The 52,756-nt window shown below is 69.7% G+C and carries 72 protein-coding genes (2 of these 72 cut by a window edge); 55 read left to right on the forward strand and 17 right to left on the reverse strand.

The window, feature by feature from the left end; all coding sequences use genetic code 11:
- The 3 genes in view from ACTG9Q_RS04170 to ACTG9Q_RS04180 are tightly spaced (at most 2 nt apart) and all read right to left on the reverse strand, a layout consistent with a single transcriptional unit that may run on beyond the window.
- Nucleotides 1-71, reverse strand: partial view of a WXG100 family type VII secretion target gene (locus ACTG9Q_RS04170; RefSeq protein WP_455571218.1) — the 5' portion only. Its footprint begins 631 nt before the window's first position; 71 of the gene's 702 nt are visible here — the first part of the coding sequence; the start codon lies at nt 69-71; its stop codon lies off the left edge, out of view.
- Nucleotides 68-388, reverse strand: coding sequence for a type VII secretion target (locus ACTG9Q_RS04175; RefSeq protein ID WP_455571219.1), 321 nt, complete (start codon nt 386-388; stop codon nt 68-70). Before ACTG9Q_RS04175 ends, ACTG9Q_RS04170 begins: the two co-directional genes overlap by 4 nt.
- A gap of 2 nt (nt 389-390) precedes the next feature.
- Entirely contained in the window at nt 391-828 is a 438-nt protein-coding gene (locus ACTG9Q_RS04180; RefSeq protein WP_455571220.1) for a YbaB/EbfC family nucleoid-associated protein, read from the reverse strand.
- A gap of 221 nt (nt 829-1,049) precedes the next feature.
- Between ACTG9Q_RS04180 and ACTG9Q_RS04185 the strand changes: the two genes are divergently transcribed.
- On the forward strand, nt 1,050-1,787 hold the full coding sequence (locus ACTG9Q_RS04185) for a D-Ala-D-Ala carboxypeptidase family metallohydrolase (RefSeq protein WP_455571221.1): 738 nt from the start codon (nt 1,050-1,052) through the stop codon (nt 1,785-1,787).
- 54 nt (nt 1,788-1,841) lie between these two features.
- Here ACTG9Q_RS04185 and ACTG9Q_RS04190 read toward each other — a convergent pair whose 3' ends face one another.
- Both ACTG9Q_RS04190 and ACTG9Q_RS04195 read right to left on the reverse strand, forming a co-directional pair.
- Complete coding sequence (locus tag ACTG9Q_RS04190; RefSeq protein ID WP_455571222.1) at nt 1,842-2,279, reverse strand: Imm1 family immunity protein; 438 nt, start codon at nt 2,277-2,279, stop codon at nt 1,842-1,844.
- Nucleotides 2,280-2,282: 3 nt separating this feature from the next.
- Nucleotides 2,283-2,624, reverse strand: coding sequence for a DddA-like double-stranded DNA deaminase toxin (locus ACTG9Q_RS04195; RefSeq protein WP_455571320.1), 342 nt, complete (start codon nt 2,622-2,624; stop codon nt 2,283-2,285).
- Between the two features lie 299 nt (nt 2,625-2,923).
- Between ACTG9Q_RS04195 and ACTG9Q_RS04200 the strand changes: the two genes are divergently transcribed.
- Genes ACTG9Q_RS04200 through ACTG9Q_RS04210 form a run of 3 tightly spaced genes read left to right on the forward strand, consistent with a single transcriptional unit; the run spans nt 2,924 to nt 4,541 of the window.
- Nucleotides 2,924-3,223 carry a hypothetical protein gene (locus ACTG9Q_RS04200; RefSeq protein WP_455571321.1) on the forward strand — a complete coding sequence of 100 codons (300 nt, stop codon included), beginning with the start codon at nt 2,924-2,926 and terminating at the stop codon, nt 3,221-3,223.
- On the forward strand, nt 3,220-4,131 hold the full coding sequence (locus ACTG9Q_RS04205; RefSeq protein ID WP_455571223.1) for a WXG100 family type VII secretion target: 912 nt from the start codon (nt 3,220-3,222) through the stop codon (nt 4,129-4,131). Before ACTG9Q_RS04200 ends, ACTG9Q_RS04205 begins: the two co-directional genes overlap by 4 nt.
- The gene (locus ACTG9Q_RS04210) at nt 4,128-4,541 is read left to right on the forward strand and encodes a hypothetical protein (RefSeq protein ID WP_455571224.1); all 414 of its coding nucleotides are present in this window, start codon (nt 4,128-4,130) and stop codon (nt 4,539-4,541) included. Before ACTG9Q_RS04205 ends, ACTG9Q_RS04210 begins: the two co-directional genes overlap by 4 nt.
- A gap of 1 nt (nt 4,542) precedes the next feature.
- On the opposite strand, the gene ACTG9Q_RS04215 is transcribed toward ACTG9Q_RS04210, so the two are convergent.
- Nucleotides 4,543-5,079 carry a hypothetical protein gene (locus ACTG9Q_RS04215; protein ID WP_455571225.1) on the reverse strand — a complete coding sequence of 179 codons (537 nt, stop codon included), beginning with the start codon at nt 5,077-5,079 and terminating at the stop codon, nt 4,543-4,545.
- A 10-nt stretch (nt 5,080-5,089) separates the two neighbouring features.
- Entirely contained in the window at nt 5,090-5,293 is a 204-nt protein-coding gene (locus ACTG9Q_RS04220) for a hypothetical protein (RefSeq protein WP_455571226.1), read from the reverse strand.
- A 103-nt stretch (nt 5,294-5,396) separates the two neighbouring features.
- Here ACTG9Q_RS04220 and ACTG9Q_RS04225 point away from each other — a divergent pair, with 103 nt between their 5' ends.
- From ACTG9Q_RS04225 to map, 30 genes are all read left to right on the forward strand, one after another.
- On the forward strand, nt 5,397-6,263 hold the full coding sequence (locus ACTG9Q_RS04225) for a helix-turn-helix domain-containing protein (protein WP_455571322.1): 867 nt from the start codon (nt 5,397-5,399) through the stop codon (nt 6,261-6,263).
- A 13-nt stretch (nt 6,264-6,276) separates the two neighbouring features.
- Nucleotides 6,277-6,426: a DUF397 domain-containing protein gene (locus ACTG9Q_RS04230; protein ID WP_455571227.1), complete on the forward strand. Its 150-nt coding sequence runs from the start codon at nt 6,277-6,279 to the stop codon at nt 6,424-6,426.
- Between the two features lie 302 nt (nt 6,427-6,728).
- Nucleotides 6,729-7,103: a 30S ribosomal protein S12 gene (gene rpsL / locus ACTG9Q_RS04235; protein ID WP_030473471.1), complete on the forward strand. Its 375-nt coding sequence runs from the start codon at nt 6,729-6,731 to the stop codon at nt 7,101-7,103.
- 1 nt (nt 7,104) lies between these two features.
- Nucleotides 7,105-7,575, forward strand: a complete 471-nt coding sequence (gene rpsG / locus ACTG9Q_RS04240; RefSeq protein ID WP_455571228.1) for a 30S ribosomal protein S7 — start codon at nt 7,105-7,107, stop codon at nt 7,573-7,575.
- Between the two features lie 45 nt (nt 7,576-7,620).
- A complete protein-coding gene (fusA, locus tag ACTG9Q_RS04245; protein ID WP_455571229.1) occupies nt 7,621-9,720 on the forward strand; it encodes an elongation factor G in 2,100 nt (699 codons plus the stop codon).
- Nucleotides 9,721-9,870: 150 nt separating this feature from the next.
- A complete protein-coding gene (tuf, locus tag ACTG9Q_RS04250; protein ID WP_455571230.1) occupies nt 9,871-11,064 on the forward strand; it encodes an elongation factor Tu in 1,194 nt (397 codons plus the stop codon).
- 357 nt (nt 11,065-11,421) lie between these two features.
- Entirely contained in the window at nt 11,422-11,727 is a 306-nt protein-coding gene (gene rpsJ / locus ACTG9Q_RS04255; RefSeq protein ID WP_003938093.1) for a 30S ribosomal protein S10, read from the forward strand.
- 33 nt (nt 11,728-11,760) lie between these two features.
- Complete coding sequence (rplC, locus tag ACTG9Q_RS04260; RefSeq protein WP_455571231.1) at nt 11,761-12,411, forward strand: 50S ribosomal protein L3; 651 nt, start codon at nt 11,761-11,763, stop codon at nt 12,409-12,411.
- Between the two features lie 2 nt (nt 12,412-12,413).
- On the forward strand, nt 12,414-13,094 hold the full coding sequence (gene rplD / locus ACTG9Q_RS04265) for a 50S ribosomal protein L4 (RefSeq protein WP_455571232.1): 681 nt from the start codon (nt 12,414-12,416) through the stop codon (nt 13,092-13,094).
- Nucleotides 13,091-13,390, forward strand: a complete 300-nt coding sequence (gene rplW, locus ACTG9Q_RS04270) for a 50S ribosomal protein L23 (RefSeq protein ID WP_455571233.1) — start codon at nt 13,091-13,093, stop codon at nt 13,388-13,390. Before rplD ends, rplW begins: the two co-directional genes overlap by 4 nt.
- A 15-nt stretch (nt 13,391-13,405) precedes the next feature.
- Nucleotides 13,406-14,242, forward strand: coding sequence for a 50S ribosomal protein L2 (gene rplB, locus ACTG9Q_RS04275; RefSeq protein ID WP_455571234.1), 837 nt, complete (start codon nt 13,406-13,408; stop codon nt 14,240-14,242).
- 17 nt (nt 14,243-14,259) lie between these two features.
- Nucleotides 14,260-14,541 (forward strand): 30S ribosomal protein S19, encoded by a 282-nt coding sequence (gene rpsS, locus ACTG9Q_RS04280; RefSeq protein WP_033384221.1) that lies wholly within the window; start codon nt 14,260-14,262, stop codon nt 14,539-14,541.
- Nucleotides 14,542-14,577: 36 nt separating this feature from the next.
- On the forward strand, nt 14,578-15,006 hold the full coding sequence (rplV, locus tag ACTG9Q_RS04285; protein ID WP_455571235.1) for a 50S ribosomal protein L22: 429 nt from the start codon (nt 14,578-14,580) through the stop codon (nt 15,004-15,006).
- Nucleotides 15,006-15,821, forward strand: coding sequence for a 30S ribosomal protein S3 (rpsC, locus tag ACTG9Q_RS04290; protein ID WP_455571236.1), 816 nt, complete (start codon nt 15,006-15,008; stop codon nt 15,819-15,821). The genes rplV and rpsC overlap by 1 nt, the downstream gene beginning before the upstream one ends.
- Nucleotides 15,822-15,824: 3 nt before the next feature.
- A complete protein-coding gene (gene rplP, locus ACTG9Q_RS04295; protein ID WP_455571237.1) occupies nt 15,825-16,244 on the forward strand; it encodes a 50S ribosomal protein L16 in 420 nt (139 codons plus the stop codon).
- Nucleotides 16,244-16,489 carry a 50S ribosomal protein L29 gene (gene rpmC, locus ACTG9Q_RS04300; protein ID WP_455571238.1) on the forward strand — a complete coding sequence of 82 codons (246 nt, stop codon included), beginning with the start codon at nt 16,244-16,246 and terminating at the stop codon, nt 16,487-16,489. Before rplP ends, rpmC begins: the two co-directional genes overlap by 1 nt.
- Nucleotides 16,486-16,785, forward strand: a complete 300-nt coding sequence (gene rpsQ, locus ACTG9Q_RS04305; RefSeq protein WP_455571239.1) for a 30S ribosomal protein S17 — start codon at nt 16,486-16,488, stop codon at nt 16,783-16,785. The genes rpmC and rpsQ overlap by 4 nt, the downstream gene beginning before the upstream one ends.
- Before the next feature lie 68 nt (nt 16,786-16,853).
- Nucleotides 16,854-17,222: a 50S ribosomal protein L14 gene (rplN, locus tag ACTG9Q_RS04310; RefSeq protein WP_378243579.1), complete on the forward strand. Its 369-nt coding sequence runs from the start codon at nt 16,854-16,856 to the stop codon at nt 17,220-17,222.
- 1 nt (nt 17,223) lies between these two features.
- Entirely contained in the window at nt 17,224-17,541 is a 318-nt protein-coding gene (gene rplX, locus ACTG9Q_RS04315) for a 50S ribosomal protein L24 (RefSeq protein ID WP_455571240.1), read from the forward strand.
- 2 nt (nt 17,542-17,543) lie between these two features.
- Complete coding sequence (rplE, locus tag ACTG9Q_RS04320) at nt 17,544-18,140, forward strand: 50S ribosomal protein L5 (RefSeq protein ID WP_455571241.1); 597 nt, start codon at nt 17,544-17,546, stop codon at nt 18,138-18,140.
- 4 nt (nt 18,141-18,144) lie between these two features.
- Nucleotides 18,145-18,330 carry a type Z 30S ribosomal protein S14 gene (locus ACTG9Q_RS04325; RefSeq protein WP_455571242.1) on the forward strand — a complete coding sequence of 62 codons (186 nt, stop codon included), beginning with the start codon at nt 18,145-18,147 and terminating at the stop codon, nt 18,328-18,330.
- 87 nt (nt 18,331-18,417) lie between these two features.
- On the forward strand, nt 18,418-18,816 hold the full coding sequence (gene rpsH, locus ACTG9Q_RS04330; protein ID WP_455571243.1) for a 30S ribosomal protein S8: 399 nt from the start codon (nt 18,418-18,420) through the stop codon (nt 18,814-18,816).
- An 18-nt stretch (nt 18,817-18,834) separates the two neighbouring features.
- Nucleotides 18,835-19,374 (forward strand): 50S ribosomal protein L6, encoded by a 540-nt coding sequence (gene rplF / locus ACTG9Q_RS04335; RefSeq protein ID WP_455571244.1) that lies wholly within the window; start codon nt 18,835-18,837, stop codon nt 19,372-19,374.
- A complete protein-coding gene (gene rplR / locus ACTG9Q_RS04340) occupies nt 19,371-19,778 on the forward strand; it encodes a 50S ribosomal protein L18 (protein ID WP_455571245.1) in 408 nt (135 codons plus the stop codon). Before rplF ends, rplR begins: the two co-directional genes overlap by 4 nt.
- Nucleotides 19,779-19,812: 34 nt before the next feature.
- The gene (gene rpsE, locus ACTG9Q_RS04345; protein WP_455571246.1) at nt 19,813-20,484 is read left to right on the forward strand and encodes a 30S ribosomal protein S5; all 672 of its coding nucleotides are present in this window, start codon (nt 19,813-19,815) and stop codon (nt 20,482-20,484) included.
- A 1-nt stretch (nt 20,485) separates the two neighbouring features.
- Nucleotides 20,486-20,668 (forward strand): 50S ribosomal protein L30, encoded by a 183-nt coding sequence (rpmD, locus tag ACTG9Q_RS04350; RefSeq protein WP_455571247.1) that lies wholly within the window; start codon nt 20,486-20,488, stop codon nt 20,666-20,668.
- Nucleotides 20,668-21,111, forward strand: coding sequence for a 50S ribosomal protein L15 (rplO, locus tag ACTG9Q_RS04355; RefSeq protein WP_455571248.1), 444 nt, complete (start codon nt 20,668-20,670; stop codon nt 21,109-21,111). The genes rpmD and rplO overlap by 1 nt, the downstream gene beginning before the upstream one ends.
- 326 nt (nt 21,112-21,437) lie before the next feature.
- Entirely contained in the window at nt 21,438-22,748 is a 1,311-nt protein-coding gene (gene secY, locus ACTG9Q_RS04360; RefSeq protein WP_455571323.1) for a preprotein translocase subunit SecY, read from the forward strand.
- Nucleotides 22,745-23,299: an adenylate kinase gene (locus ACTG9Q_RS04365; RefSeq protein WP_455571249.1), complete on the forward strand. Its 555-nt coding sequence runs from the start codon at nt 22,745-22,747 to the stop codon at nt 23,297-23,299. Before secY ends, ACTG9Q_RS04365 begins: the two co-directional genes overlap by 4 nt.
- A gap of 44 nt (nt 23,300-23,343) precedes the next feature.
- Nucleotides 23,344-24,120: a type I methionyl aminopeptidase gene (gene map, locus ACTG9Q_RS04370; protein WP_455571324.1), complete on the forward strand. Its 777-nt coding sequence runs from the start codon at nt 23,344-23,346 to the stop codon at nt 24,118-24,120.
- A gap of 30 nt (nt 24,121-24,150) precedes the next feature.
- Here the strand turns inward: map and ACTG9Q_RS04375 are convergent, their stop codons facing one another.
- Entirely contained in the window at nt 24,151-24,957 is an 807-nt protein-coding gene (locus ACTG9Q_RS04375) for an SDR family NAD(P)-dependent oxidoreductase (RefSeq protein ID WP_455571250.1), read from the reverse strand.
- Nucleotides 24,958-24,966: 9 nt separating this feature from the next.
- Nucleotides 24,967-25,947, reverse strand: a complete 981-nt coding sequence (locus ACTG9Q_RS04380) for an aldo/keto reductase (RefSeq protein ID WP_455571251.1) — start codon at nt 25,945-25,947, stop codon at nt 24,967-24,969.
- 77 nt (nt 25,948-26,024) lie between these two features.
- On the opposite strand from ACTG9Q_RS04380, the gene ACTG9Q_RS04385 reads away from it, so the two are divergent.
- From ACTG9Q_RS04385 to truA, 10 genes are all read left to right on the forward strand, one after another.
- Nucleotides 26,025-26,249 (forward strand): hypothetical protein, encoded by a 225-nt coding sequence (locus ACTG9Q_RS04385; RefSeq protein WP_455571252.1) that lies wholly within the window; start codon nt 26,025-26,027, stop codon nt 26,247-26,249.
- A complete protein-coding gene (locus ACTG9Q_RS04390; RefSeq protein WP_455571253.1) occupies nt 26,246-26,581 on the forward strand; it encodes a type II toxin-antitoxin system PemK/MazF family toxin in 336 nt (111 codons plus the stop codon). Before ACTG9Q_RS04385 ends, ACTG9Q_RS04390 begins: the two co-directional genes overlap by 4 nt.
- Before the next feature lie 453 nt (nt 26,582-27,034).
- The gene (gene infA / locus ACTG9Q_RS04395) at nt 27,035-27,256 is read left to right on the forward strand and encodes a translation initiation factor IF-1 (protein ID WP_005166804.1); all 222 of its coding nucleotides are present in this window, start codon (nt 27,035-27,037) and stop codon (nt 27,254-27,256) included.
- Between the two features lie 79 nt (nt 27,257-27,335).
- Complete coding sequence (gene rpmJ, locus ACTG9Q_RS04400; RefSeq protein ID WP_022925314.1) at nt 27,336-27,449, forward strand: 50S ribosomal protein L36; 114 nt, start codon at nt 27,336-27,338, stop codon at nt 27,447-27,449.
- Nucleotides 27,450-27,600: 151 nt separating this feature from the next.
- Nucleotides 27,601-27,981, forward strand: a complete 381-nt coding sequence (gene rpsM / locus ACTG9Q_RS04405; RefSeq protein WP_455571254.1) for a 30S ribosomal protein S13 — start codon at nt 27,601-27,603, stop codon at nt 27,979-27,981.
- Nucleotides 27,982-28,172: 191 nt separating this feature from the next.
- Nucleotides 28,173-28,580, forward strand: coding sequence for a 30S ribosomal protein S11 (rpsK, locus tag ACTG9Q_RS04410; protein WP_026424141.1), 408 nt, complete (start codon nt 28,173-28,175; stop codon nt 28,578-28,580).
- Between the two features lie 23 nt (nt 28,581-28,603).
- The gene (rpsD, locus tag ACTG9Q_RS04415) at nt 28,604-29,209 is read left to right on the forward strand and encodes a 30S ribosomal protein S4 (protein ID WP_455571255.1); all 606 of its coding nucleotides are present in this window, start codon (nt 28,604-28,606) and stop codon (nt 29,207-29,209) included.
- 95 nt (nt 29,210-29,304) lie between these two features.
- Nucleotides 29,305-30,357 (forward strand): DNA-directed RNA polymerase subunit alpha, encoded by a 1,053-nt coding sequence (locus ACTG9Q_RS04420; protein ID WP_455571256.1) that lies wholly within the window; start codon nt 29,305-29,307, stop codon nt 30,355-30,357.
- Nucleotides 30,358-30,402: 45 nt separating this feature from the next.
- On the forward strand, nt 30,403-30,984 hold the full coding sequence (rplQ, locus tag ACTG9Q_RS04425) for a 50S ribosomal protein L17 (protein WP_455571257.1): 582 nt from the start codon (nt 30,403-30,405) through the stop codon (nt 30,982-30,984).
- Nucleotides 30,985-31,010: 26 nt separating this feature from the next.
- Nucleotides 31,011-31,823 (forward strand): tRNA pseudouridine(38-40) synthase TruA, encoded by an 813-nt coding sequence (gene truA / locus ACTG9Q_RS04430; RefSeq protein WP_455571325.1) that lies wholly within the window; start codon nt 31,011-31,013, stop codon nt 31,821-31,823.
- A gap of 123 nt (nt 31,824-31,946) precedes the next feature.
- Here the strand turns inward: truA and ACTG9Q_RS04435 are convergent, their stop codons facing one another.
- The 3 genes from ACTG9Q_RS04435 to eccE all read right to left on the reverse strand — a co-directional run bounded on the left by ACTG9Q_RS04435 (nt 31,947) and on the right by eccE (nt 35,659).
- On the reverse strand, nt 31,947-33,515 hold the full coding sequence (locus tag ACTG9Q_RS04435) for a S8 family peptidase (protein ID WP_455571258.1): 1,569 nt from the start codon (nt 33,513-33,515) through the stop codon (nt 31,947-31,949).
- Nucleotides 33,516-33,749: 234 nt separating this feature from the next.
- Nucleotides 33,750-34,478: a hypothetical protein gene (locus ACTG9Q_RS04440; RefSeq protein WP_455571259.1), complete on the reverse strand. Its 729-nt coding sequence runs from the start codon at nt 34,476-34,478 to the stop codon at nt 33,750-33,752.
- A complete protein-coding gene (gene eccE, locus ACTG9Q_RS04445; RefSeq protein WP_455571260.1) occupies nt 34,475-35,659 on the reverse strand; it encodes a type VII secretion protein EccE in 1,185 nt (394 codons plus the stop codon). The genes ACTG9Q_RS04440 and eccE overlap by 4 nt, the downstream gene beginning before the upstream one ends.
- Nucleotides 35,660-36,314: 655 nt before the next feature.
- Here eccE and eccB point away from each other — a divergent pair.
- From eccB to ACTG9Q_RS04460, 3 genes are all read left to right on the forward strand, one after another.
- Nucleotides 36,315-37,925, forward strand: coding sequence for a type VII secretion protein EccB (gene eccB, locus ACTG9Q_RS04450; RefSeq protein WP_455571261.1), 1,611 nt, complete (start codon nt 36,315-36,317; stop codon nt 37,923-37,925).
- Between the two features lie 224 nt (nt 37,926-38,149).
- Nucleotides 38,150-38,464: a type VII secretion target gene (locus tag ACTG9Q_RS04455; RefSeq protein ID WP_455571262.1), complete on the forward strand. Its 315-nt coding sequence runs from the start codon at nt 38,150-38,152 to the stop codon at nt 38,462-38,464.
- Nucleotides 38,464-39,543, forward strand: a complete 1,080-nt coding sequence (locus ACTG9Q_RS04460; RefSeq protein WP_455571263.1) for a WXG100 family type VII secretion target — start codon at nt 38,464-38,466, stop codon at nt 39,541-39,543. Before ACTG9Q_RS04455 ends, ACTG9Q_RS04460 begins: the two co-directional genes overlap by 1 nt.
- On the opposite strand, the gene ACTG9Q_RS04465 is transcribed toward ACTG9Q_RS04460, so the two are convergent.
- From ACTG9Q_RS04465 to eccD, 5 genes are read right to left on the reverse strand one after another with little or no spacing between them, the layout of a single operon-like run.
- Nucleotides 39,527-39,787: a DUF397 domain-containing protein gene (locus ACTG9Q_RS04465; RefSeq protein ID WP_455571264.1), complete on the reverse strand. Its 261-nt coding sequence runs from the start codon at nt 39,785-39,787 to the stop codon at nt 39,527-39,529. The two genes, ACTG9Q_RS04460 and ACTG9Q_RS04465, sit on opposite strands and share 17 nt — an antisense overlap.
- Nucleotides 39,784-40,992 (reverse strand): Scr1 family TA system antitoxin-like transcriptional regulator, encoded by a 1,209-nt coding sequence (locus ACTG9Q_RS04470; protein WP_455571265.1) that lies wholly within the window; start codon nt 40,990-40,992, stop codon nt 39,784-39,786. Before ACTG9Q_RS04470 ends, ACTG9Q_RS04465 begins: the two co-directional genes overlap by 4 nt.
- Nucleotides 40,980-41,366 carry a hypothetical protein gene (locus ACTG9Q_RS04475; protein ID WP_455571266.1) on the reverse strand — a complete coding sequence of 129 codons (387 nt, stop codon included), beginning with the start codon at nt 41,364-41,366 and terminating at the stop codon, nt 40,980-40,982. The genes ACTG9Q_RS04470 and ACTG9Q_RS04475 overlap by 13 nt, the downstream gene beginning before the upstream one ends.
- 48 nt (nt 41,367-41,414) lie before the next feature.
- The gene (gene mycP, locus ACTG9Q_RS04480; protein ID WP_455571267.1) at nt 41,415-42,809 is read right to left on the reverse strand and encodes a type VII secretion-associated serine protease mycosin; all 1,395 of its coding nucleotides are present in this window, start codon (nt 42,807-42,809) and stop codon (nt 41,415-41,417) included.
- 44 nt (nt 42,810-42,853) lie between these two features.
- Nucleotides 42,854-44,257 carry a type VII secretion integral membrane protein EccD gene (gene eccD / locus ACTG9Q_RS04485; RefSeq protein WP_455571268.1) on the reverse strand — a complete coding sequence of 468 codons (1,404 nt, stop codon included), beginning with the start codon at nt 44,255-44,257 and terminating at the stop codon, nt 42,854-42,856.
- A gap of 120 nt (nt 44,258-44,377) precedes the next feature.
- Between eccD and ACTG9Q_RS04490 the strand changes: the two genes are divergently transcribed.
- The 8 genes from ACTG9Q_RS04490 to glmM all read left to right on the forward strand — a co-directional run.
- Complete coding sequence (locus ACTG9Q_RS04490; protein ID WP_455571269.1) at nt 44,378-45,073, forward strand: hypothetical protein; 696 nt, start codon at nt 44,378-44,380, stop codon at nt 45,071-45,073.
- Nucleotides 45,074-45,119: 46 nt separating this feature from the next.
- Nucleotides 45,120-49,112 (forward strand): type VII secretion protein EccCa, encoded by a 3,993-nt coding sequence (eccCa, locus tag ACTG9Q_RS04495; RefSeq protein ID WP_455571270.1) that lies wholly within the window; start codon nt 45,120-45,122, stop codon nt 49,110-49,112.
- A 26-nt stretch (nt 49,113-49,138) separates the two neighbouring features.
- Entirely contained in the window at nt 49,139-49,363 is a 225-nt protein-coding gene (locus ACTG9Q_RS04500) for a hypothetical protein (protein WP_455571271.1), read from the forward strand.
- Nucleotides 49,364-49,544: 181 nt separating this feature from the next.
- Entirely contained in the window at nt 49,545-49,856 is a 312-nt protein-coding gene (locus ACTG9Q_RS04505) for a WXG100 family type VII secretion target (RefSeq protein ID WP_455571272.1), read from the forward strand.
- A gap of 63 nt (nt 49,857-49,919) precedes the next feature.
- The gene (locus tag ACTG9Q_RS04510) at nt 49,920-50,207 is read left to right on the forward strand and encodes a WXG100 family type VII secretion target (protein ID WP_455571273.1); all 288 of its coding nucleotides are present in this window, start codon (nt 49,920-49,922) and stop codon (nt 50,205-50,207) included.
- 290 nt (nt 50,208-50,497) lie between these two features.
- On the forward strand, nt 50,498-50,941 hold the full coding sequence (gene rplM / locus ACTG9Q_RS04515; protein ID WP_455571274.1) for a 50S ribosomal protein L13: 444 nt from the start codon (nt 50,498-50,500) through the stop codon (nt 50,939-50,941).
- A 44-nt stretch (nt 50,942-50,985) separates the two neighbouring features.
- Nucleotides 50,986-51,549, forward strand: a complete 564-nt coding sequence (gene rpsI / locus ACTG9Q_RS04520; protein WP_455571326.1) for a 30S ribosomal protein S9 — start codon at nt 50,986-50,988, stop codon at nt 51,547-51,549.
- 99 nt (nt 51,550-51,648) lie between these two features.
- Nucleotides 51,649-52,756, forward strand: partial view of a phosphoglucosamine mutase gene (gene glmM, locus ACTG9Q_RS04525; RefSeq protein WP_455571275.1) — the 5' portion only. Its footprint extends 227 nt past the window's final position; 1,108 of the gene's 1,335 nt are visible here — the first part of the coding sequence; it begins with the start codon at nt 51,649-51,651; the stop codon falls past the right edge of the window.

Here is a 52,756-nt window from a genome sequence, read left to right on the forward strand (position 1 = left end):
TCGGCCAGGCCGGAGCCGGTCCACGCCTCGCGGGAAGACCGGACCGGGGCGACCAGCGAGTCCTCGCTCATCGGGTCCCCTTGCCGTCGGCCGAGTCGATCATGGACGCGTTCGCGGCCTCGATGGCCTCGTACTCCTCGGCGCTGGCCCGCAGCGCTTGCGCGACCAGCGCCAGGTTCTCCTCCACCGACGCGATCAGCTCGTCCTGCCGGGCGTGCCTGCCCTCCAGGACGCCGGAGATCCACCCGCACAGCAGCCCGTAGGCCTGGTCGTCCTGCGCGATGTGCGAGCTGGCCGACTTCACGGCGGCGAACCGGTCCTGGATCGCCGTGATGTTGGCCGCGTGGGCGCGCAGCTGCTCGACGTCGACGTCGTAGCCCTCGGCCATGCTCAGCCCCGCCCGAAGTGGTCGCGGAGGTCGTAGTCCTCGTCGTCGGCGGGCTCCGGCGCCTGGCTGCCGCGCAGGTGCCGCCCGAGGTTGTCGGCGATCGCCCGCCCGGCCGCCGACTCGGCGCCCACCGTCTCGGCGATGATCTCCTGCGACCGGTCGGCCAGCCTGCTCCGCGCCTCGCCGAGGGTGGCCATGATCGTCTGGGCGACGACGGACGGCGCGACCCGCTGGATGCGGTCGGTCAGCCGCAGCTCCGCCAGCGCGCCGGTCGAGTCGACGGTGACCTCGGCCAGCCCGCCCGGGTCGCTCGCGGTGATCCGGACCTCCCGCAGCCGCGCGCTCATCGCCTGGGTGTCGGCGGCCAGCTTGTCGATCCGGCCCTTCCAGGCGGCCAGGCGCTCGCGGGCGCCGTCCGGGTCGAGGATGTTCCCGTCCATGGTCGGAGTCTAGGGAGTGCGGCGTCGGCGTGGAGGGGGAAAAGGATCACCCGCCGGTCAGGCGTTGTTCGCGATGATGTGTCAGCGTCCCGTGTAGACAGCGCCATTCGGGCGCGTCAAGTTCGGCCAACTTGGCGATACAGTTGGTGATTCATTGACGGAGCCGCGTTCGTCCGCCACCCTTCTGCGGTGTCCCACCTGTCCCCATCGGGAGGTACCGCATGATCCGCCGTCTCGCCCGGCTGTTATCCGTACTGCCGCTCATGGCCGCGACGATCCTCGCCACGATGGTTCTCTCCAGCACCCCTGCCGCCGCTGACGGCTGCTACACCTGGGGCCGCACGCTGTCCGAGGGGACGTCCGGGGAGGACGTCCGCCAGCTCCAGATCCGCGTCTCCGGCTACCCCGGCTACGGCGCGGTCCTCGGCATCGACGGCTCCTACGGCCCGGCCACCAAGGCCGCCGTCACCCGCTTCCAGCAGGCCTACGGCCTCGGCGCGGACGGGGTGGCCGGTCCCAACACCTTCAACAGGCTCTACGCCCTGCAGGACGACGACTGCACCCCGATCAACTTCTCCTACGCCGAGCTGAACAACTGCAACTCCACCTGGTCGGGAGGCGCGGTGTCGGCGGCCACGGCGAAGTTCAACGCCCTGGTCTCCATGTGGAAGCTCCAGGCCCTGCGCCACGCCCTCGGTGACCAGTCCATCCGGGTGACCAGCGGCTTCCGCAGCTACTCCTGCAACAGCGCCGTCGGCGGCGCCTCCAACAGCCGCCACCTCTACGGCGACGGCGTCGACCTCGGCTCCGGCCCGCACTCCCTGTGCCGCCTCGCCCAGCAGGCCCGCAACCACGGCTTCAACGGCATCCTCGGCCCCGGCTACCCGGGCCACAACGACCACACCCACGTCGACCACCGCCCCAGCCGCTTCTGGGACGCCCCCAGCTGCGGTATCTGACGGCAAGGTTCCCCCGGGACTCGCGCTCCCGGGGGAACCACCCCTGGCTGTCCGTCACCGCCCCTGCCACACGACACACGTCGGTCGCTTGCCCCCGTTTACCAGCAACTCCGCCATCGCCGCCTTGACGACGTCCAGCGGAACCTCGGAGTTGCCGGGGAAGTCGTGACCGGTGCCGAAGTAGCTGTACTCCACCCCATCGGGGCTGACCCGCTCCCCGACGCTGAACCACTCCGCTGAGTCATCACCGGGAATGGCGGCCCCACCCGAGTACCGAACCACGCCCAGCCCGGTGCCCTTGCGCGCGCCGATGATCACCTCATGGTCGGGCACGGCGTCGGTGTCTTCCGACGGCAGCGCGTAAACCGAGGCGGACTCGTGCTCCCAACCCGCCTCCAGCAATTCGGCGACGAACTCATCGATGTCCTCGACCGTGCGCAGACGCCTGACCGGCGCGTCGTTCTTATAGGCGACTTCGAGCACGAAGCCCATGTCTCAAGCCTTTCCGTGGTAGGTGCGTTTGCCGCCTGGCCAGTAGATCGTGATGGCTTGGCCGGGTTTGAGTATTTGGGGCAGCAGGACGTCACATGACCACCTGCCCGCCGAACACGGCACGTTGTTGAGGGCCAGCGTCACGTGTCGTGTCCAGGCGGCGCGCAGGCGAACGGTGAGCTTGACCTCGACATGGGTAGCCGCCCATAGCTTGCCCCGCGCCGGTGCGATACCCAAGGTGCGTAGCTCCTGGCACGTTCGTGATGTGTTCGAGTTGACCCAAGGCCACGTCGAGTAGCGCCAATGCGTGGCGCTACTCGGGACGGCTGCTGCCTTGTGTGGCAGCGGCCAATAAGCGGCGTGCTTCTGTCAGACAGCCATGCGCGTCCGTTGCCTGTCCACCGGACAGGAGAGCTGTCACCCGGTCCAACTCGGCCGCCACGTCCGAGATCGCCACCTGCCCACCCCGCTCATCGAGTCGCGGTCTCCGATGTTGGGAGCGGCTGATCGGCTAGGGCTTCAGGAAGCAGGGGAACCACCCGAAAGGGGGGTCCGTCTCAGCCGCACGTGTGACGGAGGGAAAGGCGGCAGCGGTGGGTGGGTTCACGGTCGAGCCGGGGGAGTTGGCGGGGTACAGCGAGTTGATGACGCGCAATGCCCAGCACTTCCTGACGATCAAAGACCACGCGGTGAGCAAGGGGGGTGACACGGCGGGGTTCACGGGGCTGTTGACGCTGCTGCACCCCGTGGTCACCGGGGTGGCCAACCTCTACGGCGAGACGCTCGACTTCGCGCATCGGGTGATGGCGAAGGACGCCGACAGCCTGGTGCAGGCCGCCGAAGCGTACGCCAGGACCGACACCGGCAACGGTGAGCGGCTGGGCCTGATCGAGCAGGGGATGAACACCCTGCCCGGCGTGACCGTCGCGGGCGGTGCCCGGTGACCGCGTACGCCGACGTCGAGGACCCCGCCGCCGCGCTGGCCGCCGGGGCCGAGGACCGGCCGGGCAGGCAGTCCACCCAGGAGCTGATCGAGAAGGCGGGCTGGAAGATCCAGGGCGTCAACTGGGTCTACGAGAAGGTCACCGGGGAGAACCTGGTCGAGTCGCTGATCAACCCGCTGCTCGGCGACTTCGAGAAGATCGACGCCAACGCCCACGCCTGGGACCAGGTCGCCAAGGCGATGGACTCCGTGCGCCGCAACCTCGACGCGGGGGCTGACCAGCTCGGGCAGCACTGGGACGGCGACGCCGCCGTCAGCTTCCGGCGCCGGATGGACACGATGTGGGCCGTCGCGGTGGAGGCGGACTCGCAGGTCGCGCGGATCATCGGCGACCGGTTCAAGTCGATGGCCAACACCTGCCGCACCGCGACCGGGCTCGCGCTGACGCTGCTGGACAAGCTCGTCAGCAAGCTGGTGGAGGCGGCGATGACCGCCTGGATTCCCGTGGTCGGCTGGGGCCGAGCGGTGTGGATGGTCTACGACGCCATCGAGATCGCCGACAGCATCCGCAAGATCATCATCTCGATCCAGACGCTGATCGAGGGCGTGCAGGGCATGGTCGACGGCATCACGGCGATGGGCACCGCGCTGATGAAGCTCAAGGACGTCCGCGACGTCAACGACCTGCTCGACGTGGTCGACGGCTACCAGGGCGGCAAGGAGAAGTTCGACGACGGCGCCAAGGCCGCCAAGTCCGGCGCGATCGGCGTCGGCCTGGGCGCCTACGGCCTGCACAAGAGCACGAGCGCGGCGGCGGGCCGGGGCACCCCGCCGTCCGGACCCACACCCGCGCCCGCCCCTGCTCCGGCCCCCGCGCCCGCTCCCGCGACGAGTGGAGCGGGCCGATGACCTTCCCCTACGACCAGGCCCGCCTGGACGCCCTCGTCGCCGACGTCGACGCCCGCATCGCCAACGTCGAGCGCACCGCCGCGGAGGCGAGCCGCGTCGGCAACCGCTCGCCCGGCCTGTCCGAGCAGGACATCGCCGCCATCGAGCGCCACGCCGCGAGCCCGCGGGCCCCGAAGGCGTTGCAGGACCTGGTGAAGCGGGTCAAGGAGGGCGAGCTGTCCTGGTCGGACATCGCCTCCGGCCGGGCGCTGGACGACGAGGGCGTCCAGCGCGCGATGGCCGCAGGCTTCGGTGACCTGCGCCAGGCCAACGACGCCATCCGCGAGGGCCAGGACGTCGAGGACGTCATCGACTCCCGAGGCGGCGACGACCCCGACGGCGGCCCGAGCATCATGCGCCCGTCCTGGTGACCTAGCTGGTGCCGGTGTTGGAGACGACGCCGTGGGCCAGTCCGGCCGCGATGGACAGCAGCCGGACCGGCCCGGTCACCTCGGGGCGGGGCCACAGGGTGTCCCGCCGGACCCGCTGGCCGTCGCGCTGGGTGAGTTCGCCGCGACGGAACATCGCCGTGTCGGCGAAGGTTCCCAGCGGGCGCCCGGCGGGGTCGGCGAAGGTGATCGGACGGGCCAGTCTCCGGATCATGGACCCCACCACCGCCCCGTCCGGGCCGGTCACCACGACTCGGCCCGCGAACAGCGCGAACCCCTTGGCGATGCCCAGCACTTCCCGGCCGTCGGGCAGCGTGACGGCCAGGTCGAACGGGCTGACCGAGGTGAACTCGGTGACCCGCAGCAGCCCCAGTGGACCGGGGCGCTTGCGCTCCCTGACACTGGCGAGCAGCCCGCCACCCTGGTCGTAGACGTCCACCGAGTACGTGGTGTTGAGCAGGGCCTTGCGGAAGCCGCCCGCCCGCTCGATCAGCAGGGCGGGCGCGGTCAACAGGTCCACGCCAGGCAGGCTACTTGGCGATGGGTTCGGCCAGGGCCGCGTTGGCCAGTTCCACGAACACCCCCAGGCTCTGGCGGCTGTAGGTGACCTCGACGTCATCGATGCGCCCGCCGCCGAAGACGAAGGCCACCTCGCCGTCGCCTGCCGGGTAGTAGCGCATCGGGCAGCCGTCCTCGATGCTCAGCCCCGCGAACACCTTCAGGTGATCAGTCATCGCTCCTCCAAGCCTAGTGAGTATTATCAAGCTACCGCTCAAGCTTGAGTGAGCATATGACCTGATTGGCTGAACTGGGCGAGGAGTGTCGGCAGTGGAACGAATGGAACCCTCAGCCCTCCGCTGGCTTGTCGGCGTGGAGCTGGCCGCGTATCGGACCCAGGCGGGTGCGACCAAGGCCGAGGCCGCCCAGGTGCTGGGCGTCTCGGGCGGCATGATCACCCACTTCGAGAACGGGAAGTACCGCCCCTCACCTGAGCAGATCGCTCGCCTGCTCGACTTCTTCGGCGCTCCCGCATACGACGTGGACCGGTTGTCCTGGTTGGTGGGCCGTTCGGAGCGCAAGAGCTGGCTGGCCCGGTGGGACGACGTCATCCCCGACTGGGCGCGGACCTACGTGGGTCTCGAAGGTCTGGCCTCCGACCTCATCGCCTACTGCCCGCTGCTGCTCAACGCACTCGTGCAGACGAGGGAGTACTCGGCGGGCGTGACGATGCCCAGCGCGCGGGTGCGGGAGGACCAGCAGGAACGCATGGTCAACCTCCGCATGGACAGGCAGAAGCGGGTGCTCGACCCGGACCGGCCGCTGCGCGTCACCACGCTCATCGAGGAAGCCGTCCTCGATCGCCGGATCGGCGGACCCAAGGCCAAGGAGGTCATGCGCGCCCAGCTCGGGCATCTGCTGGAGCTGGGGAAGCGGGACAACGTCGAAATCCTCATCGTCCCCACCTCGGTGGGCAGGCACGACGGGCTGGAGGGCAAGTTCACCGTCCTGCACTTCCGCAACGAGGACGGGTCGACCCAGGCGCAGTCCATCGCCTTCGTCGAGATTTCCGACGACGCCGTCTACGTGCAGGATCAGCGACAGGTAGATAATTACCTCCGTAGCGTCGCCCAGATTCGCGACGTCGCGCTGACACAGGCCCAGTCCGCCAGGGTGATCCGAGAGCGGCGGGCCGCGCTTGACTGACCCGGAGGTCCCCATGTGGCGCAAGTCCACCTTCAGCAGCAACGGCACTGACTGCGTCGAGGTCCGCGCCGACCTCGCCGCCCTGCGGGACTCCAAGAACGCGCATGGCCCCGCCCTGCCCGTTGACGTGCGCGGTCTGGTCGAGCTGGCCAAGCGCGCCTAGGAGCCGGTAGCCCGGTTGGCGGTACCCCCCGGTTTGGCCCTGGCCCGAGCCGGACGGTATCGTTGCTACTCGTGCCCGACCTATGTCGGGTCGGTCCGTGTGCCTGTGCCGTTAGGTCTGTCTTCCGTGGCGGACTTCTGCCAGTCGCCGGAGTACCTTCCGAACCCGTGGGGATTCGCTCTCCCACGGGTGCTCCGGGGGAGGGCGGCGACACGCCCGACCTCGGGGTACGGGCGGACATGCAGGAACCCGCTAGATACGCAGGCGCCCACCCGGGCGCGTTCCAGGAAGAAAGCCGGTCTATGCCCACGATCCAGCAGCTGGTCCGAAAGGGCCGCCAGGACAAGGTCGCCAAGCAGAAGACTGCGGCTCTCAAGGGGAGCCCGCAGCGGCGTGGCGTGTGCACCCGCGTGTACACCACCACCCCGAAGAAGCCGAACTCCGCGCTCCGCAAGGTCGCTCGCGTGAAGCTGACCAGCGGTATCGAGGTCACCGCCTACATCCCCGGTGAGGGTCACAACCTCCAGGAGCACTCGATGGTGCTCGTGCGCGGTGGGCGTGTGAAGGACCTCCCGGGCGTTCGCTACAAGATCATCCGCGGCTCGCTGGACACCCAGGGCGTCAAGAACCGCAAGCAGGCTCGCAGCCGTTACGGCGCGAAGAAGGAGAAGAGCTGATATGCCCCGCAAGGGACCGGCCCCGAAGCGGCCGCTGATCTCCGACCCGGTGTACAGCTCGCCGCTGGTCACGCAGCTCATCAACAAGGTCTTGGTGGACGGCAAGCGCTCGGTCGCCGAGCGCATCGTCTACGGCGCGCTGGAAGGCGCCCGGGAGAAGACCAGCACCGACCCGGTGGTGACCCTCAAGCGCGCGCTGGACAACGTCAAGCCGACCATCGAGGTCAAGTCCCGCCGCGTCGGCGGCGCCACCTACCAGGTGCCGATCGAGGTCAAGCCGGGCCGCTCCACCACGCTGGGACTGCGCTGGCTGGTGACGTTCTCCCGCGCCCGCCGCGAGAAGACCATGATCGAGCGCTTGACGAACGAGCTGCTCGACGCTTCCAACGGACTTGGCGCCAGCGTCAAGCGCCGCGAGGACACGCACAAGATGGCGGAGTCCAACAAGGCATTCGCCCACTACCGCTGGTGAAGCCAGCGGCGCCCGTAGCTGCTAGATAGGACAGGGGAAACACCCGTGGCACTCGACGTGCTGACCGACCTGGCCAAGGTCCGCAACATCGGGATCATGGCCCACATCGACGCGGGCAAGACGACCACGACCGAGCGAATCCTGTTCTACACCGGGATCAGCTACAAGATCGGCGAAGTGCACGACGGCGCCGCGGTGATGGACTGGATGGAGCAGGAGCAGGAGCGGGGTATCACCATCACCTCCGCGGCCACGACCTGTTTCTGGAAAGACACCCAGATCAACATCATCGACACCCCCGGCCACGTCGACTTCACCGTCGAGGTGGAGCGCTCGCTGCGCGTGCTCGACGGCGCGGTGGCCGTGTTCGACGGCAAGGAAGGTGTCGAGCCCCAGTCCGAGCAGGTCTGGCGCCAGGCGACCAAGTACGACGTGCCGCGCATCTGCTTCGTCAACAAGATGGACAAGCTCGGCGCGGACTTCTACTTCACCGTGAAGACCATCCGCGAGCGCCTCGGCGCCAAGCCGCTGCCGCTGCAGCTGCCGATCGGCACCGAGAGCGAGTTCATCGGGCTGGTCGACCTGGTCGAGATGCGGGCGCTGACCTGGCGCGGCGAGGTCCAGAAGGGCGAGGACTACACCATCGAGGAGATCCCCGCGGATCTGCTCGAGAAGGCCAAGGAGTACCGCGAGGCCATCGTCGAGGCCGTCGCCGAGACCGACGACGACCTGATGGAGCGCTACCTCGGTGGCGAGGAGCTGACCATCGCGGAGATCAAGCAGGGCATCCGCAAGATCGTCAACGATGGTTCGGCCTACCCGGTGCTGTGCGGCTCGGCGTTCAAGAACAAGGGCGTGCAGCCCATGCTCGACGCCGTGGTCGACTACCTGCCCTCGCCGCTGGACGTCCCGCCGGTCGTCGGCACCCTGCAGGACGGGGAGACCCCCGCCACCCGCAGGCCCGCCGTGGACGAGCCGTTCTCCGCGCTCGCGTTCAAGATCGCCGTGCACCCCTTCTTCGGCAAGCTCACCTACGTCCGGGTGTACTCGGGCAAGGTCGACACCGGCGCCCAGGTCATCAACTCGACCAAGGACCGCAAAGAGCGCATCGGGAAGATGTTCCAGATGCACGCCAACAAGGAGAACCCGGTCACCGAGGCGCGCGCGGGCCACATCTACGCGGTCATCGGCCTGAAGGACACGACCACCGGCGAGACGCTCTGCGACCCGCAGAACCCGATCGTGCTGGAGTCGATGACCTTCCCGGACCCGGTCATCCAGGTCGCCATCGAGCCCAAGACGAAGGCCGACCAGGAGAAGCTCTCCCTGGCCATCCAGAAGCTGGCCGAGGAGGACCCGACGTTCAAGGTCCACCTCGACGACGAGACCGGCCAGACCATCATCGCGGGCATGGGTGAGCTCCACCTGGACATCCTGGTGGACCGCATGCGCCGCGAGTTCAAGGTCGAGGCCAACATCGGCAAGCCGCAGGTGGCCTACCGCGAGACGATCCGCCGCAAGGTCGAGAAGTTCGAGTACATCCACAAGAAGCAGACGGGTGGCTCGGGCCAGTTCGCCAAGGTGATCATCGCGCTGGAGCCGCTGTCCACCGCGGACGGCGCTCTCTACGAGTTCGACAACAAGGTCACCGGCGGCCGTGTGCCGAGGGAGTACATCCCCTCGGTCGACGCCGGTGCGCAGGACGCCATGCAGTACGGCGTGCTCGCGGGCTACCCGCTGGTGGGTCTCAAGCTGACCCTGCTGGACGGCGCCTACCACGAGGTCGACTCGTCCGAAATGGCCTTCAAGGTCGCCGGGTCGATGGCGCTCAAGGAAGCCGCCCGCAAGGCGGACCCCGCGCTGCTCGAGCCGATGATGGCCGTCGAGGTGACCACCCCCGACGAGTACATGGGCACCGTCACCGGTGACCTGAACTCCCGCCGCGGCCAGATCCAGGCCATGGAGGAGCGCGGTGGCGCCCGGATCGTGAAGGCTCTTGTTCCGCTGTCGGAGATGTTCGGCTACGTCGGTGACCTGCGGTCGAAGACCCAGGGCCGGGCGAACTACTCGATGGTGTTCGACTCCTACGCCGAGGTTCCGGTGAACGTGGCGAAGGAGATCATCGCAAAGGCTACGGGGGAGTGACCCCGCACCGGAGCACCGCACGATAAGTGCGGGCTCTCCGGGGGGACTCCCCGGGGTCCGCACATCGACCCTGATGAGCCGCGAGGGGCGCAGACGGATTACCGTCTGCGCCCGTAGCGGAAGAAGAAACCAGTCCAGGAGGACAGTCCAGTGGCGAAGGCCAAGTTCGAGCGGACCAAGCCGCACGTCAACATCGGCACCATTGGTCACATCGACCATGGCAAGACCACGCTGACCGCGGCGATCTCCAAGGTCCTGCACGACAAGTTCCCCAACCTGAACCCCTTCACGCCGTTCGACGAGATCGACAAGGCGCCGGAGGAGAAGCAGCGCGGAATCACCATCTCGATCGCGCACATCGAGTACCAGACGGAGAAGCGTCACTACGCGCACGTCGACTGCCCGGGTCACGCTGACTACGTCAAGAACATGATCACCGGTGCGGCCCAGATGGACGGTGCCATCCTGGTGGTCGCCGCCACCGACGGCCCGATGCCGCAGACCCGCGAGCACGTGCTGCTGGCCCGCCAGGTCGGCGTGCCCTACATCGTGGTGGCCCTGAACAAGGCCGACATGGTCGACGACGAGGAGATCCTGGAGCTCGTCGAGCTCGAGGTGCGCGAGCTGCTGTCCGCGCAGGACTTCCCCGGCGACGACCTGCCGGTCGTGCGGGTCTCCGCGCTCAAGGCCCTTGAGGGCGACGCCGAGTGGGGCGCCCGCCTGCTGGAGCTGATGGACGCGGTCGACGAGAGCATCCCGCAGCCCGAGCGCGAGACCGACAAGCCCTTCCTCATGCCCGTCGAGGACGTCTTCACGATCACCGGCCGCGGCACCGTCGCGACCGGCCGCATCGAGCGTGGCGTCGTCAACGTCAACGAGGAGGTGGAGATCGTCGGCATCAAGGAGAAGGCGCAGAAGACCACCGTCACCGGTGTCGAGATGTTCCGCAAGCTCCTCGACCAGGGCCAGGCCGGTGACAACGTCGGCCTGCTGCTGCGCGGCATCAAGCGCGAGGACATCGAGCGCGGCCAGGTCATCGTGAAGCCGGGCACCACGACCCCGCACACGGACTTCGAGGCCAAGGTCGTCATCCTCAGCAAGGATGAGGGCGGCCGTCACACGCCGTTCTTCAACAACTACCGCCCGCAGTTCTACTTCCGCACCACCGACGTGACCGGCGTCGTGACCCTCCCCGAGGGCACCGAGATGGTCATGCCGGGCGACTCCACCGAGATGACGGTCAAGCTGATCCAGCCGATCGCCATGGACGAGGGTCTGCGCTTCGCCATCCGCGAGGGTGGCCGGACCGTCGGCGCGGGCCGCGTCACCAAGATCAACCAGTAGTTCCCGTCCGGGGTGGCCGAGGAGACTTCGGCCACCCCGGTTTGGATCGCCCCACACGCGTGTGGCATTCTTTACGGGTTGCTCGTAGCGGGGGCGGCCGGTCTGTGCTAGACCACCGGCCGCCCCGGCACGAGAGCCGGGGCCGCAGGGCCCTTCGGAACTGAAAAGCCCGTCCCACGGCGTTCCTGCCAGGGGACAGTTATGTGAAAGCACGGCGACACGCCCGACCGCGTGGACCGGACTGAGCAGGGCAGATCGGGTCCAGACATCCATTGACTTGTGAACAGGGAAGCGGCGCGGCTAACGCCTGACGGGCTCGCCGAGATCGCAACTACCGAAGAGGAACGGCAAGCCATCATGGCGGGACAGAAGATCCGCATCCGGCTCAAGGCCTACGACCACGAGGCGATCGACGCGTCCGCGCGCAAGATCGTGGAGACCGTGACGCGCACCGGCGCGCGGGTCGTCGGGCCTGTGCCGCTGCCCACGGAGAAGAACGTCTACTGCGTCATCCGCTCGCCGCACAAGTACAAGGACTCGCGCGAGCACTTCGAGATGCGTACGCACAAGCGGCTGATCGACATCCTCGACCCGACGCCCAAGACGGTCGACGCGCTCATGCGCATCGACCTTCCGGCGAGCGTCGACGTCAACATCCAGTAAGCGCGCGCGGCGAGGCGGAGAGTAACGAGAGCCATGTCTGACAGGCAGATGAAGGGAATCCTGGGCACCAAGCTCGGGATGACCCAGGTCTTCGACGAGAACAACCGGATCGTCCCGGTGACCGTGGTGAAGGCCGGACCCAACGTGGTCACCCAGGTGCGCAGCCAGGAGGTCGACGGCTACGCGGCCGTGCAGATCGCCTTCGGCGCCATCGCGCCGCGCAAGGTGAACAAGCCCGAGCGCGGCCACTTCGACAAGGCCGGGGTGACCCCGCGCCGCTACGTCGCCGAGCTGCGGACCTCCGACGCCGGTGACTACACCGTCGGCCAGGAGATCACCGCCGAGGTGTTCGAGCCCGGCACGATGATCGACGTGACCGGCACCACCAAGGGCAAGGGCACCGCCGGTGTCATGAAGCGCCACGGCTTCAAGGGCCTCGGCGCCTCCCACGGCACCCAGCGCAAGCACCGCTCCCCGGGGTCCATCGGCGGCTGCGCCACCCCCGGCCGCGTGTTCAAGGGCCTGCGCATGGCGGGCCGGATGGGCAACGCCCGGGTCACCACCCAGAACCTGACCGTGCACCAGGTCGACGCCGAGTCCGGCCTCATCCTGCTCAAGGGCGCCATCCCCGGCCCCAAGGGCGGCCTGGTGTTCCTCAAGAGTGCTGCGAAGGGCGGTGCCTGAGCATGACCAGCGTCGACATCAAGACGCCCGCCGGTGACACCGACGGCAGCGTCGAGCTGCCCGCGGAGATCTTCGACGTGCAGGCCAACGTGGCCCTGCTGCACCAGGTCGTCGTGGCCCAGCAGGCCGCGGCCCGCCAGGGCACGCACTCGACGAAGACCCGCGGCGAGGTTTCCGGCGGCGGCAAGAAGCCGTACCGGCAGAAGGGCACCGGCCGGGCCCGCCAGGGCTCGACCCGCGCGCCGCAGTTCGTCGGCGGCGGCGTCGTGCACGGCCCCCAGCCGCGCGACTACACCCAGCGCACCCCCAAGAAGATGAAGGCCGCCGCCCTGCGTGGCGCCCTCTCCGACCGGGCCCGCGCGGGTCAGCTGCACATCGTCTCGGCCCTGGTCGACGGGGACACCCCCTCCACCAAGACCGCGCGCAAGCTGCTGGAGTCGGTCACCGAGGCCCGCCGCGTGCTGGTCGTGCTGACCCGGGGCGAGGACATCGCCTGGGTGTCGGTGCGCAACCTGCCGCACGTGCACGTGATCGCGCCGGACCAGCTGAACACCCTGGACGTTCTGGTGAACGACGACATCGTCTTCACCAAGACCGCCTACGACGCCTTCCTTGCCGGACCGGTCAAGGCCGCCAAGGCCAAGGCCTCTTCCGCTGAGGTTGAGTCCGAGGAGGACAAGTGATCCCCGACCCTCGCGACATCGTGCTCGCGCCGGTGATCTCGGAGAAGTCGTACGGACTCCTCGAGGAGAACAAGTACACCTTCGTCGTCCGCCCGGACGCCAACAAGACCGAGATCAAGATCGCCATTGAGAAGATCTTCGCGGTCAAGGTGCTGAGCGTGAACACGCTCAACCGCAACGGAAAGCGCAAGCGCACCCGGACCGGTTACGGCAAGCGCAAGGACACCAAGCGCGCGATCGTCACCTTGTCCCCGGAGAGCAAGCCGATCGAGATCTTCGGCGGCCCGGCCGCGTAAGGACTGAGTAGACCAATGGGTATTCGCAAGTACAAGCCGACGACCCCGGGTCGTCGCGGCGCGAGCGTCTCGGACTTCGCCGAGATCACCCGCTCCACCCCGGAGAAGTCGCTGCTCCGCCCGCTGCACGGCCGCGGCGGCCGCAACGCGCACGGCAAGATCACCACCCGGCACAAGGGTGGCGGTCACAAGCGTGCGTACCGGCTGATCGACTTCCGTCGCCACGACAAGGACGGTGTGCCCGCCAAGGTGGCGCACATCGAGTACGACCCCAACCGCACCGCGCGGATCGCGCTTCTGCACTTCGCCGATGGCGAGAAGCGCTACATCATCGCGCCGGGCAAGCTGCGCCAGGGTGACCCGATCGAGTCCGGCCCCAAGGCCGACATCAAGCCGGGCAACAACCTGCCGCTGCGCAACATCCCGGTCGGCACGGTGGTCCACGCCATCGAGCTGCGCCCGGGTGGCGGGGCCAAGATCGCCCGCTCGGCCGGTTCGAGCGTGCAGCTCGTCGCCAAGGACGGCCCCTACGCCCAGCTGCGGATGCCCTCGGGCGAGATCCGCAACGTGGACGTTCGGTGCCGCGCCACGGTCGGTGAGGTCGGCAACTCCGAGCACTCCAACATCAACTGGGGCAAGGCCGGACGTATGCGGTGGAAGGGCAAGCGCCCGACCGTCCGCGGTGTGGCCATGAACCCGGTCGACCACCCGCACGGTGGTGGTGAGGGCAAGACCTCCGGTGGTCGCCACCCGGTCAACCCGGCAGGCAAGCCCGAGGGCCGCACTCGCCGCAACAAGCCGAGCGACAAGCTGATCGTCCGCCGTCGCCGCACTGGCAAGAACAAGCGCTGAGCAGGGAGGTAGAAGCAATGCCACGCAGCCTGAAGAAGGGCCCGTTCGTGGACGACCACCTGCTCAAGAAGGTGGACGCGCTCAACGAGTCGGGCAAGAAGACCGTGATCAAGACCTGGTCCCGCCGGTCGACGATCATCCCGGACATGCTGGGTCACACCATCGCGGTGCACGACGGCCGCAAGCACGTCCCGGTGTTCGTCTCCGAGGCCATGGTCGGCCACAAGCTGGGCGAGTTCGCCCCGACCCGCACGTTCAAGGGTCACATCAAGGATGACCGCAAGTCGCGGCGCCGCTAGGCACGAACGAGCAGAGAAAGAGCAAGGGGAACAGCGATGAACGCCCGAAACGACGCCGCGGCGACGGAAGAGCTTCCGTCCGCCATGGCTCGGGCTCGCTACGTCCGGATGACACCGATGAAGGTGCGCCGCGTCGTCGAGCTCATCAGGGGACGTAGCGCCGAGGACGCCTTGAGCCTGCTCAGGTTCACGCCGCAGGCCGCCAGCGAGCCGGTCGCCAAGGTGCTGGCCAGCGCCGTCGCCAACGCCGAGAACAACTTCGGCCTCGACCCGTCGACCCTGTGGATCTCCACGATCTACGTGGACGAGGGGCCGACGCTCAAGCGGTTCCGGCCGCGTGCGCAGGGCAGGGCCTACCGCATCCGCAAGCGCACGAGCCACATCACCGTCGAGGTCGAGTCGCGCCCGGTGGTTGCCAAGCAGGCCAAGGGCCGCAAGTCGAGCACGAAGGGCGGTGTCCGCTAATGGGACAGAAGATCAACCCGCACGGCTTCCGGCTCGGGATCACCACTGACTGGCGGTCCCGCTGGTACGCCGACAAGCAGTACGCGGAGTACGTGGCGGAGGACGTCAAGATCCGCCGCCTGCTGTCCAAGGGCATGGAGCGCGCAGGCATCTCCCGCGTGGAGATCGAGCGCACCCGTGACCGCGTCCGCGTCGACATCCACACCGCGCGGCCGGGCATCGTCATCGGCCGCCGCGGCGCCGAGGCCGACCGCATCCGCGGTGAGCTGGAGAAGCTGACCAAGAAGCAGGTCCAGCTCAACATCCTCGAGGTCAAGAACCCCGAGTCGGACGCCCAGCTGGTCGCGCAGGTCACCGCCGAGCAGCTGTCCAACCGCGTGTCCTTCCGGCGCGCGATGCGCAAGGCCATCCAGTCGGCCATGCGCTCGCCGCAGGTCAAGGGCATCCGGGTGCAGTGCTCGGGCCGCCTCGGCGGCGCCGAGATGTCCCGCTCGGAGCACTACCGCGAGGGTCGCGTCCCGCTGCACACGCTGCGCGCGGACATCGACTACGGCTTCTTCGAGGCCCGCACCACCTTCGGCCGCATCGGCGTCAAGGTGTGGATCTACAAGGGCGAGGTCGTGGGCGGACGCCGCGAGGCCGACGTGCGCCAGGCCGCTGACACCCGGCGCGAGCCGCGCCGCGAGCGGCCCAGCCGCCCGCGCCGTTCCGGCTCCTCGGGCACCACGCCCACCAGCACCGAGGCGGGTCGCGCCGCCGCGTCCGACACCCCGGCGGCCCCGGCCGCCGAGGGCACTGGCAACGGGGAGGGCTGAGCTGTGCTCATCCCACGCAAGGTCAAGCACCGCAAGCAGCACCGTCCGGACCGCTCCGGCGCGTCCAAGGGTGGCAACCGCGTCACCTTCGGCGAGCTGGGCATCCAGGCGCTGGAGCCCGCTTACGTCACCAACCGGCAGATCGAGTCGGCGCGTATCGCCATCAACCGGCACATCCGCCGTGGTGGCAAGGTCTGGATCAACATCTTCCCGGACCGCCCGCTGACCAAGAAGCCCGCCGAGACCCGCATGGGCTCCGGCAAGGGCTCGCCGGAGCACTGGGTGGCCAACGTGAAGCCGGGTCGCGTGATGTTCGAGATGACCTTCCCCAACGAGACGGTGGCGCGTGAGGCACTGCGCCGCGCGATCCACAAGCTGCCGATGAAGTGCCGCATCGTGACGCGTGAGGGTGGTGACTTCTGATGGCTGCCGGGACCACCACGACGGATCTGCGCGAGCTGACCGACGACGAGCTGGTGCTGCGCCTGCGGGAGGCGAAGGAGGAGCTGTTCAACCTCCGCTTCCAGATGGCGACCGGCCAGCTCGACAACAACCGGCGCCTGCGCCTGGTCAAGCAGGACATCGCCCGGATCTACACCGTGATGCGCGAGCGCGAGCTCGGGCTGTCGGTGTCCCCCGACGAGGCGACCGGTGAGGGTGCCGCATGAGTGACAACGTTGAGAACGCCGAGACCGTGACCGAGGCCGTCCAGCGGACCACCACCCGCAAGGTCCGCGAGGGCCTGGTGGTGTCCGACAAGATGGACAAGACCATCGTCGTGGCGCTGGAAGACCGCAAGAAGCACCCCCGCTACGCCAAGGTCATGCGCTCCACCACCAAGGTGAAGGCGCACGACGAGGAGAACTCCGCGGGCGTCGGCGACCGGGTCCTGCTCATGGAGACCCGGCCGCTGTCCGCCACCAAGCGCTGGCGGCTCGTGCAGGTCATCGAGCGGGCCAAGTAACCCAAGTAATCCAAGGCCGAGCCTGTCAGGTCGGCAATCTGGCAGGCCAGGAATGGTCAGGAGTTGACGTGATCCAGCAGGAGTCGCGACTGCGTGTCGCCGACAACACCGGGGCGAAGGAAATCCTTTGCATCCGCGTGCTCGGCGGCTCCGGTCGGCGCTACGCGGGAATCGGCGACATCATCGTCGCCACCGTGAAGGACGCCATCCCGGGCGCGAACGTGAAGAAGGGCGATGTCGTCAAGGCGGTCATCGTGCGCACCGTCAAGGAGCGCCGCCGCCCGGACGGCTCGTACATCCGGTTCGACGAGAACGCCGCCGTTCTGATCAAGAACGAGGGCGAGCCGCGCGGCACCCGCATCTTCGGCCCGGTGGGCCGCGAGCTGCGCGACAAGAAGTTCATGAAGATCATCTCGTTGGCGCCGGAGGTGCTCTGACATGAAGATCAAGAAGGGCGACACGGTCGTCGTCATCTCGGGCAAGGACAAGGGCGCCAAGGGCAAGGTCATCCAGGCCTACCCGGTGACCAACAAGGTCCTGGTCGAGGGCGTGAACCGCGTCAAGAAGCACACCCGTGTGTCGCAGAACCAGCGCGGCGCCCAGTCCGGCGGCATCGTGACGCAGGAGGCCCCCATCCACGTGAGCAACGTGATGCTGGTGGCCGACGGCCAGGCCGTCCGCGTCGGGTACAAGACCGCTGAAGACGGCCGCAAGGTCCGCATGGCCCGCGGCAAGGGCAACGGGAAGGAGATCTGATCATGACTACGACTGAATCTACCGACTCTGCCAGCAAGTCCGTGGTCGAGAAGATCATCCCGCGGCTCAAGACCCGCTACCGCTCGGAGATCAGCCCGGAGCTGACCAAGGAGTTCGGCTACCCGAACCCCATGCTGGTCCCCGGTGTCGTCAAGGTCGTCGTGAACATGGGCGTCGGCGACGCCGCCCGCGACGGCAAGCTGATCGAGGGCGCGGTCCGCGACCTGGCCACGATCACCGGCCAGAAGCCCGAGGTCCGCAAGGCCCGCAAGTCCATCGCGCAGTTCAAGCTGCGCGAGGGCATGCCGATCGGCGCGCGGGTGACCCTGCGCGGCGACCGCATGTGGGAGTTCCTCGACCGCCTGCTGACGATCGCGCTGCCCCGTATCCGCGACTTCCGCGGCCTCTCGGGCAAGCAGTTCGACGGCAACGGCAACTACACCTTCGGTCTCAACGAGCAGTCGATGTTCCACGAGATCGACCCTGACTCCATCGACCGCCAGCGCGGCATGGATATCACCGTGGTCACCACGGCGACGACCGACGCGGAGGGCCGGGCGCTGCTGAAGCACCTGGGCTTCCCCTTCAAGGAGAACTGAGCCGATGGCCAAGAAGGCGCTGGTTCACAAGGCGGCCAAGAAGCCGAAGTTCAAGGTTCGTGGCTACACCCGCTGCAACCGGTGCGGACGCCCGCACTCGGTGTTCCGCAAGTTCGGCCTGTGCCGGATCTGCCTGCGGGAGATGGCCCACCGCGGCGAGCTGCCTGGCGTGAGCAAGTCCAGCTGGTAAGGGACTAGTCCCCCTTCCCCGCACTACCCCGAAGATCGCCGAAGGCCCGATGCGGGAACCACGGCGAGAAAGGTTGACAAGGTCACCATGACGATGACCGACCCGATCGCAGACTTCTTGACCCGTCTGCGCAATGCCAACTCGGCGTACCACGACGAGGTCGTGCTGCCGCACTCGAAGCTCAAGGCCAGCATCGCCGAGATCCTCAAGCGCGAGGGTTACATCACCGGCTACCGCGACCAGGACGGCGAGAAGGGCAAAGACCTCGTCGTCGAGCTGAAGTACGGCCCGAACCGCGAGCGCAGCATCGCTGGCCTGCGCCGCGTGTCCAAGCCCGGTCTGCGGGTGTACGCGAAGTCGACCGGTCTGCCGAAGGTTCTCGGCGGCCTGGGCGTGGCGATCATCTCCACGTCCGGCGGTCTCATGACCGACCGGCAGGCGAACAAGTCGGGAGTGGGCGGGGAAGTCCTCGCCTACGTCTGGTGAGGGAAGGGGACTGAACACATGTCTCGCATCGGAAGGCTCCCGATCACGGTTCCGGCTGGCGTCGACGTCGCCATCGACGGCCGCGACATCAGCGTCAAGGGCCCCAAGGGCACCCTGGCCATCACCGTCTCCGAGCCCATCACCGTCGAGCGCGCCGAGGACGGCACGCTCGCGGTGACGCGGCCCGACGACGAGCGCACCAACCGCGCGCTGCACGGCCTGACCCGCTCGCTGGTCAACAACATGGTCGTCGGCGTCACCGCGGGCTACGAGAAGAAGCTGGAGATCCACGGCGTCGGCTACCGCGTCCTGGCCAGGGGGTCGGACCTGGAGTTCTCGCTGGGCTTCAGCCACCCGGTGAAGGTCTCGCCCCCCGAGGGCATCACCTTCACGGTGGAGAGCGCCACGAAGTTCTCCGTCTCGGGCATCGACAAGCAGCGGGTCGGCGAGGTCGCCGCGAACATCCGCAAGCTGCGCAAGCCCGACCCGTACAAGGGCAAGGGCGTGCGCTACGCGGGCGAGAAGATCCGCCGCAAGGTCGGAAAGACGGGTAAGTGATCATGAGCGCAACGACTGTGACCAAGCGCAAGCCGGTGGGCAAGGACATCTCCACCCGGCGCCGCATCGCCAAGACCCGCAGGCACTTCCGGCTCCGCAAGAAGCTCAGCGGCACCGCGGAGCGTCCGCGCCTGGTCGTGACCCGCTCATCGCGGCACATGTTCGCCCAGATCATCGACGACCTGAACGGCCACACCGTGGCCTCGGCGTCGACGATGGAGGCCGACGTGCGCGCGGTGGACGGCGACAAGAAGGCGCGTTCGGCCAAGGTCGGCGAGCTCCTCGCCGCCCGGGCCAAGGACGCCGGGATCGCCAAGGTCGTCTTCGACCGCGGCGGCAACAAGTACACCGGTCGTATCGCCGCGCTGGCCGACTCGGCCCGCGGGGCGGGGCTGGAGTTCTGATCATGACGTGCACTGACAAGGGAAGGAACGCCTGATGCCGGGACGTACGCGGCAGTTCGGCGGCGGCCACGGCGGCGGACAGGGCGGTCAAGGCGGTCAGGGCGGCGAGCGCGGTGAGCGCCGCGACCGCCGGGACCGTCGTGACGGCGGCGGACGCGGCGGGGCGGCCCAGGAGAAGACCCCGCACATCGAGCGCGTGGTCGCCATCAACCGGGTAGCCAAGGTCGTCAAGGGCGGTCGGCGCTTCAGCTTCACCGCCCTGGTCGTCGTCGGCGACGGCGACGGCATGGTCGGCGTCGGCTACGGCAAGGCCAAGGAAGTTCCCGCGGCCATCGCCAAGGGCGTCGAGGAGGCGAAGAAGAACTTCTTCCGCGTCCCGCGCATCGGCGGCACCATTCCGCACCCCGTGCAGGGTGAGAAGGCCGCGGGCGTCGTCCTGCTGCGTCCCGCCTCCGCCGGTACCGGTGTCATCGCCGGTGGGCCGGTCCGCGCGGTGCTGGAGTGCGCAGGCGTCCACGACGTGCTGTCGAAGTCGCTCGGCAGCGACAACGCCATCAACGTCGTGCACGCCACGGTGCAGGCGCTGAGGAACCTGCAGCGTCCCGAGGAGGTCGCGGCCCGCCGTGGTCTCCCGCTGGAGGACGTCGCTCCCGCAGGCATGCTCCGCGCCCGCGCGGCGGCTGCCGCCGCAGGATCGGGGAACTGACATGGCCAAGCTCAAGGTGACCCAGGTGCGCTCCGGCATCGGCACCAAGCGCAACCACCGTGAGTCCCTTCGTACCCTGGGTCTGCGCAAGATCCGCCAGACCACGGTGCGCGAGGACACTCCCGAGGTGCGCGGCCTCATCCACACCGTCCGCCACCTCGTCTCTGTCGAGGAGGTCGACTGATGGCTATCAAACTGCACCACCTGCGCCCGGCCCCCGGCGCCAAGACCGAGAAGATGCGCGTCGGTCGCGGTGAGGGCTCCAAGGGCAAGACCGCAGGCCGCGGTACCAAGGGCACCAAGGCCCGCAAGAACGTCCCCGCCCGGTTCGAGGGCGGCCAGATGCCGCTCCACATGCGGCTGCCGAAGCTCAAGGGCTTCAAGAACCGCTTCCGGGTCGAGTACCAGGTCGTCAACCTCGGTGACGTCGCGAAGGCGTTCCCCGATGGCGGCTCGGTCGACATCGCCGCCCTGGTCGGCTCCGGCCTGGTTCGCAAGAACCAGCTGGTGAAGGTCCTGGCCGACGGTGACCTCGCCGGGGTCAAGCTCGACATCACCGCGAACAAGTTCTCCAGCAGCGCGGTGGAGAAGCTCCAGGCCGCCGGTGGCACCGCCACCACGGTCTGAGCGCTGATGTGAGTCCATGGGCCGGGCACCCTCGGGTGCCCGGCCCATGGCGTTTCGACCCGGATTCACTTGCACGTGAAAGTGATGTTCGTCCCACTCGGCCCGCATCGCGCGAGTCGGTGGCGCCCTCGTAGCCGACGGGGGTGCGGGACGTCTCACACTTGCTGTTAAAGTCGTGGTCACGCCCCAGGGATTCCTGTCCCGGGGGTGGCCTTGGCCTGTCGGTGAACCCGGTGGGCTATGGTTCCCTGTTCCCTGCCGGCGGTCCCGCCGGCTCCGCAGTATCGCCTGCAGCGAAGTGCAGGCGACGCCGAGGAGGTTCCTGCGTGCTCAGCGCCTTCCGCTCGGCTCTTGCGACGCCAGACCTGCGTAGGAAGATCCTCTTCACCTTGGGGATCGTCGCGGTCTATCGCGTTGGAGCCGCCCTCCCGTCGCCTGGGGTCTCGTACCCGAACGTGCAGGAATGTCTGTCGCTCAACGAGGACGCCAGCCAGGGTGTTTTCCAGCTGCTGAACCTGTTCAGCGGCGGCGCCCTGCTCCAGCTGTCGGTGTTCGCGCTCGGCATCATGCCGTACATCACCGCGAGCATCATCATCCAGCTGCTGACGGTGGTCATCCCGCGCTTCGAGCAGCTGAAGAAGGAAGGGCAGGCGGGTCAGGGCAAGCTGACGCAGTACACCCGCTACCTGACCATCGCGCTCGCCGTGCTGCAGTCCACCGGCATCGTGGCGATGGCCGACCGCGGCCAGCTGTTCGGCCAGTGCCCGAACCCGGTCATCCCCGACAGCGACATCTTCAAGCTGAGCCTCATCGTGCTGACGATGACCGCGGGCACCGCCGTCATCATGTGGTTCGGCGAGCTGATCACCGAGCGCGGCATCGGCAACGGCATGTCGCTGCTGATGTTCGTCAACATCGCGGCCCGCATCCCGGTCGAGGGTGGCAACATCCTCAACCAGAACGGCCCGCTCGTCTTCACCGTGGTCTGCGTCTTCGGCCTGCTGATCATCGCCTCGGTCGTGTTCGTCGAGCAGGGCCAGCGCCGCATCCCGGTGCAGTACGCCAAGCGCATGGTCGGCCGCCGCATGTACGGCGGGACCTCGACCTACCTGCCGCTGAAGGTGAACCAGGCGGGCGTCATCCCGGTCATCTTCGCCTCGTCGCTGCTGTACCTGCCGGACCTGATCGTCAACCTGATCGGCACCGACGACTCCTGGTTCCAGCGCTTCGTCGGCAACTACCTGACCGACCAGTCGAACTGGGTGCACATCTCGGTCTACTTCGGCCTGATCATCTTCTTCACGTACTTCTACATCACCATCACGTTCAACGTCACCGAGCGTGCCGACGAGATGAAGAAGTACGGCGGGTTCATCCCCGGCATCCGCCCGGGCCGCCCGACCGCCGAGTACCTGAACTTCGTGTTGAGCCGGATCACGTTGCCAGGCTCGCTCTACCTTGGCACCGTTGCGGTTCTGCCGAACTTCTTCCTGGACCTCACCGGTGGCGAGGGGACCAACCAGAACTTCCCGTTCGGCGGGACGGCCGTGCTGATCATGGTTGGCGTCGGTCTCGACACTGTGAAGCAGATCGAGAGCCAGCTGATGCAGCGCAATTACGAAGGGTTCCTCAAGTGACGCGTGTTGTTCTCGTGGGCCCGCCCGGAGCGGGCAAGGGCACCCAGGCGAGCGCCCTCAGCGAGCAGCTGGGCGTACCGCACATCTCCACGGGTGACCTGTTCCGGGCGCACATCGCGAACAACACCGCACTGGGCAAGGACGTCAAGCGCTACCTCGACGCCGGGCAGCTCGTCCCGGACGAGGTGACCAACGAGATGGTCCGCGAGCGGCTGGCCCAGGCCGACGCCGAGGGCGGCTTCCTGCTCGACGGCTTCCCCCGCAACGTCGGCCAGGCCGAGGTGCTGGGGAAGCTGCTCGCCAACACCGACACCCGCCTCGACGCCGTCGTGGAGTTCCGGGTGGACGAGGACGTGGTGGTCCGGCGCCTGCTGGCCCGCGGCCGGGCCGACGACAGCGAGTCCGTCATCCGGCACCGGCAGCAGGTGTACCGCTCGGAGACCGAGCCGCTGCTGGAGTACTACTCGGGCGTGCTGATCAGCGTCGACGCCGTCGGCGAGGTCAGCGAGATCACCAGCCGCGTCCTGGACGCCCTGCGCTCTCGGACGTGACCGTAAGTGGGCTGTTCAGCGGCCTGGCGAAGTGGCGGGGTCGTATGATCGAGATCAAGTCACCCGGCCAGTTGGACGCGATGCGCGCCGCTGGCCTGGTGGTCCACCGGGCCCTCACCGCGGTCGGCACCGCGGTCAAGGCCGGGGTCAGCACCGGTGAGCTGGACGAGATCGCCGAGTCGGTGATCCGCGACGCCGGGGCCGTGCCCAGCTTCAAGGGCTACCACGGCTTCCCGGCCAGCATCTGCGCCTCGGTGAACGACCAGATCGTGCACGGCATCCCCAGTCGCACCCAGGTCCTCGCCGACGGCGACCTGATCTCGGTGGACTGCGGCGCGATCCTGGAGGGCTGGCACGGCGACTCCGCAGTGACGCTGTTCGTCGGCGCGCCCGCGAGCGAGGCCGACCAGCAGCTCTCCGACGCCACCCACGCCGCCATGCTGGCGGGCATCGAGGCGACCGTCGTCGGGGCCCGGCTGACCGACATCTCCTACGCCATCGAGCAGTCGGCGCTGGAGTCGTCGAAGGCGCACGGGCGCGAGTACGGGATCGTCCGCGAGTACGGCGGCCACGGCATCGGCAGCTCGATGCACATGGACCCGTTCCTGCCCAACCACGGCAAGCCCGGCAAGGGCCCCCGGCTGCGCGCGGGCATGGCCATCGCGATCGAGCCCATGCTGACCCTGGGCACCGAGGAGACCGTCGAGCTGGAGGACGGCTGGACGGTCGTGACCGCCGACGGCTCGCGTGCGGCCCACTGGGAGCACTCCATCGCGATCACCGATGACGGCCCCCGGGTGCTCACCGCCCCTCCGGAGTAGCAGGCAGCTCTCGGGCCGCGCCACCAGCGCTCAGTCGTAGGCGGTCCACGGATCTGCCCGGACGCGTTCGTCCACGGCCACGGCGTCCTGGCCGATGACGACCCGCCAGTCACCGTCGCGGACGGCGTCGATGATCTTGGACGCGGCGGCGGTGCTGGTCACGGGTCGGTAGCTCGCGAACAACGAGCCGAGGGCACGGCGCCAGGTCCGGGGCGGCGACGGCATCCCGGTGCGGACGTGGCCGGGCATGACCAGCACGGCGCCCAGGTGCGGGGCGTGTGCCCGGAAGTCGACCAGCAGCGACTCCGTGAAGCCCCGGACAGCGAACTTCGCCGAGGAGTAGGCGGTGTGCGCCGACCCGGCGCCCAGGCTGGCCCAGAGCGCGTTCACCGACGCGGTGTTGATGACGACTCCCTGGTCAGCCGCCATGAGCATGGGCAGGAACGCCCGAGTGCAGTGGTACACGCCGGACCAGGAGACGGCGAACGTCCGCTCCCACTCCTCGCGGCTGCCCGTGACGAAGGAGCCCCCGCCCACCACGCCCGCGTTGTTGAACAGCAGGTGGATCGCCTCGCACTCGTGCGCCCGCGCCACCTCGTCGCGGAACCGGCCGACGGCGGCCTCGTCGGCGATGTCGTGCGCGTGGCCCGTCACCCGGACACCGGGATTGGCCGCCCGAGCGTGGCGGACCGCCGCCGCCAGCTTGTCCTCGTCCACATCGCAGACGGCCACGTGGGTTCCCCGCCGCACCAGCTGGAGCAGGAGTTCACGGCCGATTCCCGACGCACCGCCGGTCAGCACGGCGACGCGGTCGTCGAAGGTGGTGAACGGCGCCATGGCGGAGGTCTAGCTGTACCCGGCGATGGCGTGCGGCACGTAGTGCTCGGTCAGCCTGGCCATCTCCTCGGCGGACAGCTCGACCTTGAGCGCGTCGACGGCGTCGGTCAGGTGGTGCGGCTTGGTCGCGCCGATGATCGGCGAGGTGACCGCGGGCTGGGCCAGCAGCCAGGCCAGCGCGACCTGCGCGCGCGGCACCCCCCGTTCGGCGGCGATGTCGGCGACGACCTGCGCGACCCGGCGGTCGGCCTGCTCGGTCGCCCCGTACAGCGCGGCCGTGACCGGGTCGCCGCCGGTGCGCGGGGACTCCGCGTCCCAGTCGCGGGTCAGCTTGCCCCGGGCCAGCGGGCTCCACGGGGTGACGCCGACGCCCTCGGCGTGGCAGTAGGGCAGCATCTCCCGCTCTTCCTCGCGGTTGATGAGGTTGTAGTGGTTCTGCATGCTGACGAACCGCGTCCAGCCGTGCAGGTCGGCGGTGTACTGCGCCTTGACGAACTGCCAGGTGTGCATCGACGAGGCCCCGATGTAGCGAACCTTGCCCGCCCGCACGACGTCGTGCAGCGCGCGCATCGTCTCCTCGATCGGGGTCTCGTAGTCCCAGCGGTGGATGATGTAGAGGTCCACGTAGTCCGTGCCCAGCCTGCGCAGGCTGGCGTCGAGCTCGCGCATGATGGCGCCCCGGGACAGCCCGCCCGAGAGCGGCCCCTCACCTATCGGGAAGTACACCTTCGTCGCGACGACGACATCCTCGCGCTTGGTGAGCCGCCTGATCGCCGAGCCGACGATCTCCTCGCTGGAGCCCAGCGAGTACATGTTCGCGGTGTCGAAGAAGTTGATCCCGAGTTCCAACGCCTGCGCGATGAACGGCCCCGCCTGCTCCTCGGCCAGCGACCAGGGATGCGTCCCCCGCCCCGGGTCCCCGTAACTCATGCACCCGAGGGCGACCCGCGACACCTTCAACCCCGACGACCCCAACCGCGCGTACTCCACGCCGTGCCTCCCCATCGACCCCAGTGATGCCGCCGAGCGTAGTGGCCACGGGCGCATGCGTATCGTATGCTTGACGTATGCAGACGAGCATGCGCGTGTCCACGGAGAACCGGGACGCCCTGGCCCGCATCGCCGAGACGGAACTGGGCGGCGTCTCCCTCGACGAAGCCCTCCGCATCGTGCTGTTCGAGCACGAGACCACTGCGGCCCTGGCCCGCCTCGCCGCCGACCCGGACCTGGCAGGCGGCTACGCCACCGAAGCCGCCGCCTTGGCCGACGTCGACACCACGGTCACGGAGTGACCCGACTGACGCCGTGGCAGGTCTGGTGGGCCGACTTCAACCCCCAGGTCGGCCGCGAACAGGCGGGCATGCGCCCCGCCATCATCGTCGGCACCGCCCTGGCCTGCAGGCTGCCGAACCGCCTGGCCCTGGTGGTCCCCTGCACCACCACCAACCGCGGCCTGCCGTTCCACCCCAGGATCACCCTCAACGACCGCCCCGGCTACGCCATGTGCGACCAGGTCAAGTCCATCAGCACCGACCGCCTCGTCAAACCCCACCCCGCCCACCTCACCCCCACCGAGATCGACACCATCCGCTTCGCGCTGCGCCAGATGATCGACGTGCGCTGAGGGCACGCTCGCATTTCAAGGGCTACGAGGATCTCTCGTAGTAGGCACCTCGGCGCTGGCCCCGTAGGACGAGTTGGCGGACTGTCGTGAGGCGGACGGCGGCTCAAGCAGTCCGGCCATGGGTTGCGAGCTCGCTCTTGAACCCGGCACCGAGTCTTCACCTGCAGTCATGCACCCGTCCGTGCCCGGTGAGGAGTCCCCGGCACCTCGCCTCACCGGCTGAGGTATGCATAACTATGAGCGCGCAGCTTCGGGGCTTGGCCGCTGCTTCATAGTTATGCATATCAGGTGTGTGACCGGGCCGGATTTGGGTAGTCGAACGAGGGTGCGTACACTAGTCCGGTGGCGCTGTGCAAGCGCCGTCTCTGTCGTGCGTGTCGCCCAGACGATGTAGCTGTTGCCTAGGCGCGCGGTCGGCAGTGTCAACCGACACCGTCACGAAACGCGGAGGACATGGGCAAGAAGGACGGGGCCATCGAGGTCGAAGGCCGCGTGGTCGAGCCACTCCCCAACGCGATGTTCCGCGTCGAGTTGGAGAACGGCCACAAGGTGCTGGCACACATCAGCGGCAAGATGCGGCAGCACTACATCCGCATCCTGCCCGAGGACCGGGTTGTCGTAGAGCTGTCGCCCTACGACCTGTCCCGCGGCCGCATCGTCTACCGCTACAAGTGACCCCCGGTCCCTCAGGGGCCGGGCCACTACTGCTGCCCCCAGGACTCCGGGGCACGCGGCCGAGCAGGAGAAACAGGACGTGAAGGTCCAACCGAGCGTCAAGAAGATCTGCGACAAGTGCAAGGTGATCCGCCGTCACGGGCGGGTCATGGTCATCTGCGACAACCTGCGCCACAAGCAGCGCCAGGGCTGAGCACTTAGAGCAGGCAGACGACCTCCCCATACCTGTCGGGCCACACGGGCCCGGCTCACGCCCGGACTTCAGGCCGGGTCCCCGACCTTGAGTCGGCCGGGGGCGGATGGGGAGAAGACCTGAGGACCACCGACAGGAGACAGAAGCCGCCATGGCACGACTCGCAGGCGTCGACCTCCCCCGCGACAAGCGGATGGAGATCGCGCTCACCTACATCTTCGGCATCGGCCGGACCCGCTCCAAGGAGCTGCTGGTCGCCACCGAGATCTCGCCAGACCTGCGCGTGAAGGACCTCTCCGACGAGGACCTGGTCAGGCTGCGCGAGTACATCGAGAACAACTTCAAGGTCGAGGGTGACCTCCGCCGCGAGGTGCAGGCCGACATCCGTCGCAAGATCGAGATCGGCTGCTACGAGGGCCTGCGGTGGCGCCGCGGTCTGCCCGTCCGCGGACAGCGGACCAAGACCAACGCCCGCACGCGCAAGGGTCCGAAGAAGACGGTTGCGGGCAAGAAGAAGGCCGGAAAGAAGTGAGCACGGGCCGCCAGACCGTGGTCGTCGCCCCGCAGAGGCGACGCAACCGGGCCTTCATGGCTCTCACCGTCGCGCCTCGCAGCAGCCGACCCGCCGCCCTGCGCGATCTTTACACGGACGCCGGATCAATCATCCGGCACGCGGCCCCCACCGTCACCACCTCGCGTTCGAAGTAGGAGACCTCGCCAGAAATGCCCCCCAAGTCGCGCACCGGCGCCGGAGTCAAGAAAGTCCGGCGCAAGGAAAAGAAGAACATCTCGCACGGACATGCTCACATCAAGAGCACGTTCAACAACACGATCGTCTCCATCACCGACCCGACCGGCGCCGTGATCGCATGGGCGTCCTCCGGGCACGTCGGCTTCAAGGGTTCGCGCAAGTCGACCCCGTTCGCCGCGCAGATGGCCGCCGAGAACGCCGCCCGCAAGGCTGCTGAGCACGGCATGAAGAAGGTCGACGTGTTCGTCAAGGGCCCCGGCTCCGGCCGGGAGACCGCGATCCGCTCGCTGCAGGCGGCGGGCCTCGAGGTCGGCACGATCCAGGACGTGACCCCGCAGCCTCACAACGGCTGCCGCCCGCCCAAGCGGCGCCGGGTCTGAGGAACGGGGAGGAGTAGAAAAACATGGCACGCTACACCGGCCCCGCGACCCGCATCTCGCGTCGGCTCAAGGTCGACCTCGTCGGCGGAGACCAGGCGTTCGAGCGTCGTCCCTACCCGCCCGGCCAGCACGGCCGCGGTCGGGTCAAGGAGAGCGAGTACCTGCTCCAGCTGCAGGAGAAGCAGAAGGCGCGCTACACCTACGGCATCTTGGAGCGGCAGTTCCGCCGCTACTACTACGAGGCCGCACGCCGCCAGGGCAAGACCGGTGAGGTCCTGCTCCAGCTGCTGGAGACCCGCCTCGACAACGTCGTTTACCGCGCAGGACTGGCCCGCACCCGCCGTCAGGCGCGGCAGCTGGTCAGCCACGGCCACTTCCTGGTCAACGGCAAGAAGGTCAACGTCCCGAGCTACCAGGTGTCGAGGTTCGACATCATCGACGTGAAGCCGAAATCGTTCCCGACGCTGCCCTTCGTGGCCGCCAAGGAGTCCGTCGGCGACCGCCCGATCCCGGGCTGGCTGCAGCTCGTCGCGTCGAACCTGCGCATCCTCGTGCACCAGCTGCCCGAGCGCGCGCAGATCGACGTGCCCGTGCAGGAGCAGCTGATCGTCGAGTTCTACTCGAAGTAGTGCGCAGCGGGCTGGCGGCCCCGGGTCGCCAGCCCGCCGTGAACTTTGCGTCAGGCGTCAAATAGCGGGCGCCTTTCCGAAAGGAACAACCAGAAGTGCTTATCTCACAGCGTCCTTCCCTGGCCGAGGAGCCGGTCAACGAGACCCGCTCCCGCTTCATGATCGAGCCGCTCGAGCCCGGTTTCGGCTACACGCTGGGCAACTCGCTGCGGCGCACGCTGCTGTCCTCGATCCCCGGCGCCTCGGTGACGAGCATCCGCATCGACGGCGTGCTGCACGAGTTCACCACCGTCCCCGGGGTGAAGGAGGATGTCACCGACATCATCCTGAACCTCAAGGAACTGGTCATCTCCTCCGAGGAGGACGAGCCGGTCACGATGTACCTGCGCAAGCAGGGCCCCGGCGAGGTCACCGCCGGTGACATCGTGCCGCCCGCGGGCGTCACGGTGCACAACCCGGACCTGCACATCGCCACGCTCAACGGCAAGGGCAAGCTGGAGATCGAGCTCGTCGTCGAGCGCGGTCGCGGCTACGTCCCGGCGATGCAGAACAAGCAGGCGGGCGCCGAGATCGGCCGCATCCCGGTCGACTCGATCTACTCGCCGGTGCTCAAGGTGACCTACAAGGTCGAGGCCACCCGTGTCGAGCAGCGCACCGACTTCGACAAGCTCGTGCTGGACGTGGAGACCAAGCCGTCGATCACCCCGCGTGACGCGGTCGCCTCGGCGGGCAAGACGCTGGTGGAGCTCTTCGGGCTGGCGCGCGAGCTGAACGTGGACGCCGAGGGCATCGAGATCGGCCCCTCGCCGCAGGAGGCGGACACCATCGCCGCCTACGCGATGCCGATCGAGGACCTCGACCTCACGGTCCGCTCGTACAACTGCCTCAAGCGCGAGGGCATCCACACCGTGGGCGAACTGGTCTCGCGCAGCGAGGCCGACCTCCTGGACATCCGCAACTTCGGCGCGAAGTCCATCGATGAGGTCAAGATGAAGCTGGTCGGCCTTGGCCTCGCGCTCAAGGACAGCCCGCCCGGATTCGACCCGACCGCCGCGGCCACCGACTACTCGGCCGACGCGGGCTGGTCCACCGGCGCGGACGGCGGCACCGACGACGGCCAGGACTACGCGGAGACCGAGCAGCTGTAACGACCCCCCGCCGCAGCGGGGGATCGCAACACCAAGGAGCACGTAATGCCCACCCCTACCAAGGGCGCCCGGCTCGGCGCGGGCCCGGCCCACGAGCGGCTGCTGCTGGCCAACCTGGCCACCTCGCTGTTCCAGAACGGCCGGATCACCACGACCGAGGCCAAGGCCCGGCGCCTGCGGCCGTACGCTGAGCGGCTGATCACCAAGGCCAAGCGCGGCGACCTGCACAACCGCCGCGAGATCATGAAGGTCATCCGGGACAAGGACGTCGTCCAGCGCCTGATGACCGAGATCGGCCCGTTCTTCAGCGACCGTGCCGGCGGCTACCTGCGCATCATCAAGGTGATGCCGCGCCGTGGTGACAACGCCAGCATGGCCGTCATCGAGCTGATCCAGGAGAAGACGGTCACCGCGGAGGCCGAGGCCGCCCGCAAGACCAAGTTCGCCTCGGACCAGCCCAAGGCCGTCGAGTCCAAGGACGAGACCGCCGACGAGGCCAAGGTCGAGGAGACCAAGGCCGACGAGGCCACCGAGGTGCACGACCAGGACGCCGACGCGCCCGAGTCGGCCACCAAGGACGCCGCCGAGGAGCCCGCCGAGGGAGCGGACACCAAGGACAAGTCCTGACCCCGCAGCACCCGGGCGAGCCCGCCATCCCCCCTGGGGATGGCGGGCTCGCCCGCTTCCGCCTCGACATCGCCTACGACGGCGCCGACTTCTCCGGCTGGGCCCGCCAGCCCGCCCGCCGCACGGTCTGCGGCGTCCTGGAGGAGGCCCTCGAGCGCGTCCTGCGCCGCCCGGTCCGGCTGACGGTGGCGGGCCGCACGGACGCCGGTGTGCACGCCAGCGGGCAGGTCGCCCACGCCGACCTGCCCGAGGAAACCGACCCGGCGCACCTGGTCTTCCGCCTCTCCCGCGCCCTCCCCGCCGACGTCCGGGTGAGCGCCGCGCGGGTCGTGCCGGACGCCTTCGACGCCCGCTTCGGCGCGCTGCGGCGGCACTACGCCTACCGCCTGACCGACGCCCCCTGGCGGGCCGACCCGTTGCTGCGCGGCCACGTCGTCACCTGGCCACGCCCCCTGGACCTCGACGCCCTGAACGCCGCGTCGGCCCTGTTGGTCGGCGAACACGACTTCGTCGCCTTCTGCAAGCGCCGCGAAGGCGCCACCACCATCCGCGAACTCCAGCGCCTGGAGTGGACCCGCGACGCCGACCTGCTGACCGCCCACGTCTCGGCGGACGCCTTCTGCCACTCCATGGTCCGCAGCCTGATGGGCGCCCTGCTGGCCGTCGGCGAGGGCCGCAAACCCCGCGACTGGCCCGCCTCCATGCTCTCCGCCACCCAGCGCCCGTCGGAGATCACGGTGGCCCCGGCCCACGGCCTCACCCTGACCAGGGTGGACTACCCCCCCGACACCGCCCTGGCCGCCCGCGCCGAACTCACCCGCAACGTCCGCACCCGCTGAGACCTCCCCTGGCCGTGAGCCTGAGCGTCACGGCGCGGAGGGACCGGTGGACATGGGAGCGGCCACCGGGTTCCGGGGGAACCCAGTGGCCGCTCGTATCAAAGATGTGCTGGTCGGGACGGTTTAGATGTCCAGGGTCCAGCTGTTGATGTAGCCGGTGTCAGCGCGGTAGGTGTCGCGGACCGAGAGGCGCCAGGTGCCGTTGGCCTGCTCCGAGGAGAGGTTCACGGTGTAGGTGGCGATGACGTTGTCGGCGCTGTCGGAGGTGCTGCTGTTCTTCAGGCGGTAGGACGTGCCGTCCGGGGCGATCAGGTCGATGACCAGGTCACCGCGGTAGGTGTGGCGGATGTCCACGGCGACGGTCGAGGTGGCCGACGCCGCACCGGCGCAGCCGGAAACCGTGATCGAGCTGGTGACGGCCGAGCCGAGGTCCGGGATCTGGACGTCGGTGCCGTTGGTGACCGCCGCGCAGCCGGGGGGCGGCTCGGTGCCGCCGGTGCCGGTGAACAGCAGGAGGTTCGGCGAGCCGGTGCCCGGGTTGGTGATCTTGTTCGGGGTGGCCGCGGCGAGGATGGCGCTGTTCACCTGCGACGGGGTGGCCGCGGGGTTGGCCGCCAGGTACAGCGCGATGCCGCCCGCGACGTGCGGGGAGGCCATCGAGGTGCCGCTGATGGAGTTGGTGGCCGTGTTGCCGGTGTGCCACGCCGAGGTGATGCTCACGCCGGGCGCGTACAGGTCGGTGCAGGTGCCGTAGTTGGAGAAGCTGGCACGCGCGTCGTTGCGGTCGCTGGCGTTGACCGTCAGGGCCTCGGCCACGCGGGCGGGCGAGGAGTTGCAGGCGCTGACGTTGGAGTTGCCCGACGCCAGGGCGTAGGAGACGCCCGCGGCGATCGAGTTGCGCACCGCGGTGTCCAGGGCGGTGGAGGCGCCGCCGCCGAGGCTCATGTTGGCGACAGCGGGCTTGACGTGGTTGCTGGTCACCCAGTCCACGCCGGCGATGACGCCCGCGTTGGTGCCCGAGCCCGAGCAGTTGAGAACCCGGACCGCGTGCAGCTTGACGCCCTTGGCCAGGCCGTACGCGCCGCCGCCGACGGTGCCCGCCACGTGCGTGCCATGGCCGTTGCAGTCGGTGGCGTCGCCGTCGTTGTCGACGGTGTCGCGGCCGTGGACCGCGCGCCCGCCGAAGTCGGAGTGCGAGGTCAGGATGCCGGTGTCGATGATGTACGCGTTCACGTTCGACGCGGTGGTCGAGTACGAGTACTTGCTGTTCAGCGGCAGGTCACGCTGGTCGACGCGGTCCAGGCCCCACGACGGCGGGTTCAGCTGGTCCGCGGCGATGGAGACGACCTGGTCGGCCTCGACGTAGGCCACGTCGGGGTTGGCGGCGAGGCGCTTGGCCTCCTTGGCCGACATGGTGGCCGAGAAGCCCTTGATGGTGGCGGAGAAGCGGTGCTTGACCTTGCCGCCGTGGCGCGCGGCAAGCGCGTCGGCGGAGTTGCCCTGGGCCGTGACGCCGTCCTTCATGACGACGATGTAGCTGCCCTCGATGGCGGTCGCCTGCTCGGCGCCCAAAATCTGGCCCTCGGCAGCGCTTGCGGGTGCGGTGATACTGATACCGGCGGCGACGGTGGCCGCCGCGGCGATCCCCACCCCCGCGAGTCGACGCAGCGACTCGGCGCGAGACTTACCCATTCTTCGATCTCCTTGGTGCAGGGAGCATGCGGCACCAGGCCCTCGTGGTCAGGGGCCGCAGGCTGGTCGGGAGATATGTGGTGCAGCAGGGTGTCCGCGCGGACGAACTCACAGTGATTTATGGGTGACAACGACCGCAAGAGTGCGGGGTGTATAAAGCTGTCCACTTATGAACAGATGACCACGTTTTGGGAACGGTTTGGACTGGATGGGCTATCTAGGCGGCTGTTCGGCCTAGTCACCTCGTCGGACCGGGCCCAGGATCTGCTGTTCCTTCTGGGTGGTGACCAGTCGCAGCGGACGCCACAGGTTGCGGCCCAGCGCCACGACCTGGTCGTCGGCCAGCGAGGTCAGCTGCTGCACCATCGGCGGCGGCAGGCGCCACACCCGCGCGGCCAGCTGCGCCTGGCCCACCGGCAGCCGCTGGAGGAGCACCAGGTCAGCGGCGTTGGCGGTGGCCCCGGCCTGCGGGTGCATGTACGGCAGCACGTACACCGTGGTCTGCCACGGCGAGCGCGGCGGGAACAGCTCCTGCGGGGTCGGCCCGCCGTCGTGCACCACCAGCAGCGGCCCGTCCTCCGACGGGCGCGGCAGCTCCACCGGGCTCAGCCGCCGGATCTGCACCAGCGGCGCCGGACGGCCATCCGGACCAGTGCCCGCCGCCTTCTGGAGCACCTGCCACGCCGCGGGGCGCCCGGTGGCGATGACCACCCACGCGCCGACGGCCATCGCCCGCAGTGCCACCTGGCGCGCCAGGTACAGCCCGCCGACGATCACGATGCGCGTCGGCGCCGGGCGCAGCGCGGAGATCGTCAGCGGCTCGCCCTGCAGGCCGGAGCCCAGCACCATCCCGCCGCGGTCGCCCGAGGGGCTCACCGCGTCGAGCATCTCCGGGGACACCATGAACTCCGGGGCCACGCCCGCGCTGGTCCTGGTGTCCATCAGCCTGCTGGACCCGCTCATGCCTGTCCTCCCAGCGGCAGCGTCGCGGCGAGCCCGGCGACCTGCAGGCCCCGCAGCGGGGTCAGGGTGATGCCGAGCCGGTCGGTGATGCCCGCCAGCCGCTCGTCGGCCAGGCCCAGCTCGTCGGGGTTGCGGGCGCTGACCCGCACCAGGCCGCGCAGGCCGACCTGGCCCTCGTCGGCGCCGGGGGAGATCGACATGGCCACCGTCGCCGACAGCGCGCGCACGCCGGTCAGCGCGTTGAGGCTGTTGGCCACCTTGCCCTGCGGCCAGCCGGTGATCGCGTAGCTGGCGTGGCCGATGCCCGCCGCCGTCACGCCGGTCCAGCGCTCCCGCAGCGACACGCGCGCGGTGGAGGCCGCGACGCCGGTCAGCTCGGCGGCGGAGAGCCCGGCCTTGAGCAGTTCGTCGGGGTCGAGCGGCCGGGTCGGCACGCCGCGGGACTCCAGGGCGTTGCGCACCCGGGAGAGCGCGCCGATCAGCGCGCGGTGGGCGCCGACGACGCCGCCGCCGCGCTCGCGCACCGCCGCCGGGCAGCGCCGCGGGTCCAGCCGCAGCGCGACCCACGTAGTCCTGCGGGCCGCGGCCGACAGCGGGCCCAGCACTTCGAGGTAGGACGCCAGCGCGGGGGAGTTGGGGGGCAGCGCCGCGCTGCCGGGGTAGCAGTGCCAGATGACCTGGATGGCGTCGAGCACGACGCCGCGGTCCTCCAGGCAGGGGGCCAGCGCGCCCAGCGGCAGGTTCGGCGTCGCGCCGACCTGGCTGACCAGCGCGGGGGCCGGGTCGACCAGCAGCACCGCGGTCCAGGTGCCCTCGTGCCACGCCAGGCCGACGGGCTTGCGCTCGTGGTCGACGCCGTGGGCGACGACCAGGTCGGGGACGGCCAGGCGCAGCAGGCTCACCCTCGGGTCGTCGGGGCCGGTGACCTCGGCCTCGCTGCCCGGCGCCATCTGCTCCATGGTGACGGTGCCGGTGGGCTTGGTGACCCGGGTGTGCGAGCGGACGAGGTAGCGCGCGGTGACCGTCACCCACTGGGTGAACCACCGGCCGCGCCAGCGCAGGAACGCGACCACCAGTGCGACGACGGCGATGCCGATGGAGACGTAGAGCAGGTCTTGGCTGATGGCCAGCAGGACGAGGCCGACCCCGACGCCCAGCTCCAGCACGACCAGGTTGGCCACCGGGAGCGGTCCGAGGCTCGCCCCGCGCGTCCGCCGCCGGGCCGCGACCCGCGTCGGCGGCGGTCCGGCAGGAGCGGCGCCCGATGACCGGCCGCCAGGACCGCCAGGACCACCGGGGCCACTAGGTCCGCTCGGGCCACCAGGTCCGCCGGGGCCACCAGGTCCGCTCGGGCCGCCAGGTCCACCGGGTCCACCGGGTCCGCTCGGGCCACCGGGTCCACCGGGGCCACCAGGTCCGCTCGGGCCACTGGGGCCGCCGGGTCGGCTGGGACCGGGACCACCAGGGCCTCCGGGCCCACCAGGACCGCCGGGGCCTCCAGGTCCGCCAGGTCGGCTAGGACCGCTGGGACCGCTGGGGCCACCGGGCCTGCCCGGTCCCCCTGGACCGCCGGGGACTCCAGGACCGCCGGGGACTCCAGGACCGCCGGGTACCCCTGGACCACCGGGTCTGCCAGGTCCCCCGGGACCGCCCTGCCCGGGACGGGGTGGCTGTCCCGGCGGTGGTGTCCTGCCCTGGCGCGGCGGAGTGGTCACGGACATCCGATCGATCATTCCCCTAGTGTCGGTCGCGGGTTCGGCGGAACCCGCATACGGCGCAGGGCCGTACGACTATCCTGCGGAACCGTACCGCGACGGGGAGAGCTGCGAGCCGAGAATGCCATCAACACCGACGACCAAGTCACAGGTTCAGGCATACCGTTTCGTGCTGCGCAGAATGCAGTCGGCGCTGGTCCGCAAGGACGCGGTGATGCTCCACGACCCGATGCGCACGCACACCAGGGCCACGGCCGTGGGCATCTGCCTCGGGGCGGTCGGGATGATCGCCATGTTGATCTGGGGCCTGCTCAGCCCCGCGCCGAGGGCGCCGAACGAGGACAGCATCATCGTCGCCCAGCCCTCGGGCGCGGTGTACGTGCTGCTGGGGAATTCCCCCAAGGGCAAGGTCCTCATCCCCACGTTCAACGTCGCCTCGGCCCGGCTGCTGATGATGGCGCGCAGCAACCCCGCCGCCGCTGAAGGCGGCCAGGCCGCCGCGGGCGCGACCCCCACGGGCGACCTGCCGAAGCCGCAGTTCATCCCCGACGACAAGCTGGTCGACATCCCCCGCGAGCGCCTGACCGGCATCCCGGACGCGCCCCAGCTGCTGCCCGCCCAGAACCAGCGGATCTCCGACAACTGGGCGGTCTGCGACGAGTACCAGCTCGACGACAGCCTCAACGACGCCGCCAGCCAGGACAAGATCGAGACCACGGTCATCGCGGGCCAGCCCACCCTCGGCCCGGAGCTGGCGACCAACACCGCGCTCCTGGTGCAGGCGCCCACCAAGAAGCACTACCTCGTCTACCGCACGCCCCCCTCGGCCAACCGCCCGAACACCAGCACGGTGCGCGCCGAGGTCGAGATGACCGACACCAAGGTGACCAGCGCGCTGCGGCTCAACCCCGCCGACGCCCGGCAGATCACCGTCGGCCTGCTCAACGCCATCCCGGAGGCGACCAAGCTGAAGGCGCCGCCCATCCCCGGCCGGGGGGAGTCGGCCAACACCGACGTCGGCAAGCCGGTCGGCTCGGTGATCGAGGTCGACGCCCCCGGCGGCGCCGAGTACTACGTGGTGCTGCGCGAGGGCGTGCACAAGATCAAGTGGTCGACCGCGAACCTGATCCGGTTCGACCTGACCGCGGGCGGCGCGGAGATCAGCAAGGTCGCGCCGGACCAGATCGCGGGCAAGGTGGTGCAGGGCAAGATCCAGGAGTCCGACTTCCCGGAGAGCCTGCCCGAGGTCCTGACCCCGGTCAGCTTCCCGGTGGTGTGCCTGGGCTGGGCGATCGTCGGCGAGGGCCCCAACGCCGAGGGCCAGACCAAGGTGCACGTCGGCAAGGTGCTGCCGGTCCCGCCGACCCCCACCGGCGAGCTGCCGATGGTCGACGTCACCAGCCCCAACGCCGACAAGAACCGGATCGACCACTTCTACATGCCGCCCGGCCGCGCGGCCGTGGTGCGCGGGTCGGTGTCGTCGGAGGACTTCCAGACCGGCCCGATCTACCTGATCTCCGACCGGGGCGTGAAGTTCGGCGTCCCCGACGCCGCGACGGCCGCCGCGCTGGGCCTGGGCACGCAGAGCGCCGCGCCGGACGCGATCGTGCGCCTGCTGCCCAACGGCGCCTCGCTCAACGCCCGCGACGTGCTCCAGACCTACGACACGGTGCCCGTGGCGCCGGGCCAGTTCGCCGAGCAGCCCGCAGGCAACGGCCAAGCAGGCGGTTGATCAGGCCGGGTTTCCGGTGTGGGGTGCGGCATAGCCGCGCCAGTCCACGCGCTGGCGGCACGGCCGGATACGCCCGAATACAACACCGGTATTAGGACGATCCGTCCGCACCACCAGCGCGCGGACTGATCACGACTCTCCCGCACCCCACACCGGAAACCCGGCCTAGGGGAACCGCCCCGGAGCACCTACCGTCGGAAGTGCGGCGAAGGAGGTTGTCCACGATGGCGGTCATCAAGGTCGATCCCGACTGGGTCGGCGACTACGCGAAGAAGGTCGCCGACGCGGCCACCGAGCTCTCCGAGGGCGCCACGGTCCTGAACACCGCGCCCCTGGGGCCGGAGGCGTTCGGCTCCCTGGGCCGCACGGTCCGCACGGCGGACGCGTACATGCGCGCCGCCGAGGCGCTGCGCGGGCAGCTCACCCGGGGTGTCGACGCTCTGACGACCGCCTCGGAGAACCTCGCCGAGGTCGCCGAGAAGTACCGCGCCTCCGACGACGACGGCGCGGTCGCCCTGCGCCGCAGCGGGGGTGAGTGATGCGCGTGGCGATGGCGGGCAGCCCCGGCGGCGGCCCCGGTGGTGGCCCTGACGGCGTCGACGTCGAGACCGGTGTCGGCCCGTACCTGGACTTCCTGAGCAGGCTGTGCGCGGAGCTGGGCGTGCCCGACCCGGTGGAGGAGTACTTCGCCCCGGTGCTCGGCCGCTGGAGCGACCTGCACGCCGAGGCGGCCCGCTGGCGCGCGGTCGGCGCGACCGCCGAGCAGGTGAGCGCGGGCCTGACCGCGCCGCTGGGAGGGCTCGACGCCGCCTGGCAGGGCGCCGACGCCGACTCGTTCATCGAGTACATGAACCGGGTCGGCCTGGCGGGCAACGACATGGCCGACGCGATGACCGCCATGGCGGAGGTGCTGGACGAGACCGCCGAGGGCCTGCGGGAGATCGTGGTGACCCTCGCGGACATGCTCGTGGACACCGCCGACACCGCGAACCAGACCAGGTCGGCGCCGGGCATGGGCGACGACCGGACCCGGCTGTACCTGGACCGGATGCGCGAACCCGGGCGCGAGCTGTTCGAGTCGGTGCGCCAGGTGCTGGAGGCGCTGGTGCGGCTGTGCGAGGGCATCGACGGCTCCTCGGCGTTCACGGGCACGGCGATGGCGCACCGGTTCCCGGAGGTGGACTGGGCGGTGGCGATGCCGGAGGTCAAGCCGGTGGAGGCGGAGTCGCCGTCGTCGGCGGCCAGTGCGGGTGGTGCGGGCGGTGCGGCGGGCTTTGGCGGCTCGGCCGGTGGTGGCGGCGGCGGGTTCAGCGGGGGCGGTGGTGGGGGCGCGCCGACTCCCCAGCCGCTGGCGGCGGGCGGTCACGTGATGGCGGGCGAGGCGGCGCACACCAAGCAGGCGCCTGCCGCCGCTGCCGCTGGCGGCGGGCAGGGCGCGGCGGGTGCGGGTCGCGGCGGCATGGGCATGGGCGGGATGCCGATGATGCCCATGGGCGGGGCGATGGGCGGCCAGGGCGGGGAGGAGGAGTACAAGCCGCGCAACCGGGTGCAGGGGAACCCGGAGGACATCTTCGGCAAGCCCGGCAAGGCGTCGCCGTCGGTCATCGGCGACGACTGACGGGGTCAGACGGACGCGATGAACCTCGACCAGGCGGTCGGGGTGAGGTGCAGGACCGGGCCCCCTGGGGGTTCTTGGAGTCGCGGACCTGTACCTCACAGGTGCTGCGGTACTCCACGCAGTTATCTCCACCCGCGTTGCTGAAGCTGCTCTTGGTCCAGCCGGTCATGCGGCACTCCACGCACTGGTCACTCGCGCCAGCGCTGAAGCTGCTCTTGAACCATCCACTGTCCACAGTGCTCATTCCTCCTGAAGCTTCCGGCGAATGAAATCAACAGTAGCGCGGTGATCCAGAGCCAATTCCTGAATCCTCCGGAAGGCTCGGAGAAGGGCAGCGACGTCGGATGCGCTGTCGACGTACGTGGACGGGCCGTAAGCCCCGGGCGTGAACGCCACTGGCGGTGCCGCGCCGTCGAAGTCCAGAATCACGATCGAGCCGTTCGGCGAGGGATTCCGCACCCAGCCCGGACGCAGCACACCAAGGCTGAGCTTGGGATATAGGCGGCACAGGTAGAGCAGGTGGTCGCACTGCTCCTTCAGCAAGTCCACCTCGGCTTGATCTGAGCTGTCGAAGGCCAAGGCGTCTTCGGTGAAGACGAATTGCAGGTCCTTGGGCGGCCGTGACTCCAGTACCTTCACCTGCCGCTCGCGCCGGAACGTGACACGACTCTCCGTGATCGCTTCGGACGATTCCCAGAACACGCCGTCACCGGAGTTGATCACGGCGCGGATGTATTGGGGCGTCTGCAAGATCACCGGGATGATGCCCGGTTCGTAGCTGTAGAGGGCGGCGGCGTCCGCCTCCATATCGGCGAGCCGTTGGAACGAGCCGGGGAGGTTGTCGGTGTAGTGATTCGTCCGGCTGCGGCGCTTGCGGGTCCGGGCGGTGACGCCCAGATCGAGCAGCGTGTCGCGCTCCGCGCCGTGGACTTCGAGGAAGTCGAGCGCCATCGCCAGTTCCTCGGCGTTCAGCGTGGCGCTGCCGTCCTCGACCTTGCTGATCCTGGTCGCCAGGTGCCCGATCGCCTCGCCCACTTCCTGCTGCGACCGCCCGAGCGCGGGCCGCCCACCGGTCTCAAGAAACTCCCGCAGCCCCCGCCGCACCTGCTCCACGTCCACCTCGACATCGGCGCGCACCTCACTGAGGTTGCCCATGTACACGTACTCCACAAAGGACTCGGGGTCCCCGTCTCCCTTGGTGCTGCCACCGTCCGCGGCGTGATACTGGATGAAGCCCTTCCCCTGCCCCAGACCAACCTCAAGCACGGGAAGCCGCTGCCCCTTGACGTTGACCTGGATCATGGCCCCACAACGATGGTCTTTCGTCTCGACCAGCACGCGCTCAACAAGCGCATCAAGATCCTCAACAGTCCGCAACACATACGCCGGTTCCCCAGGCCCGTAATCGTTCTCAGCAGCCTGGTCGTACCACGCCTCTAGCTCGACCACGTCTGCCCTCCTGTGAAGGTCTTGCGGTAGTTGCTGGGTGTCGTTGTTGCCTTGCCGGAGCCTGCGCGGTTGGGCACCGGGCTGCTGGGTACAGGGCTCGATGGTGCCGACGCCCGACCACCGGCGATGTTAGTCAGGTACTGCTGGATCAGCTGTCGCGCCTGCTCCACCTGTTGGTAGACCTGACCAAGCTGGTGCTTGGCGTGGCCGAGAAGGGCGATGGCTTGCCCGGCTTCCGGCCGCAGGCTGCCGTGGGTCGCGGCGGCGACGACGCGTTCAGCCTCGTCAATCAGCTGCAACGCTTGGGCGAGGGGCGCGAGGTCGAGGGCGTGAAGCACCCGGCGCAGATCGGCCGCCACCTCCTCGACCGACATACCGCGCCCCCCGTGCGGCCAGTCAGGCCGAGGTCACCGCAGACGTCTTCACGCCTGCCCGCGGGGTTCGGCCCGGAGCTCCGGGCGGCTGCGGCGCACGGTTTGCACGACGAAGAGGGTGAGGAGCAACAGCAGGACGCCGCCGCCCGCGCCGATCATGGCCACCTGCATCGGGGTCCAGTCCTTGGGGACGGCGGGGGGCATCTGCATCCGGACGTCCACCGCCTCCTCGGGCGGGACGTTCTGCTCGGCCGGGATCATCGTGGTCAGGGCGCCGATGGGGTTGATCATGCCGTAGCCGACCAGGTTGTCGTGGCCGCCGGGGGCAGCGGGGTGCGAGGCGGTCACCTTGATGCGCTCCATCACCTGGCGGGCGGTCAGGTGATCGAACCGCTCCCTGATCAGCGCCGCCAGGCCCGCCACGTACGGCGCGGCGAAGCTCGTGCCCTGGATGGTGTTGCGCTGGCCCTGCTGGACCTGCAGGTTCGCCAGCCCCCGGCCGGACGGGTCCAGCGAGATGATCTCGGTGCCCGGCGCCGACACGCTCACCCACGGCCCCTGCACGCTGAACGGGGCCGGGTCGCCGTTGCGGTCCATCGCGGCCACCGAGATCACGTCGTCGGAGAACCACGGCGGGGTCACGATGTGGGAGGGGCGGTTCGGGTCGGTGCCGTTGCGCGAGTCCGGGCACTCGTCCTCGCCGGTGTTGCCCGCGGAGGTCACCAGCACCGCGTCCTTCTGGTCGACGGCGTAGCGCACCGCCGCCTGCAGCGCCAGCTCACCGGAGTCGATCACGTACTTGGCCGCGGGCCTGCACCGGTTCACCGACATGTTGATCACCTGGGCGCCGGAGTTGGCGGCCAGCACGACCGCCTGCGCCAGCGTGTCCAGGTTGCCCGCAGGCTGCTCCTGGGGCCGGGGGACCTGCGGCGTCGGCGGGGGCGTGCCCCGGTAGTTGGCGCTGGACTGGCGGATGCTCAGGATCGTCGCCTCGGGCGCGATGCCCTTGAACCCGATCCCCAGCTCCGCGGGCGGGTTCGCCGCGATGATGCCCGCGACCTCGGTGCCGTGGCCGTCGCAGTCCAGGAGTCCCCGGTCGGCCTTGATGACGTAGTCGCCGATGCCCTCCAACCGGCCGCGCAGGAACTCGTGCTCGGCCACCCCGGTGTCGATGACGGCGACCTTGATCCCCTTGCCGGTGGCGAACTTGTGCAGGGTGTCGAACTGCAGCCGGGTCTGGCCCCACGGCTTGTTCTTCAGGTCGACGTTCTGGTTGAGGCTGGAGATGCACTCGGTCTTCTTGACGTAGGGCAGGTTCGGGTCCGTGCCCGTGGGGACCTTCGTGTCCGGCGGCAGCGGCGGCGGGGTCGCCCCCGCGGTCGCGGGCGGGGCCTGCTGGGCGAGCGCGGGCTGCGCGGGAACGGCGAGAGCCAGCGCGGCCACGCACAACAGGGCCGGATAACGCCAAGCCGGGGACCGCACGACCACTACCCGCCGATCTTGAAGTTCACGTGCCGCAGCACCGAGTACAGGTTCATCACCGCCAGCGACAGCGGCAGCACCACCGCGATGCAGATCGCCTCGAACACCTCGACGCTGCGCCGCAGCGGCGGGGAGAACCGCTGGTTCGGGAACACCACGCCCAGCACCAGCGCGCCCGCCGCGACGATCACCAGCGCGCCGAAGACCCACAGCAGCCGGGAGAACGTGTCCATGGACATCAGCCAGCCCACCAGGATGCCGCCCGCGGCGAGCATCCCGGTCGCCAGCAGCGCGATGGCCTGGCTGCCGTTGGCGTAGGTCCGCGCGCGCAGCAGCAGCACCAGCGTGGCCACCACGCCCAGCGTCACGCCCCACGGCCCCTCGGCGGTGGCCGAGACGATCGCGCCGATCGCCGCGGTCAGGCCGCAGCCGACGATCATGCCCGTCATGTACTCGTGCGCCAGGCCCGCGCGGCGCTCGATGGAGCGGTAGTCCGGGAAACCGGTGTCTTCCTTCAGGTCCTCCGCGCTGCCCGGCACGTTCGGCAGGGGCAGGCGGGCCAGCTGGATCGTCAGCCGGGGCAGCAGCGAGAGCCCGGCGAGGGAGACCGCGACCGCGCCCGCGGCGATGCCCGGCGCCGGGTGCGCGATCAGCGTGGCCATGCCGAAGGTGAGCACGCCCAGGACCGCGGCGGTGCCCGCGGCGACGAACGTCGTCACGCCCGCGCCGATCAGCATGATCGAGGCGGAGGCCACGATCAGCACCAGCGCGGAGGCCAGCAGCAGCGAGGGCCGCCCCGGCGTCCCCGGCACGATCGACAGGCCGCTCACGAAGGCCATCGGCAACCCGCCCGCCGCCGCGATCAGCACCCCGGTCGTGCGCTCCTGGTACGCCCGCGCGAACACCGCGCCCAGCGTCACCGCGATCACCGCCGCGACACCTGCGGTGATCGCCGGGCCGAGGTTGCCCCCGCCCGCCATCGGACCGGCCAGCAGCACCGCCGCCGCGCCGGTGATCAGCGCGAGCGCGCCCGCGATGTGGCCGATGCGGCGCGCGGTTTCCTTGGTCCAGGGCCGGTAGCTGTCCGGGGCGGACTCGGCGATGGCGTCGACGACGTCGTCGTAGAGCGGGGGCGGCGGGTTCTCCGCGCGCTTGCGCAGCTGGAGCATGTCGCCGTCGACGATGCCGAGCGAGCCCAGCGTGCGGCTGGGGTCCAGCGGGGCGTCGCCGAGCTTGGCCAGGCACCAGCCGCCGTGGCGGGCGCCGCCGTCGGGGGTCGTCTCCTTGGCCATCTCCAGCAGCATCGGCAGCAGGTCGGCCACCGCGACGTCGGCGGGCAGCGCCACGTCGATGCGCGTTCTCGGGGCCACCACCGTCACCCGGCTGAACACGGTCGTCCCCGTTGCCACCTCGCTGCCCCCTTGCCGCACGACGTGTCCCGGCGCTCGCGGGACGGCCCCTAGTATGGCCGGACCGGTCCGCACGGGTGAGCCGGTTCTGGATAAACGGACCGCGGGGGCCGAAACCACATGGCGGAGTCCAGCATCGCCCACAAGGTGCTCCCGATCCTGCTGGTGGCCGGGGCGCTGGGCGGCGCGGTGCTCGCCGCCAGGGTGACCGGGGAGTTCGCCGCCGCCCTGGTCCCGCTGGCCTTCGCCGCGGCGGTCGCGGTGTCGAGCTGGGCCGCGGCGGGCCGCGTCCTGCCGGGCAGGCTCGCGCTGGGCGTGGTGCAGGTCGCGGCCGGGCTGGCGCTGGGCGGCGCGCTGTTCGTCCACGGCGGGCGCGACCCGCTGGCGACGGTGTCCGGGTTCCTCCTCGTCGTGCCCGCGCTGGTCCTGATGCTGACCAGGCCGGTCGACACCACGCCGCGCCCGGCCACCGCGTACGCGCCGGTGGTCGCCGCCGGGCTGGCCGCGCTGCTGCTGGCGGTGCGGTTCATCGCCGAGTCCGGCGACGCCGGGTCACTGCTGTTCGGCGGTCTCTACCTGCTGGTCGCGGTCCTGCTCGCGGCGTCGGGCGGCGCCGAGGGCCCGGCCCGGTTCGCGGTCGGCGCGCTCGCGGCGGCGGTGTCGGTCGGGCTGCTGTACTTCCTGGCGATCAGCGGCGCGGGCGGGCTGCCGGTGCTCCTCGCCGCGCTGTTCACCGCCTCGGCCGTGGCAGGCATCGGCCCGGTTGGCAAGCCCCGTTCGGCCGAACCGGCGGACGACGACCGCCCGGTTCGGTAGGTTCCTCAGGCGAGTCCTGCCTATGACGTAAAGAGGTGTCCTCCCGGTGAGCACGCTGCAGTTCAAGCGATCGCCGCGCATGGCCGCGCCCCGTCAGCCCGGCGGCGAGGTCCACCTGGAGCCGCCGCCGGAGGTGCCCAGGGTCATCCCGGGCAGCATCGTGATGAAGCTGCTGCCCGCGGTCATGATCGTGGCCTCCATCGGGATGATGGTCTTCATGTTCATGGTGGGCGGCCGGAACCCGATGTCGCTCATGTTCGGCGGCATGTTCCTGATCTCCACCGTGGGCATGATGGCCAGCGGCATGGGCGGGCGCGGCGGCGGCCAGAAGAAGGCCGAGATGAACGAGGACCGCAAGGACTACCTGCGCTACCTCGGCCAGATGCGCGACCGGGCCCGCGAGGCCGCCCTCGACCAGCGCGCCGCCCTGGAGTGGACCCACCCCGACCCGCAGGCCATGTGGTCGATCGCCACCAGCCGCCGGATGTGGGAGCGCCGCCAGGCCGACCCCGACTTCTGCCACCTGCGCGCGGGCCGCGGCTCGCAGCGGCTGGCCACCCGGCTCGTCCCGCCGCAGACCGGCCCGGTCGACGAGCTGGAGCCGATCGCCACGCTGGCGCTGCGCCGGTTCGTGCGCGCCCACTCGATCGTCCCCGACCTGCCGATCCAGGTCGCCATCCGCGGGTTCGCCGCCGTCGGCATCGCGGGCGAGCGCGAGCAGGCCCGCGGCCTCGCCCGCGCGCTGCTGGCCCAGCTGGTCACCTTCCACAGCCCCGACGACGTGCTGGTCGCCGTGGTCACCGCGGGCAAGGCCAAGCAGGACTGGGAGTGGGCCAAGTGGCTGCCGCACGCCCAGCACCCGTCGATGGTCGACGGCATCGGGCAGCTGCGGATGATGGCCGGGTCGCTGGCCCAGATCGAGCAGTGGCTCGACGAGGAGCTGCGCGACCGGCAGCGGTTCACCCGCAACGCCCCGCCGCAGCCCGACCAGCCGCACATCGTGATCGTCCTGGACGACGGCGAGGTCACCCGCGAGGAGCAGATCATCCTGGAGGAGGGCCTGGTCGGGGTCACCCTGCTCGACCTCTCCGACTGCCTCGGCACGCTGACCGCCCGCCGCGGCCTGCGCCTGGTGGTCGAGGGCGACAAGCTCGGCGCGCGCAGCGCCAGCGGCGTGGAGTGGTTCGCCTCCCCGGACACGCTGACCGTCGCCGAGGCCGAGGCGCTGGCCCGCAAGCTCTCGCCGTACCGACTGGGCGCGGGCCAGGCCGACGCGGGGGAGGAGGACGCGCTGCTGTCCAACCCGACCCTGCTGGAGCTGCTGGGCATCCCCGGCGACCCGATGACCTTCGACGTGCAGCAGGCGTGGCGCCCGCGGCCGGTGCGCGACCGCTACCGGGTGCCCTTCGGCATCGGGGAGTTCGGCCAGCCCGTCGAGCTGGACATCAAGGAAGCGGCGATGGAGGGCATGGGCCCGCACGGGCTGTGCATCGGCGCGACCGGCTCCGGCAAGTCGGAGTTCCTGCGCACGCTGGTGCTGGGCATGCTGGCCACGCACTCGTCCACGACGCTGAACTTCGTCCTGGTCGACTTCAAGGGCGGCGCGACGTTCCTCGGCCTTGACGACGCCCCGCACGTCTCGGCGACGATCACCAACCTGGCGGGCGAGATCACCCTCGTCGACCGCATGAAGGACGCGCTCGCCGGGGAGATGAACCGCCGCCAGGAGGCGCTGAAGAACGGCGGCAACTTCAAGAACGTCTGGGAGTACGAGAAAGCGCGCGAGAACGGCGCCGACCTCGACCCGCTGCCCGCGCTGTTCATCGTCGTCGACGAGTTCTCCGAGCTGCTCTCGGCCAAGCCGGACTTCATCGACCTGTTCGTCATGATCGGCCGCCTCGGCCGCTCGCTCCAGATGCACATGCTGCTGGCCTCGCAGCGCCTTGAGGAAGGCAAGCTGCGCGGCCTGGACTCGCACCTGTCCTACCGGATCGGCCTGAAGACGTTCTCCGCGGCGGAATCCCGCGCGGCCATCGGCGTCCCGGACGCCTTCGAGCTGCCGTCCATCCCGGGCTCGGGCTACCTGAAGTACGACACGAGCACGATGGTGCGCTTCAAAGCGTCCTATGTGTCCGGTCCTTATCGGCCAGCGGGAATGCAGGCCGCGGGCCCGGTCACCGCGGTCAGCGGCGACCGGCGCGCCAAGCTGTTCGTGCCGGACTACGTGGAGATCGCCAAGGAGCCGGAGAAGCCGGTCCTGCCGGTCAAGGAGGAGCCCAAGCCGGAGAGCGGCCAGGAGGCCAGCGAACTCGACGTCGTCGTCGCGCGCCTGGTCGGGCAGGGCCCGCCCGCGCACGAGGTGTGGCTGCCCCCGCTCAACGAGCCCAACTCGCTGGACACGCTGTTCCCGCCGCTGCAGCCCACCGAGGACCGCGGCCTGTCGCCGGTCGGCTTCTACGGCAACGGCCGCCTGCAGATCCCGCTGGGCATCATCGACAAGCCCTACGAGCAGCGCCGGGACCTGCTGTGGGCGGACTTCTCCGGCGCCGCGGGCCACGCCGCCGTCGCGGGCGGCCCGCAGTCGGGCAAGTCGATGCTGCTGCGCACGATGATCATGTCGATGGCGCTGACCCACACCCCCCAGGAAGTCCAGTTCTACGCCGTCGACCTCGGCGGCGGCACGCTGGGCTCGCTGGACGGGCTGCCGCACGTCGGCGGCGTCGCGGGCCGCCTCGACCCCGACAAGGTCCGCCGCATGGTGGCCGAGGTGACCAGCCTGGTCACCGAGCGCGAGGGCCGCTTCCGCGATCTGGGCATCGACTCGATGACCGACTACCGCAACCGCAAGCGCCGCGGCGAGATCGCCGACGACCCCTTCGGCGACGTCTTCCTGGTCGTCGACGGCTGGCTGAACTTCCGCCAGGAGTTCGAGAGCCTGGAGATGCAGGTCGTCAACCTGGCCGCGCAGGGCCTGTCCTACGGCATCCACGTCGTCGTGGCCGCCAACCGCTGGGCGGAGATCCGCCCGGCCCTCAAGGACCTGCTGGGCACCCGCTTCGAGCTGCGCCTCGGCGACCCGTCGGAGTCCGACGTGGACCGCAGGGTCGCGGTGAACATCCCCGCCGGGCGCCCCGGCCGCGGGCTCTCCCGCGACAAGCTGCACTTCCTGGTCGGGCTGCCCAGGGTCGACGGGTCGAGCAACCCCGACGACGTCGCGGGCGGCGTGCAGGACGCGGTGGCCCGGATCAAGGGCGCCTGGCGCGGGCGCGGCGCGCCGAAGGTCCGCCTGCTCCCCGACCTCATGGCCTACCAGGACCTGCTGGCCCAGGACCAGCGCCGCGACACCAAGCTCGTCCCGATCGGCGTCAACGAGGACGACCTGGCCCCGGTGTACCTGGACTTCGACGCCGAGCCGCACTTCATGGCCTTCGCCGACGGCGAGTCCGGCAAGACGAACCTGCTGCGGACCATCGTGCGCGGGATCATGGACCGCTACACGCCGAAGGAAGCGGTCATCATCCTGGTCGACTACCGGCGCACGATGCTGGGCTTCGTCAACACCGACCACCTGCTCAGCTACGCGGTGTCGTCCAACCAGCTGGGCGACATCGTCAAGGACGTCCGCGGCTCGATGCTCAAGCGCCTGCCGGGACCGGACGTGACGCAGGAGCAGCTGAAGAACCGCTCGTGGTGGAAGGGCCCGGAGCTGTTCGTCATCGTCGACGACTACGACCTGGTCGCGCCACAGGGCAACAACCCGCTGCAACCGCTCTCGGAATTCCTGCCGCAGGCCAAGGACGTCGGCCTGCACATGGTGACCGTGCGGCGCACCGGCGGCGCGTCCCGGGCGATGTTCGACCCGATCCTGGGCAAGCTGAAGGAGATCGCGAGCCCCGGCCTGGTCATGGCGGGCAGCAAGGACGAGGGCGCGCTGCTGGGCACCGTCAAGCCCTCGGCGATGCCGCCGGGCCGCGGGACGCTGGTCGGCCGCAAGGTGGGCCAGGCGCTCATGCACGTGGCCTGGATTCAGCCGGACTGACCCGAGGGGGGCAGTACTGTCGCCCCATGAACCAGGACTTCGCGGAGTCCGTCGCCCGGTTCCGCGCGGATCTCGCCTCGGCCGTCACCCGCTCCCGGCGGGCGGCGGCCGAGGCGCGCGCGGATTCCGCCGCCCTGCGGCGCGAGATCCAGCGAGCCGCGGACGCGGAGAAGGACGCGCCCAAGCCGGGCCCTCCGTCCGATCCGGACGACGACGATTTCTCCGACCACCAGATCCTCATGCGCCCCTAATGGATGCTTTCGCACACGCGGTTGGGCGCTGACCTGCGGGTTCCGCGTTTCGGCGTTAGCGGGAGCAACTACCTGAGACCAACTGCAACCCGGGTGGAACCGAACCTGGCATGGTCACAGTCGTAAGGGGCGTACGGACGAAGAACGTACGAGCCAACCACTATGTAGGGGGTCACTCCCAATGGCCGGATACGGTGTTTCTGTAGAAGAGATGGCGAAGGCCGCGGTCGACGTGGACAACGTCAACCAGGAGAGCCAGGACGCGCTGAAGAGCCTGTACGGCGCTCTCAACCCGCTGCGGGACAACTGGAAGGGCCAGGCGTCCGTCGCCTTCAGCACCCTTCTGCAGCGCTACCAGGACGACTCCCGCAGGCTGCACGACGCCCTCCAGGCGATCTCGGAGCAGCTGAAGGAGTCCAACGCGGCGTACGTGCGCCAGGAGGAGGAGTCCTCCCAGTCCCTCAGCAACATCACCAACGTCCTCGGCGGCTGAGTTCGGCCCTAGTGCCGGCGAACACCAACACCAGGCTTATCCAGTACAGGGAGAAGAACTCAGATGAGTGAGATCAGCGTCAACTTCGCCGAGGTGGCCAACGCCGCCCAGTCCATCAACAGCACCTCCGGCCAGCTGGAGGGCCTGCTCAGCCAGCTGAAGAGCCGCCTGGCCCCGCTGGCCGCCGGTTACACCGGTGCCGCCTCCGAGGCGTGGAACGCCAAGCAGGCCGAGTGGGACAAGGCCTACGACGAGCTCAAGCAGGTCCTGTCCAGCATCGGCATGGCCGTGCAGCAGGCGGGCGACAACTACGAGGCGACCGAGAAGGCCAACGCCTCCCGCTGGGGCTAAACACCCCCACTGGGGACGAGCACCTCGATCGAGCCCGCGCGGCCGCCGGACCCGGTGGCCGCACGGGCTCGTTGTCTGTGCCGAACCGCCCCGGACCGTCGTGTGAGGGGACCCGTTTTGACCCTCGCCGAGCCCACCGGGTATCTTCTTTCTTTGTTGTGCGGCGCGGGGCGTGATGCCCGACTGGGTTGGTTTGGTCGGGTGGCGTTGCGCGCCCCGGGTCGGCCCGTCTGACCTGGGGTGATGCCCGCACAGGTGCCCATGACGCAAGTTGACAATGAGGTAGACCCGTGCCCACGTACACCCCGAAGCCCGGCGAGATCGACCGCGCTTGGCACGTTGTCGACGCCGAGGACGTGGTGCTTGGCAGGCTCGCCACGCACGTCGCGACCCTGCTGCGCGGCAAGCACAAGCCCACCTACGCCCCGCACGTCGACACTGGCGACTTCGTCGTCATCGTCAACGCCGAGAAGGTGGCGCTGACCGGAAACAAGCGCGACACCGCGTTCGTCTACCGGCACAGCGGCTACCCCGGCGGTCTGCGCAAGCGCTCCTTCGGCGAGATGCTCGACACCCGGCCGGAGCGGCTGCTGGAGAAGGTCGTCAAGGGCATGCTGCCCAAGAACAAGCTGGGCCGCGCCCAGGCCAAGAAGCTGAAGGTCTACGCGGGTCCGAGCCACCCGCATGAGGCGCAGCAGCCCAAGCCGTTCGAGATTGCGAAGGTCGCCAAGTGAGTGAGGACGTTGTGACCCCGGCCGAGGCCGAGGACACCCCCGAGGTGAACGAGGCCCCCGAGACTTCCGACGTCGCCGTCGAGGAGACCCCGGAGGAGGCCCCCGAGGCCACCCAGGATGACGAGGCCGTCCAGGACGACGAGGCCCCGGCCGACTCGTTCGAGGCCATCGAGGCCGAGGACGAGGACGACGAGGACGCCCCGGCGCTGCCCCGGCTGACCGCCGAGACCGCCCAGACCGTCGGCCGCCGCAAGGAGGCCGTGGTGCGGGTGCGCATCACCCCGGGCTCCGGCAAGTTCCTCCTCAACGGCAAGACCCTGGAGGAGTACTTCCCGAACAAGGTGCACCAGCAGCTCATCCGTGAGCCCCTGGTGACCGTCGAGAAGAACGAGGCCTTCGACATCCGCGCCAACCTGCACGGCGGCGGCATCACCGGGCAGGCGGGCGCGCTGCGCCTGGCCATCGCCCGCGCGCTGATCGAGCTGGACAGCGAGGACCGGCCGCCGCTGAAGAAGGCGGGCTTCCTCACCCGTGACCCCCGGGTCAAGGAGCGCAAGAAGTACGGCCTGAAGAAGGCCCGCAAGGCCCCCCAGTACAGCAAGCGCTGACCTCCGGGTCATCGGCTACCGGTCGGGAGCAGCACGCCTCGTGCTGCTCCCGTTTGGTTTTCCACCCCTTTTCTCTACTCAGCGGAGGTTTCCCAGTCCATGGCCCGCCTGTTCGGCACCGACGGTGTGCGCGGTCTCGCCAACGCTGAGCTGACCCCGGAGCTGGCGCTGTCGGTGGCCGCGTCGGCCGCCAGGGTGCTCGCCGCCCACGACCGCACGCACCGGCCGGTCGCCGTCGTCGGCCGCGACCCGCGGGCCAGCGGCGAGATGCTCCAGGCCGCGGTGTGCGCGGGTCTGGCGTCCGCGGGCGCCGACGTCATGCAGGTCGGCGTGCTGCCCACGCCCGGCGTGGCGTACCTGGTGGGCGACCTGGGCGCCGACCTGGGCGTGATGATCTCCGCCTCGCACAACGCGATGCCCGACAACGGCATCAAGCTCTTCGCCGCGGGCGGGCACAAGCTCCCCGACACGCTGGAGGACGAGATCGAGGCGGGGCTGGGCTCGACCGCCGACCGCCCGACCGGCGCGGGCGTCGGGCGGGTGTACGACATCAACGACGCCGTCGACCGCTACGTCGAGCACCTCCTCAAGGCCGTCCCCAACCGCCTCGACGGCCTGCGCGTCGTGGTCGACTGCGCCAACGGCGCCGCGTGGGCCGCGGCCCCCCGCGCCTACCGGGAGGCGGGCGCCGAGGTCATCGCCCTGCACGCCCTGCCCGACGGGGAGAACATCAACGACGGCTGCGGGTCCACCCACCTCGACGACCTCCGCGCCGCGGTCGTGGCCGAGGGTGCCCACCTGGGTATCGCCCACGACGGCGACGCCGACCGCTGCCTGGCCGTGGACGCCACCGGCGCCGTCGTCGACGGCGACCAGATCATGGCCGTGCTGGCGCTGGCGATGAAGGACGCGGGTGAGCTCGTCGACGACACCCTCGTCATCACCGTCATGAGCAACCTGGGCCTGCACCTGGCGATGCGCGACGCCGGTGTGGCGCTGCGCACGACGGGCGTCGGCGACCGCTACGTCCTGGAGGAGCTGCGCGCCTCGGGCCTGGCCCTGGGCGGCGAGCAGTCCGGGCACGTGATCATCCCCTCGCACGCCACCACCGGCGACGGCCTGCTCACCGCGATGCGGCTGATGGCCAGGATGGCGTCGACCGGGCGCTCCCTGGCCGACCTCGCGGGCGTGATGGCGAAGCTGCCGC

This window comes from Actinokineospora lacus (assembly GCF_053813445.1).

Bases quoted from the DNA above. Each gene is read 5' to 3' on its own strand.
- ACTG9Q_RS04175 (WP_455571219.1), bottom strand. From the start codon at position 388: ATGGCCGAGGGCTACGACGTCGACGTCGAGCAGCTGCGCGCCCACGCG.
- ACTG9Q_RS04180 (WP_455571220.1), bottom strand. From the start codon at position 828: ATGGACGGGAACATCCTCGACCCGGACGGCGCCCGCGAGCGCCTGGCC.
- ACTG9Q_RS04185 (WP_455571221.1), top strand. From the start codon at position 1,050: ATGATCCGCCGTCTCGCCCGGCTGTTATCCGTACTGCCGCTCATGGCC.
- ACTG9Q_RS04190 (WP_455571222.1), bottom strand. From the start codon at position 2,279: ATGGGCTTCGTGCTCGAAGTCGCCTATAAGAACGACGCGCCGGTCAGG.
- ACTG9Q_RS04200 (WP_455571321.1), top strand. From the start codon at position 2,924: ATGACGCGCAATGCCCAGCACTTCCTGACGATCAAAGACCACGCGGTG.
- ACTG9Q_RS04210 (WP_455571224.1), top strand. From the start codon at position 4,128: ATGACCTTCCCCTACGACCAGGCCCGCCTGGACGCCCTCGTCGCCGAC.
- ACTG9Q_RS04220 (WP_455571226.1), bottom strand. From the start codon at position 5,293: ATGACTGATCACCTGAAGGTGTTCGCGGGGCTGAGCATCGAGGACGGC.
- ACTG9Q_RS04225 (WP_455571322.1), top strand. From the start codon at position 5,397: ATGGAACCCTCAGCCCTCCGCTGGCTTGTCGGCGTGGAGCTGGCCGCG.
- ACTG9Q_RS04230 (WP_455571227.1), top strand. From the start codon at position 6,277: ATGTGGCGCAAGTCCACCTTCAGCAGCAACGGCACTGACTGCGTCGAG.
- rpsL (WP_030473471.1), top strand. From the start codon at position 6,729: ATGCCCACGATCCAGCAGCTGGTCCGAAAGGGCCGCCAGGACAAGGTC.
- rpsG (WP_455571228.1), top strand. From the start codon at position 7,105: ATGCCCCGCAAGGGACCGGCCCCGAAGCGGCCGCTGATCTCCGACCCG.
- rpsJ (WP_003938093.1), top strand. From the start codon at position 11,422: ATGGCGGGACAGAAGATCCGCATCCGGCTCAAGGCCTACGACCACGAG.
- rplC (WP_455571231.1), top strand. From the start codon at position 11,761: ATGTCTGACAGGCAGATGAAGGGAATCCTGGGCACCAAGCTCGGGATG.
- rplD (WP_455571232.1), top strand. From the start codon at position 12,414: ATGACCAGCGTCGACATCAAGACGCCCGCCGGTGACACCGACGGCAGC.
- rplB (WP_455571234.1), top strand. From the start codon at position 13,406: ATGGGTATTCGCAAGTACAAGCCGACGACCCCGGGTCGTCGCGGCGCG.
- rpsS (WP_033384221.1), top strand. From the start codon at position 14,260: ATGCCACGCAGCCTGAAGAAGGGCCCGTTCGTGGACGACCACCTGCTC.
- rplV (WP_455571235.1), top strand. From the start codon at position 14,578: ATGAACGCCCGAAACGACGCCGCGGCGACGGAAGAGCTTCCGTCCGCC.
- rpsC (WP_455571236.1), top strand. From the start codon at position 15,006: ATGGGACAGAAGATCAACCCGCACGGCTTCCGGCTCGGGATCACCACT.
- rpmC (WP_455571238.1), top strand. From the start codon at position 16,244: ATGGCTGCCGGGACCACCACGACGGATCTGCGCGAGCTGACCGACGAC.
- rpsQ (WP_455571239.1), top strand. From the start codon at position 16,486: ATGAGTGACAACGTTGAGAACGCCGAGACCGTGACCGAGGCCGTCCAG.
- rplX (WP_455571240.1), top strand. From the start codon at position 17,224: ATGAAGATCAAGAAGGGCGACACGGTCGTCGTCATCTCGGGCAAGGAC.
- rplE (WP_455571241.1), top strand. From the start codon at position 17,544: ATGACTACGACTGAATCTACCGACTCTGCCAGCAAGTCCGTGGTCGAG.
- ACTG9Q_RS04325 (WP_455571242.1), top strand. From the start codon at position 18,145: ATGGCCAAGAAGGCGCTGGTTCACAAGGCGGCCAAGAAGCCGAAGTTC.
- rpsH (WP_455571243.1), top strand. From the start codon at position 18,418: ATGACGATGACCGACCCGATCGCAGACTTCTTGACCCGTCTGCGCAAT.
- rplF (WP_455571244.1), top strand. From the start codon at position 18,835: ATGTCTCGCATCGGAAGGCTCCCGATCACGGTTCCGGCTGGCGTCGAC.
- rpsE (WP_455571246.1), top strand. From the start codon at position 19,813: ATGCCGGGACGTACGCGGCAGTTCGGCGGCGGCCACGGCGGCGGACAG.
- rpmD (WP_455571247.1), top strand. From the start codon at position 20,486: ATGGCCAAGCTCAAGGTGACCCAGGTGCGCTCCGGCATCGGCACCAAG.
- rplO (WP_455571248.1), top strand. From the start codon at position 20,668: ATGGCTATCAAACTGCACCACCTGCGCCCGGCCCCCGGCGCCAAGACC.
- map (WP_455571324.1), top strand. From the start codon at position 23,344: ATGATCGAGATCAAGTCACCCGGCCAGTTGGACGCGATGCGCGCCGCT.
- ACTG9Q_RS04375 (WP_455571250.1), bottom strand. From the start codon at position 24,957: ATGGCGCCGTTCACCACCTTCGACGACCGCGTCGCCGTGCTGACCGGC.
- ACTG9Q_RS04385 (WP_455571252.1), top strand. From the start codon at position 26,025: ATGCAGACGAGCATGCGCGTGTCCACGGAGAACCGGGACGCCCTGGCC.
- infA (WP_005166804.1), top strand. From the start codon at position 27,035: ATGGGCAAGAAGGACGGGGCCATCGAGGTCGAAGGCCGCGTGGTCGAG.
- rpsM (WP_455571254.1), top strand. From the start codon at position 27,601: ATGGCACGACTCGCAGGCGTCGACCTCCCCCGCGACAAGCGGATGGAG.
- rpsK (WP_026424141.1), top strand. From the start codon at position 28,173: ATGCCCCCCAAGTCGCGCACCGGCGCCGGAGTCAAGAAAGTCCGGCGC.
- rpsD (WP_455571255.1), top strand. From the start codon at position 28,604: ATGGCACGCTACACCGGCCCCGCGACCCGCATCTCGCGTCGGCTCAAG.
- rplQ (WP_455571257.1), top strand. From the start codon at position 30,403: ATGCCCACCCCTACCAAGGGCGCCCGGCTCGGCGCGGGCCCGGCCCAC.
- ACTG9Q_RS04435 (WP_455571258.1), bottom strand. From the start codon at position 33,515: ATGGGTAAGTCTCGCGCCGAGTCGCTGCGTCGACTCGCGGGGGTGGGG.
- ACTG9Q_RS04440 (WP_455571259.1), bottom strand. From the start codon at position 34,478: ATGAGCGGGTCCAGCAGGCTGATGGACACCAGGACCAGCGCGGGCGTG.
- eccB (WP_455571261.1), top strand. From the start codon at position 36,315: ATGCCATCAACACCGACGACCAAGTCACAGGTTCAGGCATACCGTTTC.
- ACTG9Q_RS04455 (WP_455571262.1), top strand. From the start codon at position 38,150: ATGGCGGTCATCAAGGTCGATCCCGACTGGGTCGGCGACTACGCGAAG.
- ACTG9Q_RS04460 (WP_455571263.1), top strand. From the start codon at position 38,464: ATGCGCGTGGCGATGGCGGGCAGCCCCGGCGGCGGCCCCGGTGGTGGC.
- ACTG9Q_RS04465 (WP_455571264.1), bottom strand. From the start codon at position 39,787: ATGAGCACTGTGGACAGTGGATGGTTCAAGAGCAGCTTCAGCGCTGGC.
- ACTG9Q_RS04475 (WP_455571266.1), bottom strand. From the start codon at position 41,366: ATGTCGGTCGAGGAGGTGGCGGCCGATCTGCGCCGGGTGCTTCACGCC.
- ACTG9Q_RS04490 (WP_455571269.1), top strand. From the start codon at position 44,378: ATGGCGGAGTCCAGCATCGCCCACAAGGTGCTCCCGATCCTGCTGGTG.
- ACTG9Q_RS04500 (WP_455571271.1), top strand. From the start codon at position 49,139: ATGAACCAGGACTTCGCGGAGTCCGTCGCCCGGTTCCGCGCGGATCTC.
- ACTG9Q_RS04505 (WP_455571272.1), top strand. From the start codon at position 49,545: ATGGCCGGATACGGTGTTTCTGTAGAAGAGATGGCGAAGGCCGCGGTC.
- ACTG9Q_RS04510 (WP_455571273.1), top strand. From the start codon at position 49,920: ATGAGTGAGATCAGCGTCAACTTCGCCGAGGTGGCCAACGCCGCCCAG.